Source organism: Streptomyces sp. ISL-94 (assembly GCF_018614075.1).
In the GTDB taxonomy this organism is placed as follows: Bacteria; Actinomycetota; Actinomycetes; order Streptomycetales; family Streptomycetaceae; genus Streptomyces.
Genome location: NZ_JAGGOZ010000113.1, coordinates 54,563 through 110,526, shown reverse-complemented (window position 1 = coordinate 110,526; position 55,964 = coordinate 54,563). Strand labels below are relative to the sequence as shown.

The window sequence follows — 55,964 nt, the reverse complement described above, 5'->3', positions numbered from 1 at the left end:
CGGCCCACCCGACCATACCGTCGGCCGATGGGATAGCTTCCCCCGCGTGATCGTCGTCGGCGGAGAAGCCCTCATCGACCTGGTGCCCGTGGAGCGGCCGCCGGGCGCACTGCTGCCCCGGCCGGGCGGCGGACCGTACAACACCGCGCTCGCCCTCGGGCGGCTCGGCGCCGTAGTGGCCTTCTGCTCCCGGGTCTCGGCGGACGGCTTCGGCGAGAGCCTGCTGGCCGGGCTGCGGGCGGCCGGGGTGGACCTGTCGCTGGTGCAGCGCGGGCCGGAGCCGACCACGCTCGCCGTGCCCTCGCTGGCCCCGGACGGTTCGGCCTCGTACGGCTTCTACGTCGAGGGCACCGCGGACCGGCTGTTCACCCTGCCGCCCGCCCTCCCCGACTCCGTACGCGCCCTCGCACTCGGCACCTGCTCGCTGGTCCTGGAGCCGGGCGCGAGCGCGTACGAGGCCCTGCTGCGCCGGGAGTCGAGGCGCGGGCTGCTGACCCTGCTGGACCCCAACATCCGGCCGGCGCTGATCGGGGATCCAGCCGCGTACCGCGCGCGCTTCCTGGAGCGGCTGCTGCCGTACACGACCGTCCTCAAGCTCTCGGTGGAGGACGCGGCCTGGCTGGGCGGCGGGGTCTCGGACTGGCTGGCGGCAGGGCCGTCGGCGGTGGTGCTGACCCGGGGTGCGGCGGGGCTGACCGTCTGGACGCGGGAGGGCGCGGAGCACTCGGTCCCGGGCCGCCGGGTAGCGGTGGCGGACACGATCGGGGCGGGCGACACCGTGAACGCCGCCCTGCTGCACCGGCTGTCGGGGGCGCCCGACCGGCCGGTGGACTGGCCCGACGTCCTGGCCTACGCTGCGCACGCGGCGGCCCTGACCTGCACCCGGGCGGGCGCGGAGCCCCCGTACGCGGCGGAGCTCACCCGATAGCGGCCCACACGGTCCGGGCCACGGCGGGCGCGAACTCCTCCACCGGCTGGACCACGTCCTCACCGGAGAAGTGCAGGAAGAAGGCCCGCTGGAAACAGGCGCCGAGCAGGAGGGCAGCGGCGGCCTGCGGATCGGCGCCGGGTCGCAGCCGGCCCGCCTCGGCCTCCCGGCGCAGGCGCCCGGCCAGCGCGTCCAGGACCACGTGGGGTCCGGAGCCGATCTTCTGCACACCCTCGCGGTGGCGGGTCAGGAGGACGGGGTCGGCGAAGAGCGAGGCGGCCATGGGCATGGCGTCGGCGTAGAACAGCGCGGCGTGCCGGGCGATCTCGGCGAGCGCCTCCTCGCCCGCACCCCCGGCTCCCTCCTCCTCCGGCTCTGCGTGCAGTGCGGCCATGAGCGGGCCCGCGTTGGGCGTGCGCTCCATCAGCACCTGCACGAACAGCTCTTCCTTGTTCGCGAAGTACTTGTAGAGCGCGGCCTCCGAGCAGCCGGCCTCGCGGGCGATGGCCTTGGTGGTGGCACCTGCCAGCCCGATGGTGCGCATCAGGGTCTCGGCGGCGTCGAGGATCCGCTCGGGGGTGGGACGGCTTGACTTTGGAGTGAGCACTCACTCACCCTAAAGGAAGCGGCGGTGAGTGAATACTCACTCACCCCACCCTCCACTTCTATCGGTCCGGGAGCAGGAATGAAACTCACCGTGTTCGGAGCTACGGGCGGTGTCGGCCACGAGGTCGTCCGGCAGGCGCTGGCCGCGGGCCACGAGGTGACGGCCGTGGTCCGTGACCCGGCCCGCCTGGACGTGCCCGCCCACGACCGGCTGGAGGTGGCCGTCGTCGCCGACCTGACGGACGAGGAGTCGCTCGTGCCCGTCCTGACGGGGCGGGCGGCGGTGATCTCGGCACTCGGCGCGGCGAGCAACAAGCAGGCGAAGGCCGCGCCGGTCACGGGCCCTGCCGTACGGGCCATCCTCGCGGCGATGGACCGGGCGGGCGTGACCCGCCTGTCCGCGGTCAGCGCGGCCCCGGTCGGCCCGGACGTCGCGAGCGACGGCATCTTCACGCGCGCGGTCTTCCTCCCGCTGCTGCGGCGGGCCCTGCGGGACGTGTACGCGGACCTGTCGGTCATGGAGGCGGCCATCGGCGCCAGCCGCGCCGAGTGGACGGTGATCCGCCCGCCGCGCCTCCTGAACCGCCCCCGCACCGGCACCTACCGCCGTGCGATCGACGCCAACGTCCCCCGGGGCCGCGTCATCCCCCGTGCGGACGTCGCGGACGCCCTCCTGACCACCCTGACCGACCCCACCACGGCAGGCCACGCCCTGGGCGTCGCCTCGTAGCCCCGAGGCGCGCCCCCACCCGGGGCTCCGCCCACGGGCACTCCGCGCCCGCGCCGCAGCACCGGCCGGGCCGCAATGGCACCGGCCGAGCGCGGCTGCACGCCTCAAAAGCCGGGCCTCCGCCCCGCGCCTCGGACGCCCGCGACCACAGGCGGGGGAGGGGCCGGCGGCGGCCGGCCCTCGGCCTCTCCCTCAGTGCCGTTCGGTTGCTACGCCTTGCGGGCCCGCGGCGTCGCCTTCTTGGCCGGAGCCGCCTTCTTCGCGGCCGCCGCCTTCTTGGCCGGGGCCTTCTTCGCCGCGGCCTTCGCCGGAGGCGACGCCGCGTCGGAGACCCGGTCTGCGCCCAGGATGTCCCGCAGGAACTTGCCCGTGTGGCTCGCCCCCACCGACGCGACCTGCTCCGGCGTTCCCTCGGCCACCACCAGACCGCCGCCGTAGCCGCCCTCGGGGCCCATGTCGATGACCCAGTCCGCGACCTTGATGACGTCGAGGTTGTGCTCGATGACGATCACCGAGTTCCCCTTGTCCACCAGCCCCGACAGCACCTTGATCAGCTTCGAGATGTCCTCGAAGTGCAGACCCGTCGTCGGCTCGTCCAAGACGTACACCGTCCGCCCCGTCGACCGCTTCTGCAGCTCCGACGCCAGCTTCACGCGCTGCGCCTCACCACCCGACAGCGTCGGCGCGGACTGGCCCAGCCGTACGTACCCCAGCCCGACCTCCGTCAGCGTCCGCAGGTGCCGCGAGATCGTCGGCACCGCCTCGAAGAAGTCCAGCGCCTCCTCGATCGGCATGTTGAGGACTTCCGCGATGGACTTGCCCTTGTAGTGGACCTCCAGCGTCTCCCGGTTGTACCGGTCGCCGTGGCAGACCTCGCAGGGGACGTAGACGTCCGGCAGGAAGTTCATCTCGATCTTGATCGTGCCGTCGCCGGAGCAGTTCTCGCACCGGCCGCCCTTGACGTTGAAGGAGAAGCGGCCCGGCAGGTAGCCGCGCACCTTCGCCTCCATCGTCTCCGCGAACAGCTTGCGCACGTGGTCGAAGACACCGGTGTACGTCGCCGGGTTGGACCTCGGCGTCCGGCCGATCGGCGACTGGTCCACATGCACGACCTTGTCGACGAGGTCGTCCCCCTCCACCCGCGTGTGCCGCCCCGGCACCGAGCGCGCGCCGTTCAGCTCGCGCGCCAGGTGCGTGTAGAGGATGTCGTTGACCAGCGTCGACTTTCCGGAGCCCGAGACACCGGTCACGGCCGTGAGCACGCCCAGCGGGAAGGACACGTCGATGTCCTGGAGGTTGTTCTCCCGGGCGCCGTGCACGGTGAGCCTGCGCTCCCCGTTCACGGGCCGGCGCGCCTCCGGCAGCGGGATGGACCGCTTGCCGGACAGGTACTGCCCGGTCATCGACTCGGTGTTCTTCAGCAGGTCCTTCAGCGACCCGCTGTGCACCACCCTGCCGCCGTGCTCGCCCGCGCCCGGGCCGATGTCCACGACCCAGTCGGCCACCTTGATGGTGTCCTCGTCGTGCTCGACGACGATGAGCGTGTTGCCCATGTCCCGCAGCCGCACCAGCGTCTCGATCAGCCGGTGGTTGTCCCGCTGGTGCAGGCCGATGGAGGGCTCGTCCAGCACGTAGAGCACGCCGACCAGGCCGGAGCCGATCTGCGTGGCGAGCCGGATGCGCTGGGCCTCGCCACCGGACAGGGTGCCGGCGGCCCGGTTCAGCGAGAGGTAGTCCAGGCCGACGTCCACGAGGAAGCGGAGCCGCTCGTTGACCTCCTTCAGGACCCGCTCGGCGATCTTCTTGTCGCGGGCGTCGAGCCGCAGCCTGCCGAGGAACTCCGCACACTCGCTGATCGACATGGCGGCCACCTCGGCGATGGACTTCTCCATCACCGTCACCGCGAGCACGATCGGCTTGAGCCGGGTGCCCTCGCAGGTCGGACAGGGCACCTCGCGCATGTAGCCCTCGAAGCGCTCGCGGCTGGCGTCGCTCTCCGACTCCGCGTGCCGTCGCTTGACGAACGGAACGGCGCCCTCGAAGGCCGTCGTGTAGGCGCGCTCCCGCCCGTACCGGTTGCGGTAGCGGACCTCGATCTGCGTCCTGTGCCCGTAGAGCAGGGCCTTCTTGGCGCGCGCCGGCAGCCCGGCCCACGGAATGTCCGTACGGAAGCCCAGCTCGCCCGCGAGCGCGCCGATCAGCCGCTGGAAGTAGTCCTTGGTGTGTCCGAGCGACCACGGCGAGACCGCGCCCTCGTCCAGGGACTTCTCCTCGTCCGGAACGATCAGCTCCGGGTCCACCTCCATGCGCGTACCGATGCCGGTGCACTCGGGGCAGGCGCCGAAGGGCGAGTTGAAGGAGAAGGAGCGCGGTTCCAGCTCCTCGAAGGACAGGTCGTCGTACGGGCAGTAGAGGTGCTCGGAGTACATCCGCTCACGCTCGGGGTCGTCCTCGGCGAGGTCGACGAAGTCCAGGATGACCATGCCGCCGGAGAGGCCGAGCGCGGTCTCCACCGAGTCGGTGAGCCGGCGCTTGGCGCTGTCCTTGACCGTGAGGCGGTCGATGACCACCTCGATGGTGTGCTTCTCCTGCTTCTTGAGCGTGGGCGGCTCGGAGAGCTGGATGGTCTCGCCGTCCACCCGCGCCCGGCTGTAGCCCTTGGTCTGGAGGTCGGAGAAGAGGTCGACGAACTCGCCCTTGCGCTCGCGCACCAGCGGCGAGAGCACCTGGAAGCGGCTGCCCTCGGGGAGCGCCAGCACCTTGTCGACGATCGCCTGCGGCGACTGCCGGGAGATCGGGCGCCGGCACTCGGGGCAGTGCGGCTTGCCGATACGGGCGAAGAGGAGGCGGAGGTAGTCGTAGACCTCGGTGATGGTGCCCACGGTGGAGCGCGGGTTGCGCGAAGTCGACTTCTGGTCGATCGAGACGGCCGGGGAGAGGCCCTCGATGAAGTCGACGTCGGGCTTGTCCATCTGTCCGAGGAACTGGCGGGCGTACGACGAGAGCGACTCGACGTAGCGGCGCTGACCCTCGGCGAAGATCGTGTCGAAGGCCAGGGAGGACTTGCCCGACCCGGAGAGTCCGGTGAAAACGATGAGTGAGTCGCGGGGCAGGTCGAGCGAGACGTTCTTGAGGTTGTGCTCGCGAGCGCCACGAACGATGAGACGGTCGGTCACGCCGGTCCGCACCTTTCTTGAGAGAGCGGGGGCACGGGCCCCCGTCCCAGGGTATGGGGGGCGCCGCTGCGGTGGATTTGCAGTCTGGACTTCGAGCGTATAGCACGCACATTCGATTTACAGCACTGCGCAGACCTCTTCACCCGATCGTGTGGCCGCGGCCCGGAAACCACTAGGCTCGCCGTCATGACTGATCATGTGCACGACCTGCGATCTGTACGTGAAGCCACGGACCGACTGCTGACCGCGGTCGCGAAACTGGACAACGCCGCCCTCGCCGAGCAGTCACACCTGCCGGCCTGGACCCGGGGCCACATCCTGGCCCACCTCGCGCGCAACGCCGACGCCCTCGTCAACGTCTTCGAAGGGCGCCCGATGTACGAGAGCGCCGCCGCGCGCGACGCGGACATCGAGCGCGACTCCGGCCGGCCTCTGGAAGAACACCTGGCGGACCTCCGTGATTCCGGGGCCCGCTTCCTCGCCGCCGGCGAGCCCGCCCAGGACTGGTCGCGCACCGTCGAGCTGCGCAACGGGATCACCGACCTCGCCTCGAACGTGCCCTTCCGCCGGCTCGTCGAGGTCGAGCTGCACCACGTCGACCTGAACATCGGCTACGAGCTCTCCGACCTCCCCGAGGAGTTCACCGGGCGCGAGATCGAGTTCCTCGCCGACCGCTGGTCCGCCCGGCCCGAGGTGCCCCCGGTGGCCCTGGCCGCGGCCGACGGGCGCAGCTGGCGCACCGGCTCCGCCGGGGACCCGGCCGTCACCGTCTCCGGCACCGCCGCCGGCCTGCTGGCCTGGCTGGCCGGCCGCGGCGACAAGGGCGCCTCCCTGACCACGGCGGGCGGCCCCCTCCCCACGCTCCCGCCGCTCTAGGGCGGGACACCTCTAGGATCAAGGCCATGACGTACACCGGAGAGGTCAAGGTCGGCGGTCCGGCCGACGTGCACGAGCTCGCGGACCTGATGATTTCCAAGGTCGCCGTGGGCTCGATGAACAACAACGCCTACCTGCTGCGCTGCCGGGCCACCGACGAGCAGCTGCTCATCGACGCGGCCGCCGAGGCCGGCACCCTGCTGAGCCTGATCGGCGACGACGGCATCGCGTCCGTCGTCACCACCCACCGGCACGGCGACCACTGGGGCGCGCTCGCCGAGGTGGTCGCGGCGACCGGGGCGACCACGTACGCGGGCGCCCGCGACGCCGAGGGCATCCCGGTGGCGACCGACGTCCCGGTGGCGGACGGGGACACCATCCGCGTCGGGCGGGTCGAACTCACCGCCCGCCACCTGGTCGGGCACACCCCCGGCTCGATCGCGCTGATCTACGACGACCCGCACGGGCACCCGCACGTGTTCACCGGCGACTGCCTCTTCCCGGGCGGCGTCGGCAACACCGGGGGCGACCCGAAGGCCTTCGCGAGCCTGATCGACGACGTCCAGCACAAGCTCTTCGAGCAGCTGCCGGACGAGGCCTGGGTCTACCCCGGCCACGGCGACGACACCACGCTCGGCGCCGAGCGGCCGCATCTCGCCGAGTGGCGCGAGCGCGGCTGGTAGAGCCCGCCAGCCGTCAACTTCGGTACGCGGTGCACTCCTTCCGGTCGATACCGGCCGAACTCACGTCCTGAGGGACGGGGAAGGGGTATTTGCTGCACCATGCAACAAGACCCCGCCCCGTCCCCCGAGCCCTCCCAGCCCTCACAGCGCTCCGAGCAGCACGGCGGCCTGCACACCACGACGGGCGGCCGCCCCGGCATGCTGCGGCTCGCCTCGGCCTCGCTCGCCGGGACCGCCATCGAGTTCTACGACTTCTTCGTCTACGGGACCGCCGCCGCGCTCGTGCTCGGCCCGCTCTTCTTCCCGTCCTTCTCCCCGCTCGCCGGCACCCTGGCCGCCTTCGGCACCTTCGGTGTCGGCTTCCTCGCCCGCCCGCTGGGATCGGCGGTCTTCGGCCACATCGGCGACCGCCACGGCCGCCGCCCGGTACTCCTCGCCTCCCTGCTGCTCACCGGCCTGGCCACGGTCGCCGTCGGCTGCGTGCCCACGTACGGCACGATCGGCGTGGCGGCTCCGGTACTGCTGCTCCTGCTGCGCTTCCTGCAGGGCCTCGGACTCGGCGGCGAGTGGGGCGGCGCGGTGCTGCTGACCGCCGAGCACGCCCCCGAGCGGCGGCGGGGCCTGTGGTCGAGCTTCCCGCAGATCGGCCCGGCGGTGGGCTTCCTGCTGGCGAACGGCATCATCCTGGCGCTGTCCGCGACCTTGACCGACGCCCAGTTCACCGCGTGGGGCTGGCGGGTGCCGTTCTGGGCGGCCGGGGTCCTGGCACTGGCCGGGCTGTGGCTGCGGCGCTCAGTGGAGGAGACCCCGCAGTTCCGGGCGCTGGCCGAGACCGGGCGCCGGGCGGAGGCCCCGCTGGCCGAGGTGGTCCGCGGCCACTGGCGGCTGCTCCTGCTGACCGGCGGGGCGCTCGCCGTGGGGTACGCCGTCTTCTACGCGGTCACCACCTGGTCCCTCGCGTACGCCACCGAGCGCCTCGGGGTGGGACGCAGCGCGATGCTGGCCTGCATCATGGCGGCGGTCGCCCTCAAGGGTCTGGCGACTCCGCTGGTGGCGCTGCTCGGCGACCGCTACGGCCGGCGCCCCCTGTGCCTGCTCGGCTGCACGCTCTGCGCGCTGTGGATGTTCCCGTTCGTGGCCCTGCTGCGCACGGCGGAGCCGCTGCTGATGACGCTGGGGTTCGTGGGGGCCCTGTTCGGCATGGTCACGATGTTCGCGGTGGTGGGGGCGTACCTGCCGGAGCTGTACGCGCCGCGGATCCGCTGCACGGGCGCGGCCGTCGGCTACAACCTGGGCGGTGTGCTGGGCGGGGCGCTGACCCCGATCGTGGCGACGTCGCTGGCGGACGGCTCCGGTCCGCCCTGGGGTGTCGCCGTGTACTTGAGCGGGGTCGCCCTGCTCAGCCTGGGCTGCTTCGCGCTGCTGCCCGAGACGAATCCGGTGGTGGAACGGACGCGGTCGGGGGCGGCGGCCGAAGCGGCCGCCGCCCCCGCGTAGATCCGCAGACCTGCTGCGCGTCGGGCCCTTCCTAGGCCTCGATGCGCTCCGGGCGGGCGGCGGCCTCGGCCGCCGCCTGCTTCTTCGAGGCCATCAGGCTGGTGATCGTGGTGATGGCCAGGACACCGCAGATGACGCCGAGGGAGACCGGGATCGAGATCACCGGGACGTGCACCCCGTTCTCGTGGAGCGCGTGCAGCACCAGCTTGACGCCGATGAAGCCGAGGATGATCGACAGGCCGTAGCTGAGGTGGACCAGCTTCTTCAGCAGACCGCCGATGAGGAAGTACAGCTGGCGCAGGCCCATGAGGGCGAAGGCGTTGGCGGTGAAGACGATGTACGGGTCCTGGGTGAGGCCGAAGATGGCGGGGATGGAGTCCAGTGCGAACAGCACGTCGGTGGTGCCGATGGCGAGCATGACGACCATCAGCGGGGTCAGGACGCGCTTGCCGTTGTTCCGGATGAAGAGCTTGGTGCCGTGGTACTTGTCGGCGACGCCGAACTTCTTCTCGACGGACTTGAGGAGGCGGTTCTCCTCGAACTCCTCCTCGTCCTCGTCCTTGCGCGCCTCCTGGATCAGCTTCCAGGCGGTGTAGATCAGGAACGCGCCGAAGATGTAGAAGACCCAGGAGAAGCTGGCGATGATCGCGGCTCCGGCCGCGATGAAGATCGCGCGCAGCACCAGGGCGATCAGCACGCCCACGAGCAGCACGCGCTGCTGGAGGTGGGAGGGCACCGCGAACTTCGCCATGATCAGGACGAAGACGAAGAGGTTGTCCACGCTCAACGACTTCTCGGTGATGAAGCCCGCGAAGAACTCCTGCGAGGCCTGGCCGTTCGCGAAGAACCACAGGCCGAGGCCGAAGAGCGCGGCGAGGACGATCCAGACGACCGTCCAGGTGCCCGCTTCCTTGATCGATACGTCGTGCGGTTTGCGGCCGATGAAGAAATCGGCGCCGATGAGGAGGGACAGACCAAGAATGGTCAGCGCCCACAGGGTCCAGGAAACTTCCACGGTTGACACGCCTCCGGCGGATGGCTCAGCACTTCGTCAGCGTCATCGCTGCCGGAGGTCTCTTCCACCCGGGCGGCCTGGAGGCCGTGGGCCGGCGCCCCGGGGCCGGCTGGGTTCGCAAGAACCGCAGTGGCCCGTATTGACGGGTACGCCGTAGCAGGAAAGCAGGAATACTCCCCTCCGCGCTCACCAGGGTACCCGTCCGGGACGGAAAAGTTAAAGAGAACCCCAAGTGCTGGTCATCGCCAGGTCATCGACCGGTGCGCCGGAGCTCCGCCACCCGCTCCAGTGCCTGGTCGAGGACACGGCTGCCCTGCGGGGGCAGATCCGGCTCGAAGGTCCAGGCGTGGTGGACCCAGGGGTCGGCGAGATGGTTGTCCGGCACCGGGGACAGCCGCATCAGGGAGCGCCACAGCGGGTCCAGCAGCGGCCCGTAGGCCGAGGCCTCGTCACGGTCCGCGACCATCAGCAGGTGCACTCCGACCGCCGGTCCCTCGTCGGCGAGATAGCGCAAACGGGTAACGGCCCGGTCGTCGAACCCGTGCGGGAAGTCGTGCACGATCAGCAGCTGCTCGGCGGTGTCCACATCCGGCGGCAGGTCCTCGGGAGCCCCCGCCCGCAGCGCCATCTGTACGAGGTCCACCCGGCGGGTCAGCCGCTCCAGGGTCGCGGAGACCCCCGCGGCCCCGGCGGCGGGCGGCCCGGCCAGCACCCCGGCGCGGACGAGGGGCGCCAGCGAGGCGGCACCGGCCCCGGCCGCGTCGATGACGTGGACGGAGAAGCGGTCGGCGGGGTGGACCGCGAGCAGCCGCGCCGCGTGGGCGACGGCCATGTCCATGGCGGCCCGGCGCAGCCGGTCGGTGTCCATGGCCATCGCGGCCTCGGAGCCGGTGCGGCCGTTGTCGATCCAGAGCCCGCGCTCCAGCGGGAGCCGCACGAGCATGGGGATGCGCAGATCGGGCCGCTCGGGCAGGTGCAGGTCCCCCAGGCGCAGGGCCAGCGGGCTTTCCTCGGGCACGTGGTGGTCATGCCAGACCGGGTTGTCCCAGCGGGCGTAGGGGGCCGGCAGCGCGGGCTCGACCACCTCGCACTCGGCGGCGAGCTGCGCGAGGTCCCGGTCGAGGACGGCCTGGGCCTGGGCGACGAGCTCGTCGCGGCGGGCCCGGGCGGTGTCGCGGGCGGCGTTGCCGGAGCCGCCGATGCGGTGGCGGGGGTCGGACAGGGCCTCGTCGAGCTCGCGGTCCATCCGGGAGTCGGCGAAGTCGACGGCGCTGCGGTAGGCGGCGACGGTGCGGGCCAGGTCCTCGAACATGCCCCAGACCTGGTTGTAGAGCCACTCGTCCATGGACCAGCCGCCGGCGTCCCCGGCGACGGGGCGCGGGGCCTGGCCCGGCTCCGACGGCTGGGCGGCCCGCGGGGCGGGCTCGGGGGGCTCGGTGCTGGTGCGGCGGCGGCGCGGGTGGGCGTAGTTGATGGTCCCGTCGGCCCCGATCGCGGGCGCCGGCTCAGGCGCGGACGCGGCCGTCGGCTCGGCAGCGTTCGACGGCTCGGGCGCCGGGCCCGGCGTGCCCGCGTACGGAACCCCGGACACCGGGACCGGGTCGGGCGCCACCGGGGCGGCCACGCACGCGTGCACGCGCGCCGCCAGCTCGGCGGCGCCGGGCGCGGTGAGCCCCTGGTCGGCGAACAGCGCGGCGAGGCCGTCGGCGTAGCCCTGCCCGACGGCACGGACCTTCCAGGCCCCCTGGCGCCGGTAGAGCTCCAGGGCGACCACGGCGGTCTCGGCGTCCAGCCCGGTGAGGGTGTACTCGGCGAGCACGGTGCCGTCCACGCCCGCGACGGCGAGGTGCGGGGCCGCGACGGCTCCGAACCGGGCCGGGCCGCCGGGGGGCAGGGAGAGCAGGACGCCGACCTGGTACACCGCGGGGTCCACCGCGTCCAGGTCGACGGCGAACCGGTGCCGGTCGGCGGACCCGTCGGGCGCCTCCACCCCCGGAAGTTCGCGCGCACCGGGGTGCGCGATCCCCTCGGGACCCGTCACGGCTCCCCGCTCGTCCCCGAGCGAGGCCAGGGCGAGCACCGGTGTGCCCGCCGAGACCGTGATCCGCACCTTGTGTTCGGGCAGGGCGTGGTTCTGCCCCCGGACCAGTTCGGCCGCCATTGTCCCGTCTCCCCCCGTACTTCTTCGCTTACAGGTGAGGCAGGATCGACGGCATCAGGTCCTGGAACGTGCGGCCGTTGGCCGGGTTGCCCAGGGCCGTCATCTTCCAGCCCGCGCCCGCGCGGGACACCTTCGCCATGATCTGCGCGGTGTACTGGCCGCCGCCGTCGAGGGTGTAGCGGGCCAGCTCCTGGCCGTTGGTCTCGTCGACAATGCGGCAGAAGGCGTTCTGCACCTCCTGGAACGTCTGGCCGGTGAAGGAGTTCACCGTGAAGACGATCTGGTCGATGTGCACCGGCACGCGCTGGAGGTCGACGAGGATGGACTCGTCGTCCCCGCCCTGGCCGGCGCCGCCGACGAGGTTGTCACCGGTGTGCCGGACCGAGCCGTCGTCGCTCTGGAGGTGCCGGAAGAAGACCACGTCCACGGGCTGCTTGTCGGCGAAGAGCACCGCCGAGGCGTCCAGGTCGATCTCCCGCGTCCGCGAGCCGAAGAGCCCGCGGCGCTTTGCCGCCTGCCATCCGAGGCCCATCCGGACCGCGGTCAGCGTGCCTCCGTCCGCCTTCTGCAGACTGATGGCCTGACCCTTGGTCATGTTGACCGTCACGCGCTGTCCCCTCTCATAAGCCCGCCCCTGATAACGAGCGCGCAGCGTGTACCTGCGGCCGTGCACCAACCCTACTGACAGGCTCCCGCTCAGGCGAGGCCCGCTTCCTTCATCTGCCGCAGCTCCTTCTTCAGCTCGCCCACCTCGTCCCGGATCCGGGCCGCGACCTCGAACTGCAGCTCCGCGGCCGCCGCCCGCATCCGCTCGGTCATCTGCTCGATGAGCGAGGCCAGTTCGGCGGCGGGCCGGTCGGTGAGCACCTCGGCGGCCTTGGCCGCGCCCTTCGCCCCCCTGCCGCCCGCCTTCGCCTTGCCGCCGAGCGCCGGCACCGGGGCCAGGGCCCCCTTGCCCTCCTTCGCCTGCCGGTATCCGGTGCCCAGGAGCTCCTCGGTGTCGAGCTCCTCGCGGGCGATGGTGGCGACGATGTCGTTGATCTTCTTGCGCAGCGGCTGCGGGTCGATCCCGTTCGCCGTGTTGTAGGCGACCTGCTTCTCCCGGCGGCGGTTCGTCTCGTCGATCGCCTGGGCCATCGCCGGGGTGATGGTGTCCGCGTACATGTGGACCTGGCCGGAGACGTTGCGCGCCGCGCGGCCGATGGTCTGGATCAGCGAGGTTCCGGAGCGCAGGAACCCCTGTTTGTCGGCGTCCAGGATCGCCACCAGGGACACCTCGGGCAGGTCGAGGCCCTCGCGCAGCAGGTTGATGCCCACCAGTACGTCGAACTCGCCGGACCGCAACTCGCGCAGCAGCTCGATGCGGCGCAGGGTGTCCACGTCGCTGTGCAGGTAGCGGACCTGGATGCCGAGCTCCAGGAAGTAGTCCGTGAGGTCCTCGGCCATCTTCTTGGTGAGGGTGGTGACCAGGACCCGCTCGTCCTTCTCCACCCGCTCGCGGATCTCGTGCACGAGGTCGTCGATCTGGCCCTCGGTGGGCTTGACGACGACCTCGGGGTCGATGAGGCCGGTGGGGCGGATGATCTGCTCGACGAAGCCGTCGCCGCGCGAGAGCTCGTACTTGCCCGGGGTCGCCGACAGGTAGACGGTCTGGCCGATCCGCTCCTGGAACTCCTCCCACTTCAGCGGCCGGTTGTCGAGCGCGGACGGCAGCCGGAAGCCGTGGTCGACGAGGGTCCGCTTGCGGGAGGCGTCGCCCTCGTACATGGCGCCGATCTGCGGCACGGTCACGTGCGACTCGTCGATGACCAGGAGGAAGTCCTCCGGGAAGTAGTCGATGAGGGTGTTGGGCGCGGAGCCCGGCTCGCGGTCGTCCATGTGCAGCGAGTAGTTCTCGATGCCGGAGCACGATCCGATCTGGCGCATCATCTCCAGGTCGTAGGTGGTGCGCATGCGCAGCCGCTGCGCCTCCAGCATCTTGCCCTGCTTCTCCAGCTCGGCGAGGCGCCCGACCAGCTCGGCCTCGATGCCGCGGACCGCCTTCTCCATGCGCTCGGGGCCGGCGACGTAGTGGCTGGCCGGGAAGACGTACAGCTCGCGGTCCTCGCTGATGACCTCGCCGGTCAGGGGGTGCAGGGTGGAGAGGGCCTCGATCTCGTCGCCGAACATCTCGATGCGGACGGCCAGTTCCTCGTAGACCGGGAAGATCTCGATGGTGTCGCCGCGCACCCGGAAGGTGCCGCGGGTGAAGGCCACGTCGTTGCGCGTGTACTGGATGTCGACGAAGCGGCGCAGCAGCTGGTCCCGGTCGATCTCCTCGCCCACCTTGAGGGAGACCATCCGGTCGACGTACTCCTGCGGGGTGCCGAGGCCGTAGATACAGGACACGGAGGCGACGACGATGACGTCGCGGCGGGTCAGCAGCGAGTTGGTCGCGGAGTGGCGCAGCCGCTCCACCTCCTCGTTGATCGAGGAGTCCTTCTCGATGTAGGTGTCGGACTGCGGGACGTACGCCTCGGGCTGGTAGTAGTCGTAGTACGAGACGAAGTACTCGACGGCGTTGTTCGGCAGGAGCTCGCGGAACTCGTTCGCCAGCTGGGCGGCCAGCGTCTTGTTCGGCGCCATCACCAGGGTGGGGCGCTGGAGCCTCTCGATCATCCAGGCGGTGGTCGCCGACTTGCCGGTGCCGGTCGCACCCAGTAGGACGACATCCTTCTCACCTGCACGGATGCGCTTCTCCAGCTCGGCGATGGCCGCCGGCTGGTCACCGCTGGGCTGGTAGGAGCTGACGACCTCGAAAGGCGCCACCGTGCGTTCGATCTTCGATACGGGCCGCATGAGTCCACCGTACGACCCCGCACTGACACCCACGCATCCGCGCCGCTCAGCGGCGCAGCAGCTGGTCCGGTCGCGCCACACGGATCTCATCCCTTCTGGTCCGTTTGTCGTAGTTCGGTGGCGGCCCGGTGATCTTCAACCCCATGATCGGTGAAGGTCCCGCCGTGAAGTGCATCGCCGCAACGTCTGTCGCTCCGCACCCGTCTGACGCAGGAACAGGGCTCACGACCCGAGGAGAACGCACATGTACGTCCGACCCGCCACCGCGGCCGCCGCCGCATTCCTGGGCTTCACCCTCACCCTGCTGGGCGGGACGGCCTCGTCCGCCGCCGCCAACGGCCCCGACTCCGCCGCCGCCACCGCCGCCGCCGCCGCCGCCGACCGGGCGGTGCTGGGCGACCCCGTCGTGTACGCCCACCGGGGGGCTTCGGCGTACGCCCCGGAGAACACCCTCGACGCGATCGACATGGCGATGCGGCTGGGCTTCGACTGGGTCGAGAACGACGTGCAGCGCACCAGGGACGGCGAGCTGGTGGTGATCCACGACGACACCCTGTCCCGGACCACCGACGTCGAAGAGGTCTTCCCGGACCGCAAGCCCTGGCGGGTCAAGGACTTCACGGCGGCGGAGATCGCCCGGTTGGACGCGGGCAGCTGGTTCGACGAGGAGTTCGGGGGCGCCCGGGTGCCGACCCTGCGGGAGTATATGGGCCGGGTGCAGCGCAATCAGCAGCGGCTGCTGCTGGAGATCAAGAAGCCGGAGCTCTACCCGGGGATCGAGGAGCAGACCCTGCAGCTGCTGGACGAGCTCGGCTGGCTCGATGAGCGCCATGTGACGCGGCGCCTGGTGGTGCAGAGCTTCAGCGCCGACAGCGTACGCATCGTGCACGGTCTGCGGCCGGACCTCGTGACGGCCTTCCTGGGCACCCCGACCGTGGCGGACCTGCCGAAGTACGCGGAGTTCACCGACCGGATCAACCCGTGGCACACCACGATCTCGGCAGACTGGGTCGAGGCGGTGCACGATCTGCTGGGTGCCCACGGCCGGGCCATGGAGGTGGACACCTGGATCGTGGACGACGCCGCGACCGCCCGGAAGGTCGCGGACATGGGCGTGGACGGGATCATCACCAACGCCCCGGACGTCGTGCAGGCGGCCATCGACGGGCTCTGAGCCCTTTGCGGGCGCGGCCGGCGGGAGAGCGCTGTCGGTGCCCCGCCGTACCGTGGAGGCGTGGACAGCACCGAGCGGCCCCGCGGGCCGCACCTCGAATGGACCGTCGTCACCTCCTGCGTCGGCCCCCTGCTCCTGGCCGCGACCCCGGAGGGGTTGGCCCGGGTCGAGTTCCATGCCGAGCCGGACCGGGTCGACGCGATGATCGGCCCGCTCGTCTCCCGGCTCGGCGCCGACGCCCGGCGGCCCGCGCCGGGCGCGGAGGTGCTGCTGGCCGAGCCCATACGCCAGCTGGCCGCGTACTTCTCCGGCACGCTGCGGCGCTTCGAACTGCCGCTGGACTGGCGCCTCAGCTCCGGCTTCAACCGGCAGGTGCTCCAGGAGCTGGACCGCTCCGTGCCGTACGGAACGGTCGTCGGTTACGGGGAGCTGGCCGGCCGGGTGGGCCAGCCGGGCGCCGCTCAGGCCGTGGGCAATGCCATGGGGTCGAATCCGCTGCCGCTGGTGGTGGCCTGCCACCGGGTCGTGGAGAACGACGGCGGCATCGGGGGATTCGGCGGCGGTGTCGAGACCAAGCGGCTGCTGCTCGCCCTGGAGGGCGTGCTTCCGCAGCCGCTGTTCTGAGTGGTGCGGCGCGGGTGGCGCGGTGCGGGCGGTGGGGGCGGTGCCGGCTGTGGGGGTGGGGCGTGCGGTGGCGGGCAGTGCCGGCTGAGCGGGCGGGGCGGCCGGTGCCGCCCGTGAGGGCGGGGCGGCCGGTGCCCCCCATGAGGGCAGTACCGGCTGTGCGGTGGGGCGGTATCTCGGTTCCGCCGCAGGGTAAGGGGTGGCACACTGCCGCGGTGACTACTCCTGCCGACCCGCCCGGCCTCGCCGCGCCCATACCCGCCCCGCAGGCGCGCCCCCTCGCGCACCCGCGAAGGAGGTGTACGGCGTGACCACCTCACCGCGCACGGACCGTACGGCTCACGCGGCCGGCCTCCCCGACCTGGCCCGGCTGCAGCGGCGCACCTCCACCGTGCTCATGGCCAGCCAGATGCTCGGCGGGCTCGGCGTCCCCATCAGCATCGCCCTGGCCCCCGTCCTCGCGACCGAGATCAGCGGCACCGAGGCCATGTCCGGCTTCGCCTCCACCGCCTCCGTGGTCGGCACCGCCCTGGTCTCGCTCCCGCTCGCCGCGCTGATGACCGCGCGCGGCCGCCGCCCCGGCCTGGTCCTGGCCTACGCGATCGGCGCGACCGGTGCGGCCCTCGTCGTCCTCGCCGCCACCATCAAGAGCTTCCCGCTGCTGCTCCTGGGCATGGCCGCGTTCGGCGCCGCCTCCTCGGCCAACCTCCAGGCCCGGTTCGCCGCCGCCGACCTCGCCGCCCCGGACCGCCGGGCCCGGGCGATCTCCGTCGTCGTGTGGGCGTCCACCATCGGCGCGGTACTCGGCCCCAACCTGTCCGCCCCGGCCAGCCGCAGCTTCGCCGGAACCTCCATACCCGAGACGGCGGGCCCCTTCGTGTGGGCCGCCGCCGTCTTCGTCCTCACCGGCACGCTGATCGGCGTACTGCTGCGCCCGGACCCGCTGCTGACCGCCCGTGCGCTGGCGGCTCCCGAGGAGCAGACCCGCGAGGGCCGCTCGCTGCGCGCGGGGCTCGCCGCCGTCAAGGCCTCGCCGCGGGCCCGGCTCGCGCTCGTCGCCGTCGCCGTGTCGCACACCACCATGGTGTCGATCATGATCATGACCCCGATGGACCTGGGCCACCACGGCGCGGGCCTGGAGCTCATCGGCCTGGTCATCAGCGGTCACATCGCGGGCATGTTCGCCTTCTCACCGGTCATGGGATGGCTCGCCGACCGGCTCGGCAGGCTGTCCGTGATCGGCCTCGCGGCCGGGCTCCTGTCGCTCGCCGCGCTGCTCGCCGGCACGGCCGCCGGAAACCACGTGCAGAGCGCGGCCGGCCTCTTCCTGCTCGGCCTCGGCTGGTCCGCGGGGATGGTCTCCGGTTCGGCGCTGCTGACCGACTCGGTGCCGCAGCCCGCACGGGCCGCCGTACAGGGCCTGAGCGACCTGACCATGAACACCGCCGCGGGCGTGGGCGGCGCGGCCGCCGGCCTGGTCATGTCCCAGGCGGGCTACGGCTGGCTGAACGCCATCGGCGCCTGCCTGCTGCTGCCGCTGGCGGCGCTCGCGCTGTTCACCGCCCGCCGCCACCCCGTGACGGCGCCCGCGCCCGCGAAGGGGCTCAGTAGCTGATGTGGTAGGCCTTGCGGAGCGTCTCGTGCACGGTCCAGGTCGTCTTGTCGCCCTCCCGGAGCACGCAGGCGCTGCCGGGGCCCACCTCCAGGGTCCCGCCGCCCTCGACCTCGATGGTGGCGCGGCCGCTGACCACCACGAACAGCTCGTCGGCCTCGACGTCGGTGACCACGCCCGGGGTGATCTGCCAGATGCCGCGCACCTGGCTGCCGTCCGCCGACTCCCACAGCACCTTGCCCGTCACCACGGGCGCGCCGGAGACGATCTGTTCGGGGTCGAGGTCCTCGGCCCCCAGCTCGGCGTCGGGGACATCGGCTACGGAGACGACGAAGGAGGCGGGGGCCGGCTCGGCAGCTGCTGCTGCTGCTGCTGCTGCTACGTGATCACTGGTGCTCATGGCGCGCCAACCTAATCCGGGCCGCCCGCACGGCGCGGTGAACGGAACGTCCAGCAACCGCCCGGCCGACGGGCCACTCTGTCCAGTCACCCCGTCCGGTCGCCCCGTCCGGTCGCGAGCAGGCCACCGGGCGCAAGGACCCGCAGGTTTCGGCCAACGGCTGTCGCGGGCCCGGCCCCGGCGGGCGGGGCTCGGGTCCCGCTGCGCGTACACGAGGTCGTAACGGTCGGCCGGCTCGTCGTAAAGCCGGGCGTTCCCCGGGGAACGCTACTCGGACAGGTTGGGGCGGCTGGGGCGGGAGAGCGTTTGGGGGCGTGAATCCCGTGCCATGGATGGGGACATGTCACAGCACACAGCAACTGCATCCCCGTCCGGCGGACCGGTCCTGTCCGAAGAGGTACGCGAGGCACTCGCCCGGCGCAGGCCCGTCGTGGCCCTGGAGTCGACGATCATCGCGCACGGCCTGCCGCGCCCGCGCAATCTGGCGGTGGGGCTCGAACTGGAGGCTCTGGTCCGGTCGGAGGGTGCGGTTCCGGCGACGATCGCGGTCGTGGACGGGGTGGCGTACGCGGGCCTGGACAAGGCGCAGCTGGAGCGGATCGCGGGCGGGGACGGCGTGCGCAAACTCGGCCACCGGGACCTGGCGCCCGCGCTGGCGACCGGGGCGACCGGGGCGACGACGGTGTCCGCGACGGCCTTCCTGGCCGCACGGGCGGGCCTGCGGGTCTTCGCCACGGGCGGGCTGGGCGGCGTACACCGGGAGTGGGCGCAGACGCAGGACGAGTCGGCGGACCTCTCCCTGCTGGCGCGGACCCGGATCACGGTGGTGTGCGCGGGGGTGAAGTCGATCCTGGACGTGCCGGCCACGTTGCAGCGGCTGGAGACGCTGGGGGTGGGGGTGCTGGGGTACCGGACGCAGCAGTTCCCCGGCTTCTACCTGGCCGATTCGGGCGAGCCGGTGGACTGGACCGTGCGGGGGCCGGAGGAGGTGGCGGCAGTGATGGCCGCTCAGGACGCGCTGGGGGGCCCGGAATCGGCGCTGCTGGTGGCCAACCCGGTGGCGGAGGAGGAGCAGCTGGATCCGCAGCTTCACGACCGGGTGCTGGCCGAGGCGCTGGCCGAGTGCCGGGAGCGGGGGATCACGGGGCAGGCGGTGACCCCGTTCCTGCTGGGGTTCCTGGTGCGGGCGACGGGCGGCGCCTCGCTGGAGGCGAACCTGGCGGCCGTACGGGGAAACGTGCGGCTCGGGGCCCTGATCGCGGGGGCCTGGGCGGCGCGGGCATGAGCGGCCCGGGGCGGGGTGGGGCCGGCGCGAGCGGCTCCGGTACGGGCGACGCGGGCCGCCCCGGCGGACCGGGGGCGCTGCTGATCGTCGGGGACGTGGTGACCGACGTGGTGGCGGTGTACCCGGAACCGCTGGCTCCGGCCACTGACACGGCCGCCCGGATCCGCACCCTGCCGGGCGGCGCCGGGGCCAACGCAGCCTGCTGGGCGGCGCAGACGGGGGCCGCGGAGGTACGGCTCCTCGCCCGGGTGGGCAGCGAGTCCGTGCGGTGGCACGAGCGGGCGCTGGTGGACGCGGGGGTGCGGCCGCGGCTGGTGGTCGACCGGGAGGAGCCGACCGGGACGGTGGTCGCGCTGGTCGGCAAGGACGCCGAGCGGACCTTCCTGACGGACAGCGGGGCCGCGCTGCGGCTGTGCCCCGCCGACTGGCACCCGTCCCTGCTGGACGGGGTGGCCCACCTGCACCTGTCCGGCTACCTGTTCTTCGCCGACAGCAGCCGGGAGCTGGCCCTGGTCGCGCTGCGGGCGGCCCGGGGCCGGGGGGTGCCGGTGAGCGTGGACCCCGCCTCGGCCGGATTCCTGATCGCGCTGGGCCCGCGGCGGTTCCTCGATGCCGTGGCGGGGGCCGACGTACTGCTGCCCAACGAGGACGAGGCCCGGCTGCTCGCCGGGCTGCCGGAGCCGGCTGGACTGGCCCGCGCGGCGGCGGACCTGAGCCGCCGGATACCGCTGGTGGTGGTCACGCGGGGCGCGGCGGGCGCGCTGGTCGCCGAGCGGGGGCGGATCACCGCCGAGGTCGCCGCGGAGCCGGCCGACGCGGTGGACTCCACGGGCGCCGGGGACGCGTTCACCGGCGGCTTCCTCGCGGCCCGCCTGGCGGGGGCGGACCCGGCGGAGGCCGCCCGCGCCGGCTGCCACACGGCGGCGCTTGCCGTCACCCGCCTGGGCGGCAGGCCGTAAACGTACGGGGGATGGCCGGCCTACTGGTTGCGGATGCCGGTCCAGGCGGGATGGCGGGGGTCGTCGGCCCGGACCAGCGCGTCGGCGGCCGACGCCGGGTCGGTGTCCGCCTCGTAGCGCGCGAAGGCCGGCAGGGTCCAGCGCGCGGACTCCTCGGTGCGACGGGCGAGCGCGCCCGGGGAGAGCCGGATGTGGACGCTGAGGTCGAAGGGGAACCAGTGGCCCAGCAGGAGCGGGCCGTGCACGATCACCACGCCGCCGGGCGGGAGTTCGGTGTAGGGGCTGCGGGTCGCACGGTCGGTCGCCGGGTCCCACAGATCGGGCAGCACCCGGCCGGTACCGCCGGGGTCCGTGGGGCCGAACACCTCCCGCCAGAGGGCGGCCGTGTCGTACCAGCCGCCGAGGTACGAGTCCACGTCCTCGCGGCCGTACTCGAAGCGGAGGGAGGCAGGCCGCAGGAAGCCCTCGGCCGGTACCACCAGGACCGACCGCCCGCGCGTCCGCAGAGCGTCGGCGAGGTGCCCGGCGAGGACGCCGGTCCCGGCGGCCGGCGCTCCGTCGATGCCCACCCGCTGCCAACTGCCCTCGCCGGGCAGGATGTCGGGGTCGTCGAGGTGACCGGCGAGCCGCTCGGCCATCCGCTGCCATGTGATCGCTTCCAGCTGCACCAGCCCATTGTCAAGGGTGGCCCAGGGCGCGGCCCCGGCGGGCGGCGTGGCAGCGGAGTGCCTCCAGCAGGGCGGGCGGATAGGGGTGCAGGTGGTGCCGGGAGGCTTCGAGCCCGGCTCGAATGGGCAGATCCCGCGCGGGATACGCGAGGTGGCCGACCGGTACGTGGTCGACGGGCTGCGCGCGACCTCAGGAGGCTTCTGCCGGGTGCGCGGGGAGATACGCCGGCTCGTGTGAGCCGCACCGGCACTCCCGGGCCGGCGCGGGTATGGACAGGGGGTCGTCCTCGGCCAGGGTGCAGGTCACGTAGAGCACGACCGGCTCGGTGCCCAGGTTGCGTCCGAGATGGATGTGCCGGATGCCGGCCGGCTCGACGAAGCTGGACCCTGCGTGGTGCACCACGACCGTGTGGTCGTGCAGGATCCGTGTCAGCGTCCCGGACTTGAGCAGGGCGATCAGCGGTACCCCGTGGTAGTGCCAGCCGGTGCAGCCGCCGGGTTCGATGACTATCTCCCTGCCGACGAGATCGCCCGGGGCCGCTGCCCTCGGAGGCCGCGCTGTCGCCTGCCGTCCACCCATGTCCCCCTCCTCCACGGGCCACCGCTCGGCCCGCTGGCGTCACGGTAGGTGGACATCCGGCCGAACAGGCCGAGTTGGCGAAATCGCAACCTCCATCCCGCTCCAGGTGATAGGCGGCCCGGGCGGCGGTATCACATCGGTATGAGCTTGGTGGTGTTCGAGTCCGGGAAGCAGATCCACTGCGCGGAGTGCCGGCAGGGCCCGCTCCGGCACCTGGTGCGCGAGGCGGGTGTCCCGCGCTGCCTCGACTGCGCCGATCTCGGACATCTGGTCTACCTTCCGCGCGGAGACGCGGCGCTGACCCGTCGCTCCCGTAAGGCGAGTTCGCTCAGTGCCGTCGTCCTCCGCTTCAACCGGCGCCGCCGCCGCTACGAGCGTCTGGGCCTCCTCGTCGAGGATGCCGCCCTGGCCCGGGCGGAGCGCGCCTGCCTCGCGGACGCCGAGGCGCGGGCGCGGCGCAGGGAGCGCGACCGGCTGCGCCGCGCCGCCGAGGACACCCGGTTCACGGCGGCCTTCGCCGCCGAGATCGTGCGGCTGTTCCCCGGGTGCCCGGCCGATCGGGCCGTGGCGATAGCCACGCACGCCTCGGTGCGCGGCAGCGGGCGGGTGGGCCGCACCGCGGCCGGCCGGGCCCTCGACGAGCCGGCGGTCTCGGTCGCGGTACGGGCCGCCGTGCGGCACACCGACACCGAGTACGACGCCCTGCTGATGGCCGGCGTTCCGCGGTTCGCGGCCCGGGCCCGGCTGGCGGCGCAGATCGACGCCATCCTGGACGGCTGGCGCCGGGTGCCTAGGTGAGCCGGAAGCGGCGGTAGAGGAGCACGCCGCCCAGCAGCAGGGCTCCCCCACCGGGGATCAGGTAGCCGATGCCGTCGGCGCCGGTGTGGGCGAGGGACTCGCCGGGCCGCGGCGGGGCGGGCGGGGTCGGGGTCGGGGTCGGGGTCACGGGCTGCTCGGTGACGGGTGGCTGGGGCGGCTTGCCGCCGGTGGGGGCCTCCCCGTTGACCGAGCTGTTCCCGTGGGAGCTGTTGCCGATCCCGACGACGCTCACCGCGTTGCCGCTGATGTTCACGGGCACGTCGACCGGGAGCTGGAGGCCGTTGCCGGACAGCAGCCCGGGGGAATCCTTTCCGCGCCCTTCCGCGACGGCTCCGCCGTGGTTGCCGGTCCCGGGTTTCGACTGGTGCGACGGATGGGACGACGGATTCGAGGGCCCCGGCTCCGGATTCGCGTTCGTACAGCGGTTGCCGGCGGCCGAGTTGAGCACGCCGACCACGCTCACCGTGTTCCCGCACACGTTCACCGGGACGTGCACCGGCAGTTGCACCAGATTCCCGGACAGCAGCCCCGGCGACCGCTCCGCCTGCCCGCCCGCGTCCGCATCGGCGTACGCGAATCCGCCCACGCCCGCGACCGCCAGCCCACCTCCCGCAACCACCGCCGCGATCAAGCCATTCCGACGACTGTGACGCATCAGTTTTCCTGCCTTCCGGAGGGTTCCACGGGCATCGTGCCCGCACCGGAAACAACGCGCTCAACCCATTCGGGTTATAGAGCCGGTAGGCATTTCACTCCATCGTGTACTGGGTAGTCCCTACTTCATGACTGAACGACCGCTGCTCCTCCTCGACGTGGACGGCCCGCTCAACCCCTTCCGGTCGCCCTTCGCCCGCCTACGCGGCTACACCAGCCACCGAATGAAGCCGGATGTCTGGCTCTCCTACCGCGACCCGGAATCCCGCAGCGCCCGCCGCGGCGCGCGGGTCCGCCTCCACCCCTCCCACGGCCCCCGGCTGCTGGCCCTGCCCTTCGAGCTCACCTGGGCCACCGCCTGGACGCACCAGGCCAACACGATGATCGCCCCGCACATCGGACTTCCCGGTGATCTTCCTGTCGTCGAATGGCCGGAGCTCTTCGCCCGCGACCCGGACGGCCTCTCCTGGAAGACGCGCCCCCTCGTCGACTGGGCGGCCGGCCGGCCCTTCGCCTGGGTCGACGACATGATCACCCCCGCCGACCGCACCTGGGTCGCCGCCCACCACCCGACCCCTGCGCTCCTCCTGCGCATCCACCCCCGCCACGGCCTCCGCGACCGCGACTTCAGTACGTTGACGCGCTGGGCGGCCGGGATCAGTGCAGCAGGGCGGTGACCGGGTCCGGGGAGGGCCGTCCCGTGGGCCACCAGTCCTCGGCGTCCGGGCGGGACTCGTAGGCGTACCAGAGGGCATCGCGGCCCAGGCGGAGCTGGCGGGTGCGGGTCGTGAGGCGGTTGCGGTCGGGGCGGAAGGAGCCCTGGGCGGCGGCGATGAGGGCCGGGCGGGCGCGGTCGAAGGGGCCGGCCGGCGGGTCCCAGGGCTCTTCGAGGGCGGCCAGGGCGGGGCGGCCGCCCTGGCGCCAGGCCGCGGCGGCCCGGGCGAGGTCGGTGGTGGTGCGGCCCGTGGCGCGGGCCAGGTCGCGGTAGAGGGTGCGGGCCGCGCCGGTGAGGCCGGCCGTGGCGTGCGCGGAGGCCAGCCGGACGGCGTCCTGCCAGAGGCTGAGCCCGGCGATCGGGTCCTCGGCGGTGGTCAGGATGTCGAGGGCGCGGACCGCGGCGTCGGAGGCGAGCTGGTCCAGGGCGAGCGGGTCCGGGGCCACGGGATCGGCCGGGTAGGCGGGCGGGAGGCCCGCGGCGGCGGGGGCGGCGAGCGGCGCGGGCAGCAGCGGCAGGCTGGTGCGGGCGAGCGCCACCCTGGCCGGGACGCCGGGGAAATCGGGCGAGGCGTCGGGCTGTTCGCGCGCGGCGTGGGCGGCGTTGCGGCGGGCGAGCTCGTCGAGCAGCTCCCGCTCGCCGCGGCCGCGCAGGAGCAGCAGCACGAAGGGGTCTTCGTCGAGGAGGCGGGCCGCCCGGTAGCAGAGGGCGGCCGCGTGCTTGCACGGCGGACGTCCGAAGTCAGGGCAGGAGCAGTGCGGGTGGAGCTCGCCCGCGGCGGGCAGGATGTCCTGCGCGAGCGACTGCGGAACCTCGCGCTCCAGCAGGGCGGCGAGGGCTCCGGGATCGGCTGCCACCGCCTCCAGGAGCTCGGCCCACTCGGCGTCCGCGAAAGCGGGCAGGGTCAGCTCGGTGCGGTACGGGCGGGGCCGGCTGCCCCGTACGTACGCCACGATCCGGCCGGGGGTGACGGTGACCGCGTCGACGTGGCCCTCGGCGGCGTACGTACGGCCCCGGGCCAGGCGGGCCGTGTCGCCGGAGGCCTCCTCCAGCGCCGACACCCAGGCCCGGCCCCACCAGCTGGCCGCCTCCACCCCGGGGGGCACGGTCTCGAAGGTGCGGCGGCGGTCGTCCCGCGCGGTGATCATGCGGGCCTCCGCAGGGAGACGAGGTCGGCCAGCTCGCGGTCGGTCAGCTCGGTCAGCGCCGAATCCCCGGAGCCGAGCACCGCATCGGCCAGGGCCCGCTTCGCCTCCAGCATCTCGGCGATCCGGTCCTCCACGGTCCCCTCGGCGATGATCCGGTGCACCTGTACGGGCTGGGTCTGGCCGATCCGGTAGGCGCGGTCGGTGGCCTGCTCCTCGACGGCCGGGTTCCACCAGCGGTCGAAGTGGATGACGTGCCCGGCGCGGGTGAGGTTCAGCCCCGTGCCCGCCGCCTTCAGGGAGAGCAGGAAGACGGGTACCTCGCCCGCCTGGAACCGGTCCACCAGCTCCTCACGGCGCGCCACCGGCGTCCCGCCGTGCAGGAGCTGATGGGAGATCCCCCGGTCCGAGAGATGGCGTTCGATCAGACGGGCCATCGTCACGTACTGCGTGAAGACCAGCACCGAGCCGCCCTCGGCCAGGATCGTGTCCAGCAGTTCGTCGAGCAGGGCCAGCTTGCCGGAACGGTGCGGGATCCGGGGCTGCTCCTCTTTCAGGTACTGGGCGGGGTGGTTGCAGATCTGCTTGAGCGAGGCCAGCAGCTTCATGATCATGCCGCGCCGCTCCATGCCCTCGCTCGACTCGATCACGGCCATCGCCTCGTCCACCGCCGCCTGGTAGAGCGAGGCCTGCTCGCGTGTGAGGGAGACGGGGTGGTCGGTCTCCGTCTTCGGCGGCAGCTCGGGCGCGATCCCCGGATCGGACTTCTTGCGGCGCAGCAGGAACGGCCGGACGAGCGCCGACAGCCGGGCCACCGCCGCCTCGTTGCCGCCGTCCTCCTCCTGCTGGTGCTCCACCGGGCGGGCGTGGCGCGCCCGGAAGGCGGTGAGGGGACCCAGCAGCCCGGGCGTGGTCCAGTCGAGCAGCGCCCACAGCTCGGAGAGGTTGTTCTCGACGGGCGTGCCGGTCAGCGCCACCCGGGCCGGGGCCCGCAGGGTGCGCAGCGCCTTCGCGGTCGCCGAGTGCGGGTTCTTGACGTGCTGCGCCTCATCGGCGACGACCATGCCCCAGCTCTGCTCGGCGAGCAGCGGGGCACTGGCGCGCATCGTCCCGTACGTGGTGAGCACGAACCCGCCGGCGCAGGACGTCAGGTCGACGAGGCTGCGGCTGCCGCCGTGGAAGCGGCGCACCGGCGTGCCGGGGGCGAACTTCTCGATCTCCCGCTGCCAGTTGCCCAGCAGGGACGCGGGGCACACCACGAGCGTCGGCTCGGGGCGGTCCCGGTGCAGGTGGAGCGCGATCAGGGTGACGGTCTTGCCCAGGCCCATGTCGTCGGCGAGGCAGGCGCCGAGCCCGAGGGAGGTCATCAGGTCCAGCCAGGCCAGGCCGCGCGCCTGGTAGTCGCGCAGGGTGGCCTTGAGGACGGCGGGCTGCGGCAGCGGGGCCGGGTCCCCGGTCAGCCGCTCCCGCAGGGCGGCCAGCGCCCCCACCGGAACCGCCTCGACCGCTTCTCCCTCGACCTCGGCCGTCCCCGACAGTACGGCGGCCAGCGCGTCCACCGGGTCCAGCAGACCCAGCTGCCGCTTGCGCGCCTTGCGCACCAGCTCCGGATCGACCCGCACCCACTGGTCGCGCAGCCGCACCACCGGCCGGTGGGCCTGCGCGAGGGCGTCCATCTCCCCCGGAGTGAGCCGGTCGCCGCCGAGCGCCAGCTCCCAGGAGAAGGCGAAGAGGTGCTCGGCGTCGAAGAAGGCGGTGCCGTCGGTGGCGGAACCGGGCGCGGTGGACCGTACGACGGCGGTCGCGGAGAGCGTACGGGCCAACTCGCGGGGCCAGTGGACCAGGACCCCGGCGGCCGCCAGCCGGCTCGCGGCCGTGCCGAGCAGGTCTTCGAGCTCCGGGTCGGACAGGGCCAGCGCATCGGGGACCGGCTGGTCGAGCAGGCGCAGCAGGGGCGGCCACACCCGTGCGGCCCGGCGCAGCGCGAGCACGGCGTCGATCCGGGCCCGGGGGCCGAATCCGGCGGCCGCCGTGCCCGCCCAGAGCTGTGCGGCGTCGGTGACCAGGGTGGGATCGGCGAGGCTGTGCACCTGGACGACGGCGGCCCCCGCGCGGCGCACCTCGGCGTCTTCCGCCTCGTCGAAGAGGCGGAAGGAGGACAGGTCGAGCCGCAGCGAGATCCCGACGCCCGTATCGGCCCCGGCGGCGACCTGCGCGGCCCAGTCCCGTATCCCGGGGACCTGCTGCGGTTCCGGGGCGGCGAAGGGCCGGCCGGCGGCCACGGCGGCGGCCGGGGTGCGGGGCAGGCTGTCGGCGACGGCGTCGAGGAAGGCGCGGACCAGCGCCTCCGGTTGGGGCAGGTGCAGGGGGCGGCGGCCGGCCAGCGGGGTCGCGTACCCCTCGTACGGCAGCGCGGCGGCGACCGCGCGGAGGTGGCCGACATCGGCGGCGTCGAGCGGCCCGGCCCGCCAGGCGTCGACCCCTTCAGGGGTGAGCCCGGGGAGCAGCCGGCCTCGGGCGACCAGGGTGAGGGCCTGCCTGGCGGCGGTTCCCCAGGCACGGGTGGCGGGGTGTGCGGAGGGGCTGCGGGCTGCCTGGGCGAGCAGGGGCAGGGCGGAGGTGACGGAGAAGGTCACGGCGGGCACGGGCCGGCTGCGGACGCCGTCGCCGTGCGGGCGGACGATGGTGAGCGGCGCGGGTGTTCCCACCTCGGGCAGGGCGTCCCCGTCGGGCGCCCAGAAGGCGACGCGCCCCTCCCGGGGAACGGCGGCGGGCAGGAAGACGGCGGCGTGGCGCAGCAGCGCGCGCGGCTCCACCGACTGCGGCGGTGTCGTCACCATGTCCCCCTCCCTACGCCCGACCGATACGGATCTCCTCTGCCGCCGAGTCTAGGCGCGCCCACTGACAACGCCCCTGACCAGCCCGTATTCGAGGACCCGCCGGGGGCTACGCGATTCTCCGGGGCCGGCCTGCCGGAGGCTACGGAGTCCGCCGGGGCCGCCGGAGGCGACACGGTTCTCCTGGGCCCTTCGGGTCAGCGGCCCCAGCGCCCCAGTTCCGTCGCGCAGCCGTACACGGGCCGTCCGGTGGCGGCGCTCGCGCGCAGCGGGCGGCCGCTGTCGTCGATGCGGAGGGTGCCGGAGCCGGCCGGACCGCTCCAGCGGAGGTCGAGGTACCAGTCGCAGTCGCAGCCCGTGGTGGTGGCCTCCACCCGCAGGACGACCGGCTCGGACGCCGAGACGCGCAGGGGGAGGAGGGGCCGGGATCGTGCCGTCGGCGTCATTCCCGGCAACCGGCCGGGCGCCTCGGTTCCGGACTCCGAGCCCGGCGTGCACCTCTACGGCATCGGACGCGACGGCTCCACCGTGACGGTCGTGAAGTGGGGGCAGAGGGGCCACCTCTCCGACGCCCCCGTCCCCGCGTTCAAGAAGACGACGACCACCGCCGTGAACAAGCTCAACCCATAGCACGGCTGGCCGCCCCGGACCGTGCCCGGGGTGGGACCATGGACATGAGGTGAGGTCAGGCAAGGCGAGGCGATGACCATGCGTTCCGGAAACGAGCCGGTGACCGCGCGCAGCCCGCTGCGGCTGCGGCTATGGCTGGGCGTGTGGGGACTGATCTGGGCAGTCGCCGGGACGGCCGCCTTCTCGCTGGCGGGCCGTCCCGGCTGGGCGGCCGCCTGCGGGGTCCTGGCGGTCATCGTGACCGTGGACTTGGCGGTGGTCCTGCACCACATCCACCAGGGCCCGCACTACCAGCCCGGCCCGGACATCCCGCCGTACGAACCGCCCCGGCGCCGGTGAGACGGCGGCGGTGAGACGGCGGCGGTGAGGCTCAGTCCTCGAAGCGGGCGGCCTGGAGGTACTCGGGCTGCGGGTCCAGGGCGGCGGCCAGCCGGAAGTGCTTGCGGGCCTGCTCGGGCCGGCCGGAGCGCTCATGGGTACGGGCCAGCGCGAAGTGGGCGAAGGCGTTGTCCGGCTCCCGCTCCAGCACCAACTCGAACTCCAGCTCCGCCGGACGCAGTTGGGCTGCGGCGAAGAAGGCCCGGGCGCGCAGCAGCCGGGCCGCCGTGTTTTCCGGGTGGGCGGCTATGACCGAGTCGAGCAGCTTGACCGCACCGCGCGGGTCGCGTGCGGCCAGCAGCTGCTCGGCGGCCCGGTAGTCGATGACGTGCGTCTCGGGGCTCGCCGCACCGGACGACGAGGACGATGACGAGGAGTGCGGCGTGGTGTCGGACACGATCTGTTCCTTCCCTCTACGGCCGCGTTCAACGCTCCTGCGCGCGCCCGCTATTCCATGGCCGCGTCAGGCCTGACGGCCCCGCCTGCCCCGCCGCCTACTCCGCCCCGTACTCCGCCGCCTACTCCGCCGCCTGCTCCACGGCCCGCTCCGCCGCCTACTCCGCAGCCCGCGCCGTGAGCTCCTCCCACACCGCGCGCACCTGCGGTTCCAGCGCCTCCAGCGGCCCATCGTTGTCGATCACGAGGGTCGCCACCGCCAGCCGCTGCTCCCGGGTGGCCTGCGCGGCCATCCGGGCCCGCGCCTCCTCCTCGGCCATCCCGCGCAGCGCGGTCAGCCGGGCCAGCTGCGTGCCGGGCGCCGCGTCCACCACGACCACCAAGTCGTAGAGGGGCGACAGGCCGTTCTCCGCGAGCAGCGGTACGTCGTGCACCACGATCGCGTCGGCCCCCGCGGCGGCCTCGAGCTCCGCCGACCGGGCCCCGACCAGCGGGTGCACGATCGCATTGAGGGTCTGGAGCTTCGCGGGATCGGCGAACACGATCGACCCCAGCTTCGGCCGGTCCAGCGCCCCCTCCGCGGTCAGCACCGCATCCCCGAAGGCCGCCACCACGGCCGCGAGCCCGGGCGTGCCGGGCTCGACGACCTCCCGCGCGATCCGGTCGGCATCCACGATGACCGCCCCGTACCCCGCCAGCAGCCGCGAGACCTCGCTCTTGCCAGCACCGATTCCGCCCGTCAGGCCCACTTTCAGCATGGCCGCAGCCTAAACCCCGCCCCTGGCACCCCTACATCCCCCTCTGCGTCAGTTCTCGCCCTCGCGCTCCGCGAGGAACCGCTCGAACTCGCGGCCGATCTCGTCCGCCGACGGGATCTCCGCAGGCTCGGCGATCATGTTTCCCCGGGTCTCGGCGCCCGCGGCCGCGTCGTACTGGTGCTCCAGCCCCTGCACCAGGGCGACCAGCTCCTCATCGCCCTCCCGGATCTGCCGGTCGATCTCCGTCTGTGTCCGGTGCGCCTCGGTCCGCAGGGCGTGCGCCACGGCCGGCAGCACCAGCCCGGTCGCCGCCGTGATCGCCTCCAGCACCGTCAGCGCGGCGTCCGGGTACGGGGACCGGGCGACGTAGTGCGGTACGTGCGCGGCGACACCCAGCACGTCGTGCCCGGCCTGGGCCAGGCGGAACTCCACCAGCGACTCCGCGCTGCCCGGCACCTGCGCCTCGTCGGAGGGGCTGCGGTGGCCCGGCATGAGGTCGGTCCGGTTGCCGTGCGGGGTGATGCCCACGGGGCGGGTGTGCGGGACGCCCATCGGGATGCCGTGGAAGTTGACCGAGAGCCGGACCCCGAGGCGTTCGACGATCTGCCGGACGGCGACGGAGAAGCGCTCCCACTCCACGTCCGGCTCCGGACCGGACAGCAGCAGGAAGGGGGCTCCGGTGGCGTCCTGGACGAGCCGGACCTCCAGCCGGGGCTCCTCGAACTCCGTCCAGTGGTCGCGCTGGAAGGTCAGCAGCGGGCGGCGCGCCCGGTAGTCCACCAGCCGGTCCGCGTCGAAGCGGGCGACCGCCTGGTGGGGCAGGGTGTCCAGGAGCCGCTCCACGATCTGCTCCCCGGCCTCACCCGCGTCGATGTACCCCTCGAAGTGGTACAGCATGACCAGCCCGGCCGAGTCCTGGGCGACCGCCAGGTCGGCCACCGCCAGACCCTTGGCGTCCCATTCGTACAAACCCTGTGGATCAAGCACCGCCACCACTCCTCCTCGCCGCGTTCTCTGCGAAGAACGTCCAAGACCGCGCCACCATTCCCCAGTTGGCCGCATTCACAGGAACGCAACGGTTCACGCATCGGATCACCTGAGGGATCACGCGAGCGACACGCGAGGGATCACGCGGCGAATCAAGGGGAAAACGCGGTAAGGCCCGCCCCCCGAAGGGGACGGGCCTTACCGTTCAGCTCAGTCAGCTCGGCTCACACCGGAGTGTGATGCGCGCTGCGATCAGCTCTGGCCGCCGGCCAGCTTCTCGCGGAGCGCGGCCAGGGCCTCGTCCGACGCCAGGGCGCCGGAGGTCTCGTCCGACTCCGAGGAGTACGAACCACCGGAGATGCCCGCACTGGCGTTGCCACTGGCGGCCGGGGCGGCAGCGCCCTCGGCGGCAGCGGCCTCGTCGGCCTCGCGGCTCTTGATGACCTGCGCCTGGTGCTGCTCGAAGCGCTGCTGCGCCTCGGCGTACTGGGTCTCCCAGGCCTCGCGCTGCTTGTCGAAGCCCTCGAGCCAGTCGTTGGTCTCGGGGTCGAAGCCCTCGGGGTAGATGTAGTTGCCCTGGTCGTCGTACGACGCGGCCATGCCGTACAGGGTCGGGTCGAACTCGACCGACGCCGGGTCGGCACCGAAGGACTCGTTGGCCTGCTTCAGCGACAGCGAGATCCGGCGACGCTCAAGGTCGATGTCGATGACCTTGACGAAGATCTCGTCGTTGACCTGGACGACCTGCTCCGGGATCTCCACGTGGCGCTCGGCCAGCTCGGAGATGTGGACCAGACCCTCGATGCCCTCGTCCACGCGGACGAACGCACCGAACGGAACCAGCTTGGTGACCTTACCCGGGACAACCTGACCGATCTGGTGGGTCCGGGCGAACTGCTGCCACGGGTCCTCCTGCGTCGCCTTCAGCGACAGGGAGACACGCTCGCGGTCCATGTCGACGTCGAGAACCTCGACGGTGACTTCCTGGCCGACCTCGACAACCTCGGACGGGTGGTCGATGTGCTTCCAGGACAGCTCGGAGACGTGCACGAGACCGTCGACGCCACCCAGGTCCACGAAGGCACCGAAGTTGACGATCGAGGAGACGACGCCGGAGCGGACCTGACCCTTCTGCAGGGTGGTGAGGAACGTCTGGCGGACCTCGGACTGGGTCTGCTCCAGCCAGGCGCGGCGGGACAGGACCACGTTGTTGCGGTTCTTGTCCAGCTCGATGATCTTCGCCTCGAGCTCCTTGCCCACGTAGGGCTGGAGGTCGCGGACGCGACGCATCTCGACGAGAGAGGCCGGCAGGAAGCCGCGGAGGCCGATGTCCAGGATGAGACCACCCTTGACGACCTCGATGACGGTACCGGTGACGATGCCGTCTTCTTCCTTGATCTTCTCGATGGTGCCCCAGGCACGCTCGTACTGAGCGCGCTTCTTCGAGAGGATCAGGCGGCCTTCCTTGTCCTCCTTCTGGAGAACCAGGGCCTCGATCTCGTCGCCGACCTTGACGACCTCGTTCGGGTCGACGTCGTGCTTGATCGAGAGCTCGCGGCTCGGGATGACGCCTTCGGTCTTGTAACCGATGTCGAGGAGAACCTCGTCCCGGTCAACCTTGACGATGACGCCCTCGACGATGTCGCCATCGTTGAAGTACTTGATCGTCGCGTCGATCGCCGCGAGGAACGCGTCCGCGTCGCCGATGTCGTTGACCGCAACCTGCGGAGTGGTGGCGGTGGTCTCGGTGCTGCTCGTCATGTGGGAAAGGGCTCCGGTTACGGACAGAAAGTCGTAGGTACTGCTACGCCGGGAGCCCTTATCGGCATCCACCGAAGCCGGACAGCCAAGGAGACCCCACATTCCGCGCAGCGCGGAGGGCCTCGAAAACCGAGGGGACATCAACAGATGCAAGCGCAGCCTGCTAGGTCTGAGGAGCACAGGCTCGCAGCGCAACTTGTAGCATACGGGGGCGGCCGGACAGGGTCAATGCGCGAAGGCGGACACCCCCGGCGGACCGCCGCAAAACCGGCACAATTCGTGGGCGGGGGCGCCGTGATGGCACTTCCCCCGCTCCGCAGACATTCGCAGACTACGACGACGGGCCCCATGAACCAAGAGGACTACGCCCCCGAAGACGCGTACGCGGCCGATTCCGCCTCCGGGGACGACGCCGAGGCCACCCGGCGTGACGCCGGAGAAGCGGAGAGCAGCCGGGCCAGCCGCGGCTGGTGGGACCGCAACGCCGACGAGTACCAGAGCGAGCACGGGGCCTTCCTCGGCGACGACCGCTTCGTATGGGGACCCGAGGGCCTGGACGAGGCGGAAGCGGCCCTGCTCGGCCCCGCCGCCTCCCTCAAGGGCAAGCACGTCCTGGAGATCGGCGCCGGCGCCGCGCAGTGCTCGCGCTGGCTGGCCGCGCAGGGCGCCCGCCCCGTAGCCCTCGACCTCTCCCACCGCCAGCTCCAGCACGCCCTGCGCATCGGCGGCCATGACGTGCCGAGGGCCCACCTCGTCGAGGCCGACGCCGGGCGGCTGCCCTTCCGCGACGCCTCCTTCGACCTCGCCTGCTCCGCCTACGGCGCCGTCCCCTTCGTCGCCGACCCGGTGAACGTGATGCGCGAGGTGCACCGGGTACTGCGCCCCGGCGGCCGCTGGGTCTTCTCCGTCACCCACCCCATCCGCTGGGCCTTCCCCGACGAGCCGGGTCCCGAGGGCCTGTCCGTCGCCGCCTCCTACTTCGACCGGACCCCGTACGTCGAGCAGGACGAGGAGGGCCGCGCCGTGTACGTGGAGCACCACCGCACGATCGGCGACCGGGTCCGCGACGTGGTGACGGGCGGTTTCCGCCTCGTCGACCTGGTCGAGCCCGAATGGCCCGAATGGAACCGCCAGGAGTGGGGCGGCTGGTCCCCGCTGCGCGGCAACCTCATCCCGGGCACCGCGATCTTCGTGTGCGAGAGGGACTGAGCCCCGGTGACGCGCCCGAGCACCCGGTTGCGCCAGGCCTCCCTCGACGCCCTCCCCGTACGGGAGGCCGTGCCCGCGCTCGTCTCGGCGCTGGACACCCACGGCACCGCCGTGCTCTGCGCGCCGCCCGGCACCGGCAAGACCACGCTGGTGCCGCTGGTGCTGGCCGGGCTGGTGGGCGGCGGGCCGCGGCGCCGGGTCGTGGTCGCCGAGCCGCGGCGGATCGCCGCCCGGGCGGCGGCGCGGCGCATGGCCTGGCTGCTGGGCGAGGCCGTCGGCGGCTCGGTGGGCTTCACGGTGCGCGGGGAGCGTGTCGTGGGCGCCGGGACCGTGGTGGAGGTGGTGACCACCGGTGTGCTGCTCCAGCGGCTCCAGCGGGACCAGGAGCTGGCTGGCGTGGACGTGGTGATCCTGGACGAGTGCCACGAGCGGCACCTCGACGCCGATACGGTCGCCGCCTTCCTCCTGGACGTACGGGAGACCCTGCGCCCGGAGCTGCGGCTGGTGGCGGCTTCGGCGACGACCGACGCGGCCGGCTGGTCGCACGTACTCGGCCATGGCGGTCCCGGGGGTGCGCCGGTGGTGGAGGCTGCGGGGGTCTCGTACCCGGTGGAGACGGTCTGGGCCCCGCCGGCCCGCCCGGTGCGGCCGCCGCACGGGATGCGGGTGGATCCGGCGCAGCTCGCACACGTGGCCGCGGTGGTGCGGCGGGCGCTGGCGGAACGTTCCGGCGATGTCCTGTGCTTCCTCCCCGGCGTCGGGGAGATCGCCCGGGTGGCCGGGCAGCTGGGCGGGGTGGACGCGGAGGTGCTCCAGGTGCACGGCCGGGCCCCGGCGGCGGTGCAGGACGCGGCGCTCACGCCCGCCGCACACCGCCGCGTCATCCTCGCCACCGCCGTGGCCGAGTCCAGCCTGACCGTGCCGGGGGTGCGGGTGGTGGTGGACTCCGGGCTGGCGCGCGAACCCCGGGTGGACCATGCGCGGGGGCTGGGCGCGCTGGCGACCGTACGGGCCTCCCGCGCGGCCGGGCGCCAGCGGGCGGGGCGGGCCGGGCGTGAGGCGCCGGGCGCGGTGTACCGCTGCTGGCCGGAGGCCGAGGACGGCCGCCTGCCCGCGTACCCCTCCCCCGAGATCCGCATCGCCGACCTGGCGCAGTTCGCCCTGCAGGCCGCCTGCTGGGGCGATCCGGACGCGTCCGGGCTGGCGCTGCTGGACCCGCCGCCGGCCGGGGCGATGGCCGCGGCGCGGGAGGTGCTGCTGGCGGTGGGCGCGGTGGACGGGGCGGGCCGCCCGACCGCGCGGGGGCTCCGCATGGCCCGGCTGGGGCTGCACCCCCGGCTGGCCCGGGCCCTGCTGGACGGCTCCGCCGCCCTCGGCTCCCGGCGGGCGGCGGAGGTCGTGGCGCTGCTGAGCGAGGAGCCGCCGCGGGAGTACGGGGACGACCTGGCCGCCGCCTGGCGCGCGGCCCGCCGCGGCGGCGACGCCTACGCGGCCCGCTGGCGCGCGGAGTCCCGCCGCCTGGAACGCGCCGCGGCTCCGGCAAACGCCGACGCGGCTGCCATGGCGGACCGGGCAATTCCAGCCTCGCCGGCGTTTGAGGCGCTGGGTGTACCCCCAGCGGCAGCTGGGAGAGGGTCCGGGGGCGGATCCCCCGCCGGGGCCGGGGCGGAGCCCCCGGGACGGGGCCATGGGGCGGAGCCCCCCGCGCGGCGGAGCCGCATATTCGGCACGTCGGGAAGGGGCGGGGTGGGGAACTCTCCGACGACGCCGCCGCCGGGCTCGTGGCGGCCCTGGCCTTTCCGGAGCGCGTCGCGAAGACAAAGGGCGAGGGCACCTTCCTCATGGCCTCCGGAACGGCGGCCGAGCTCGCCGCCGGCTCACCGCTGCGCCCCGCCCCCTGGCTCGCCGTAGCCGTCGCCGACCGCGCCCCCCACTCCGCCTCCGCCCGCGTCCGACTGGCCGCCGTCATCGACGAGGACACCGCCCTGGCCGCCGCCGGACACCTCCGCACGACCGCCGAGGAGGTCCGCTGGGAGAACGGGGACGTCGTCGCGCGCGCAGCGGAACGGGTCGGGGCGATCGAGCTGGCCGTGCGGCCGCTGCGCGACCCCGACCCGGCTCTCGTACGGGCCGCGCTGCTGGACGGCCTGCGCACCGAGGGGTTCGGCCTCCTGCGCTGGTCCCCCGACGCACAGACCCTCCGCGCCCGGCTCGGCTTCCTGTACCGGACGCTCGGCGGCGCCTGGCCCGACGTGGCGGACGACGGCGCCCTCCTGGACCGCGCCGACGACTGGCTGGAGCCCGAGCTGTCCCGGGCCCGGCGCCGCGCGGACCTCGCGCGGATCGATGCAGGGCAGGCCCTGAACCGGCTGCTGCCCTGGGCCACCGGCGAGGCCTCCCGGCTGGACGAGCTGGCTCCGGAACGGCTCGAGGTGCCCAGCGGATCCCGGATCACGGTGGACTACTCCGCCGATCAGCCGGTGCTCGCCGTAAAGCTCCAAGAGCTGTTCGGGCTGGCCGAGACCCCGCGCGTGGCGGGGGTTCCCGTACTCGTCCACCTGCTGTCGCCCGCCGGCCGCCCCGCCGCCGTCACCGCCGACCTCGCCTCCTTCTGGCAGGGCGGCTACCGGGCCGTCCGCGCCGAGCTGCGCGGCCGCTACCCCAAGCACCCATGGCCGGAGGACCCCGCCACCGCCGAGCCCACGCGCCACACCAACGCCCGGCTCAGGCGCTGAGCCCCTCCGGCCCCGCCCCCGGCTCGCGGCGCCCGCGCGCCTCCAGCCACAGCGCCAGCCCCAGGAGCGCCAGCCCGCCGGCCGCCAGGCCGATCGGCGCGTAGGTGTGCAGCGCGAGGACCTTCGTACGGTTCGACTTGACCAGGTCGACGGTGTAGTCGCTGTAGTCCTCGCGCATCTTCACGTGTCCGGCGAAGGCGGTGAGTTTGCCGTCGGGTCCGCCCGCCGCGATTCCGCCGCGCATCTCCTGCTGGATCTCCTGCTCGGCGTTGACCGGGGCCCCGGTCACCGGATCGACCCAGAACATCGCCTTCGTCGTGTACCAGAGCGTGGTGCCGGTGGTCGCCTCGATCGTCGCCGGGTCGATGCCCTCGATCGGCATCTTCTTCGGCATGGGCACCTTGGTCCAGGGGACGGTCTGCTCGAAGTAGTAGACGTCCATGCCCTTGAACGTGCGCGGCCCCACGTAGTGGATCGGCGAGGAGGTACGGGTCTGCGCGTCGAAGTACAGGTAGTCGCGCGGCTCGGTGAAGAACGGCCACTTGAACTCGATGCCCTCGCGCTTGACGGCGTCCCCGTCGACCATCTCGCCCGTCGCGTGCACCGGGTCCTGGGTGTGCGCGTCGAAGATGTAGCGCTCGGGAATCTGGGAGACCATCTTCCCGTCCGGGTCGATGATGTGCGTCAGCGTGTCCCAGACGACGACGTCCTTGCCCCTGCCGGCCTCGATCTCCTTGGACGCCTCCACATTGCCCTTCAGGGTCTGGACGATCGTGACCTTGTCGACCTTCTTGGGCTGCATGCCGTTGAAGTAGTCGAGGAGGGTGGCGTCCTTCGCCTCCAGAACCACCTCCTGGTACTGGTTCGGCGGGATCTTGGCGAGGCGCGGGTACGCGTACCAGCGCAGCAGCGGCGCGAGGGCCGCGAAGAAGACGGCCAGTGCCAGCAGGACAAGGCTCGCTCTGCGTCGCATCGCCGGGCCCTCCTCTACTTTCCGGGCGCGGCGGGCGCGGTGGTGAGCAGGGGCTTGGGCGAGGTCGTGCCTTCGGGCGCCCCGAGCGCCGTGATGGCGAGGACGAGGAGCACCGCGAGGACGAGCCCGCTGGCGGCGGCGATGAATGCGCGCATGCCGGGTCTCCGGAATCTGATAGGGCGTCAGGGCGGAGGCACCGTAGCAATGCGGACGCGAGATGAGAACCGTTCGACTACGGGGTTTCCCCCGGGCCGGTCGCCTTCGGCGTGGCCGAAGGCGACGGGGACGAGGACGAGGACGGTGAGGCGGACGGCTTGGGCTTCGGCGCCGTGGTCGGAGTCGGGGTGGGCGTGGGCGTCGGCGTGGGGCTCGGGGTCGGCGTGGGGGTCGGGGTGGGACTGGGCGTCGGCGGCGGAGTCGGGGTGGGGCTGGGCGTCGGCGTCGGGCTCGGCTCGGGCTTCGGCGTGGGGGTGGGCGCCGGAGCGGGAGTGGGGGTGGGAGTAGGGGTCGGCGTCGGGCTCGGCTTCGGCTTCGGGTCCGGCGTGGGGCTCGGCTTCGGGTCCGGCGTGGGCGTGGGGCTCGACTTCGGGTCCGGCTTCGGGTCCGGCTTCGGGTCCGGCTTCGGGTCCGGCTTCGGGTCCGGCTTCGGCGGTGTCACCGCCGGCGCCCCCGCGCCCGTACCGCCGGTGTCCGGGACCCCGTGCGCCCCCTGGAGGTAGTACGTGAACCAGGACCGCACCGTCCGCAGGTACTCGGTGGACCGGTTGTAGGAGAGGACGGCGCGGTCAACGTCCGCCTCCAGCCGCAGGTTCCGGGGCCCCGCGCACAGGTAGCGCCCGGCCGCGAGGGCCGCGTCGTACACGTTGTTCGGGTTGCGCCGGCCGTCGCCGTCCGCGTCCTGGCCCCACGCCGCCCACGTGGAGGGGATGAACTGCATCGGCCCGACCGCCCGGTCGTACCGGGCGTCGCCGTCGTACGCACCGCCGTCGGTGTCCGGGATGTCGGCGAAGCCGTTGCCGTCGAGCACGGGCCCCAGGATGGGCCGCAGCGTGGTCCCGGCCGCGTCCACCCGGCCGCCGCGCGCCTGCCCGGACTCGACCTTGCCGATGGCGGCGAGGAGTTGCCAGCGCAGCCCGCATCCGGGGTCGCTCTCCCCCACCGTCTTCTCCGCGCGCACGTACGCCGCGAGCACGGTCGCCGGAATCCCCTGCGCTCCCGTCCCGGTGGCAGCCGGTTCCTCGGCCGGCCCGGTCACGGCCGCCGCCTGTCCGGCGGGTTCGTTCGGCGCGGCCGGCGCCTCCTCAGCCGCCTGCGGCACGGCGGGCGGGGCGGGGCTCACCAGCGGCGGCAGTTCGGTGAAGTAGGAGGAGTCGCCGCCGCTTCCGGTCGCCGGAAGGGGCTGCGCACTTCCCCCTCCGGCCGCCGCGGTCCGGTCCGTGCGGCCGGCGGCCGGCCCCTGGGAGGCGGTCACCGCGGCGACCACCAGCGCGGAGACGAGGGCGGCCGCCCCACCCCTGCGCAGCCTGCGTCCGAATATTCGAGCCGACATGAGCCGGACCCCTCCCCCTCGACGTGCGCGTGACCCTACGTCAACTCCCTTCACAGGGCACGCATCGCGGTGCGGAATTCACCACATCCCCACGTCGTGTGCAGGTCCCGCATACTGGCGTGGACCACTGGGCCCGTTCAGATTGGCGAGACGCACCATGCCGTTCACTCTCAGCCATGCGGCCGCCGTGCTTCCGGCCCTCCGCCGGACCGGGCGTGCGCGGGGGCCGCTGGTCGCCTCCGCCCTGGTCCTTGGGTCGTTCGCACCCGACACCTTCTACTTCGCGGACACGGTCGTCTCGGGCGTCAAGCAGTACGGCACCTTCTCGCACTCGCTGCCGGGTGTGCTGACCGTGGACGCCGTACTGACCGCGGTCCTCGCGGCATGCTGGCTGCTGCTGCGCGAACCGCTGGTCGCGCTCCTGCCGCGCGCCTGGCAGGGCCGTGTCCACGCCTTCGTACGCGGCGAACACTGGCGGGCACGCCGACTGCCCTCACTCGCGCTCTGGTTCTACCTCTCCGCGGTGGCCGGCTCCCTCACGCACGTCGTGTGGGACAGCTTCACGCACGTGGACCGCTTCGGGATGCACGCACTGCCGGCGCTCGGCGAGCCGCTCGCCTTCGGCCTGCCGCTCTACTCGTACCTCCAATACGGCAGTTCGTTGCTCGCCGCCTGCGCCCTGCTCTGGTTCACCGTGACCGGCCTGCGCCGGCTGCCGGCCTCGCCGGCCCCCGTGTCCGTGCCGGTGCTCGGCCGCACGGAGGTCTGGGGTGCGCTCGCCCTGCTCGTGGTGTGCGTGGCGACCGGGATCACGATGCGCGTGATCCGCTTCTTCACCTTCTTCGACCAGATCCGTACCCCGCTCGACATCATCCCGACGGTCTGCTTCGGCGCGGGCGGCGGCCTCTGCGTGGCCCTGCTGCTGTACGGCGCCCTCGTGCGGCTCCGGCACCGCGGCGACCGGGACCGAGACCGGGACCGGGATGAAGACGGCGGCAGCGGCGGCGGACAGCGTACGGACGAGGACGCGCGAACGCCCGTCCCCACCGCGTAGCGGGGACGGGCGTTCGCGGAACCGTCGTACGGGGATCAGTGCGCGGCGGACTCCCAGTCGGGGCCGACGCCCACGGACACGTCCAGCGGGGCCCGGAGCTCGACGGCGGCGCCCATCTCGCGGCGCACCAGCTCCTCGACCTTCTTCCGCTCGCCCGGGGCGATCTCCAGCACGATTTCGTCGTGGACCTGGAGCAGCATCCGCGACTTCAGCCCGGCCTCGGCGACCGCCTTGTCCACGCGGAGCATCGCGACCTTGACGATGTCGGCTGCGGTGCCCTGGATCGGCGCGTTGAGCGCCATCCGCTCCGCGGACTCGCGGCGCTGGCGGTTGTCGCTGTTGAGGTCCGGCAGGTACCGGCGGCGGCCGAAGACCGTCGCCGTGTAGCCGGTGGCCCGGGCTTCCTCGACGACGCGGCGCAGGTAGTCCCGCACCCCGCCGAACCGCTCGAAGTACGTCTCCATCAGGCCGCGCGCCTCGGCGGGCTCGATGTTCAGCTGCTGCGCGAGACCGAAGGCGGAGAGCCCGTACGCGAGACCGTACGACATGGCCTTGATCTTGCGGCGCATCTCGGCGTCGACGGCGGACCGCTCCACGCCGAACACCTGGGAGGCCACGGTGGTGTGCAGGTCCTCGCCGGACAGGAACGCCTCGATCAGGCCCGCGTCCTCGGAGAGGTGGGCCATGACGCGCAGCTCGATCTGGCTGTAGTCGGCGGTCATGAGGGACTCGAAGCCCTCGCCGACGACGAACCCGCGGCGGATCGCGCGGCCCTCGTCGGTGCGCACCGGCACGTTCTGCAGGTTGGGATCGGTGGAGGACAGGCGTCCGGTCGCGGCCACGGTCTGGCTGAAGCTGGTGTGCACCCGCCCGTCGGCGCCGATGGTCTTCACCAGGCCCTCGACCGTGACGCGCAGCTTGGCCTGCTCCCGGTGGCGCAGCATGATCACCGGGAGTTCGTGGTCGGTCTGCGTGGCCAGCCAGGCCAGCGCGTCGGCGTCCGTGGTGTAGCCGGTCTTGGTCTTCTTCGTCTTCGGCAGGTCCAGCTCGCCGAAGAAGACCTCCTGGAGCTGCTTGGGCGAGCCGAGGTTGAACTCGTGGCCGACCGCCGCGTGCGCCTCCTTCACCGCCTGCTGCACCGCTCCCGCGAACTGCTGCTCCATGGCCTCCAGGTGGTCGCGGTCGGCGGCGATACCGGCCCGCTCCATCCGGGCGAGCAGCTCGGAGGTCGGCAGCTCCATGTCGTGGAGCAGCTCGGCGGCGCCCACCTCGGCGAGCTTCTCGGTGAAGGCCGCGCCGAGGTCCAGGACCGCGCGGGCCTGCCCCATCAGCGCCTCCGCCTCGGCCGTCTCGTCGGCGCCGAAGGCCAGCTGGCCGTCGGCGGCGGCGGGCGCGAGCTCCCGGTGCAGGTACTCGTTGGACAGCACGTCCAGCGCGAAGGACCGGCGGCCCGGCTTGACCAGGTAGGCGGCGAGCGCCGTGTCCATGGTGACGCCCGCGAGGCTCCAGCCGTGCTCGGGGAAGACCCGCATCAGGCCCTTGGCGTTGTGCACGACCTTCGGCTTCGCCGGGTCGGCCGCCCAGGCCGCGAACGCCCGCTCGTCGGCCTCGTCCAGCTCGGACGGATCGAACCAGGCGGCGGCCCCGCCGGCCGCGGCCAGCGCGATCTCGCTGACATTGCCCTGCCCCAGCGCCCAGCTGTCCACGGTGGAGATACCGAGCGGCGCGCCCGCATGGGCCTCCAGCCACGGCGCGACCTCGCCCGCGCCCAGCACCGAGCCGTCCAGCTCCACACCCGGCGCCGCCGGAGCCGGGGCCTCCACCTCGGCCGCGCCCGGGTCCACCGCCAGCAGCCGCTCGCGCAGCGAGGCGTTGCGGATCTCCAGCACGTCCAGCACCCCGGTCACGGCGGACCGGTCGTACGGGAGGCGGGTCAGGTCGGCGGGGGTCTTGGGCAGCTCCACGTCCTTGACCATCTCGGTCAGGACACGGTTGAGCTTGACGGCCTCCAGGTGGTCCCGGAAGTTCTGCCCGGCCTTGCCCTTGACCTCCTGGGCACGCTCCACGAGCTCCTTGAACGACCCGAACTGGGTGATCCACTTGGCCGCGGTCTTCTCGCCGACGCCCGGGATGCCGGGGAGGTTGTCGGACGGGTCGCCGCGCAGCGCCGCGAAGTCCGGATACTGCTGGGGGGTGAGCCCGTACTTCTCCTCGACCTTCTCCGGGGTGAAGCGGGTGAGCTCGGAGACGCCCTTGGTCGGGTAGAGCACGGTGGTGTGCTCGGACACGAGCTGGAAGGAGTCACGGTCGCCGGTGACGATCAGCACGTCGAAGCCGAGGGCCTCCGCCTGCGTCGCGAGCGTCGCGATCACGTCGTCGGCCTCGAAGCCGTCGATCGCGAACCGCGGCACGTGCATCGCGTCGAGCAGCTCGCCGATCAGCTCGACCTGCCCCTTGAACTCGTCGGGGGTCTTGGAGCGGTTCGCCTTGTATTCGGGGAACTCCGTCGACCGCCACGTCTTGCGGGACACGTCGAACGCCACCGCGAAATGCGTGGGCGCCTCGTCGCGCAGCGTGTTCGCCAGCATCGACGCGAAGCCGTAGATGGCGTTGGTCGGCTGGCCGGTCGCGGTCGTGAAGTTCTCCGCGGGCAGCGCGAAGAACGCCCGGTACGCCAGGGAGTGCCCGTCCATGAGCATCAGGCGGGGGCGGTCCGCTGCGGTCGTCTGGTCGGTCTTCTTCGATACTGAATCTGCCACGCCCCCGATCCTAGGCGCCCCCGCTGACAATTCCGGCAGTCGGCGATGTCGGTGGAGCGTGCAAGGATCGGATGTGTACGCGAAGACTGCTCAAAGGGGAGCGACATGGCCGCCAAGCCGCCCGTAGGTGATCCGGTACAGGACGCCCCGCAGGTCGATCCGCCGAAGCACGCGGCCGCCGGACTGCCCGCGATCGGGCACACCCTGAAGATCGCGCAGCAGCAGATGGGCCTGGCCCGTACCGCCCGCACCCTGCTCAAGGTCAACCAGAAGGACGGCTTCGACTGCCCCGGCTGCGCCTGGCCCGAGGGCGACAAGCGGCACACCGCCGAATTCTGCGAGAACGGCGCCAAGGCCGTCGCGGAGGAGGCCACCCTGCGCCGGGTCACCCCGGAGTTCTTCGCCGCGCACCCCCTGTCCGACCTGGCCGCGCGCTCCGGCTACTGGCTCGGGCAGCAGGGCCGCATCACCGAGCCCGTGTACCTGCCGCAGGGCGGCGACCGGTACGAGGCCGTGAGCTGGGAGCGGGCCTTCGCGATCATCGCGGAGGAGCTGCACGCCCTCGCCTCCCCCGACGAGGCACTCTTCTACACCTCGGGCCGCACCAGCAACGAGGCCGCGTTCCTCTTCCAGCTCTTCGCCCGCGAATTCGGCACCAACAACCTGCCCGACTGCTCCAACATGTGCCACGAGTCCTCGGGCTCCGCGCTGAACGAGACGATCGGCATCGGCAAGGGCAGCGTCTCCCTCGAAGACCTCCACCAGGCCGACCTGATCATCGTCGCCGGCCAGAACCCGGGGACGAACCACCCGCGCATGCTCTCCGCCCTGGAGCAGGCCAAATCCGCCGGCGCGAAGATCATCTCGGTGAACCCGCTGCCCGAGGCCGGGATGGAGCGGTTCAAGAACCCGCAGACCCCGCTCGGCATGCTCAAGGGCACCGCCCTCAACGACCTCTTCCTCCAGATCCGCATCGGCGGCGACCAGGCCCTCTTCCGCCTCCTCAACAAACTGGTCATCGAGGCGGGCGGCGCCACCGACGAGGAGTTCATCCGCGATCACACCCACGGCTACGAGGAGTTCGCGGCCGCCGCCAAGGAAACGGACTGGGACGAGACTCTCACCGCCACCGGGCTCACCCGGCCCGAGATCGAACGCGCCCTGGCCATGATCCTCGCCTCGAAGCGCACCATCGTCTGCTGGGCCATGGGCCTGACCCAGCACAAGCACGCCGTCGCCACCATCCGCGAGGTCGTCAACCTCCTCCTGCTGCGCGGCAACATCGGCCGCCCCGGCGCCGGCGTCTGCCCCGTCCGCGGCCACTCCAACGTCCAGGGCGACCGCACCATGGGGATCTTCGAGCGCCCGGCCCCGGCCTTCCTCGACGCCCTCGACAAGGAATTCGGCATCACCTCGCCGCGCGAGCACGGCTTCGACGTGGTCCGCTCCATCCAGGCCCTGCGCGACGGCCGGGCCAAGGTGCTCTTCGCCATGGGCGGCAACTTCGTCGGCGCCACCCCCGACACCGAGGTCACCGAGGCCGCGATCCGCCGCGCCTCCCTGACCGTGCACGTCTCCACCAAGCTCAACCGCTCCCACGCGGTCACCGGCCGGCGCGCCCTGATCCTGCCCACCCTCGGCCGCACCGACAAGGACGTCCAGGCCGCGGGCAAGCAGTTCGTGACCGTCGAGGACTCCATGGGCATGGTCCACTCCTCCCGCGGCAACCTCGCCCCCGCCTCGCCTCACCTGCTCTCCGAGCCCGCCATCGTGGCCCGCATAGCCCGCGCCGTCCTCGGTGAGGCCTCGAAGACCCCGTGGGAGGAGTTCGAGCGGGACTACGCCGCCATCCGCGACCGGATCTCCCGCGTCGTCCCCGGCTTCGAGGACTTCAACGCCCGCGTGGCCCGCCCCGGCGGCTTCCAGCTCCCGCACGCCCCGCGCGACGAGCGCCGCTTCCCCACGAAGACCGGCAAGGCGAACTTCACCGCCGCACCCGTGGAGTACCCGAAGGTCCCGGCGGGACGGCTGCTCCTGCAGACCCTGCGCAGCCACGACCAGTACAACACCACGATCTACGGCCTCGACGACCGCTACCGCGGCATCACCGGCGGCCGCCGCGTGGTCATGGTCAACCCCGAGGACGCCGCCGAGCTGGGGCTGGCCGACGGCTCCTACACGGACCTCGTGAGCGAGTGGAAGGACGGCGTCGAGCGGCGCGCGCCCGGCTTCCGCGTCGTGCACTACCCGACCGCCCGCGGCTGCGCCGCCGCCTACTATCCCGAGACCAATGTGCTGGTCCCGCTCGACTCGACCGCGGACACCAGCAACACCCCCGCGAGCAAGTCCGTCGTCATCCGCTTCGAACCGGCCTGATAGAACGACCCAGGACACAATGGTTAACGAGCGTTGACGAACGGAGCCGGCCCATGGGCGAGCAGCACGCAGTGAAGTTCCCGCAGGAGGTACTCGACGAGTACGCGGCGCTGGGCCTGGACCTGCCCGCCCTGTTCTCGGCGGGCGCCCTGGGCCAGCGGATGGACATACAGGTCCTGGAGGCCTCGGCCGAGCGGGTCGTGGCCACGATGCCGGTCGAGGGCAACACCCAGCCGTACGGGCTGCTGCACGGCGGGGCCTCCGCCGTGCTGGCCGAAACCCTCGGCTCGGTCGGCGCGATGATGCACGGCGGCATCAACAAGATCGCCGTCGGCGTGGACCTGAACTGCACCCACCACCGGGGCGCCCGCTCCGGCCTGGTCACCGGCGTCGCCACCCCCGTGCACCGGGGCCGCTCCACCGCCACCTACGAAGTCGTCATCAGCGACGAGCAGGAGCGCCGCGTCTGCACCGCCCGCCTGACCTGCCTGCTGCGCGACGCCGGCCCGGCCGCCGAGGGCCCCGCCGGAGCCTGACCCCGGCCGAGCCGGAGCCTGACCTCGGCCGACGCGCTGCCCAGGCGCCACCCCGGCCGACGCCCTGCCCCGGGCCCGGCCCCGGCCGGCGTTTCGCCGGGGCCTGACCACGGCCGGCGCGGACCCCGCTCCACCCCGCACTGCCCCGCAGGCCCGTACCCCCCGCCCCACCCGGCGGGCGTCCGGGCCTGCGGCCGTTCCGGCCCCGGCACGGCTGCCGGGCCGTGACCGGGCGGGCGCTCGGCCCGCGCCTCCGACCGGTCTGCGCCCCGCCCCGGCCGCACCCGCCCGGAATCCGCCAGTCCGCACCGCCCGCGTCCGCAGCTGTTGTGTCACCGATCGTGACCGCCTACCTTCCCCTCATGGGGACCCCGTCACGTTCCACGGTCCGGTACGCCGCCTCCACCCTCCTCGCGGCGCTCGCCCTGACCGGATGCTCACCTTCCGCCCCACGGCAAACGGCCTCTACCGAGAGCCCCGCCCCCAGCCCCTCCTCCCCCGCCCAGATCTGCACCAGCCTGGTGTCCTACTGGGCCAAGGAGACCCTCATGGGCACCAAATGGTCCGGGCTGGACTGGGAGCAGAAGGGGCTTTCCAACGAGCAGTACGCGATCCACGAGGACGCGGTCGCCGCCGGCCGCGCCGAGGAGCGAACTTCCGGACGCGACAAGGCACTTGAGCTCATCGACCGGTTCGTGGCCCAGCGCTGCGCGGAGCAGAACGGGGCGACTTGGAGCTCCGAGAACTGGCGGCCCCCGAAGTGACCCCGGTCACCGGATTCCCGGGTGCGCTGTCCGGCTTCCGGGCACGTACCCCGTACGACCCAACCGCAGGTGGCAGGCCCTTTTGACCAGGGAAGCAAGATCCATCCCGGTGAGGTAAAGCGCCCTCTTCCATCACCCAGCGTAATGGAAAGGCCGGATCGAATGCCCCTATTCCCCTGGGAATGGCCACCCCGTGGAATCTTTCGGCCACGCACTGCCACTTTCGGCCGAATTTGATCAAAGACAGGTGCATGGAGGCCTCAAGCCCCTTAGGGGAGCAGGTGTTTCTCACCATGCGGACATTCCCCGTCGTCACGAAATGTCCGTTCTGTCCACACTCCCGCCACACATTCTTGCCTTTGGCATAACAAGAGCGTCACATCATCCTTTCCCCGCTCCCCGTGTTCGCCACCTCGGGCCTAGAGTCACGGCCAGTCACCGCGCCGATGTGCGCGACTCAGCACGGCCGTGGACCTCCCAGTGCGGCCCGGCGACCTACCGGCACCTCGACAGAGAGCGCCGCGCCAGGGAAAGGAAGAATCGTGCGACACCGTTCTTTGCTCGTCCTCACCACCGTGATCACCACGGGAGCACTGACCCTCACCGCTTGCGGATCGCGCGACGGAGAATCCAAGGACAACGGCGGCGGCAAGAAGACCGTCGTGGTCATCGGCGTGGACGCCCCCCTCACCGGCTCGCTCTCCGCGCTCGGCCAGGGCATCAAGAACTCCGTGGACCTCGCGGCCAAGACGGCCAACAAGAACAACGAAGTCCCCGGCATAGAGTTCAAGGTCGAGGCCCTCGACGACCAGGCGGTCCCCGCCTCCGGCCAGGCCAACGCCACCAAGCTCGTCGGCAACAAAGACGTCATCGGCGTCGTCGGCCCGCTGAACTCCGGCGTCGCCCAGCAGATGCAGGGCGTCTTCGCCTCCGCCAAGCTGGCCCAGGTCTCGCCCGCCAACACCAACCCCTCGCTCAGCCAGGGCGACAACTGGGGCAAGGGCGAGTTCAAGCGCCCCTTCGACAGCTACTTCCGCACCGCCGCCACCGACGTGGTCCAGGGCAAGTTCGCCGCCCAGTACCTCTTCAAGGACGCCGGCAAGAAGAAGGTCTTCGTCGTCGACGACAAGCAGACCTACGGCGCCGGCCTGGCCGCGATCTTCTCCGAGGAGTTCAAGAAGCTCGGCGGCGAGGTCGTCGGCACCGACCACGTCACCGTGAAGGAGACCGACTTCTCCTCCACCGCCGACAAGGTCAAGAGCTCCGGCGCCGACTCCGTCTACTTCGGCGGCCAGTACCCCGAGGGCGGCCTCCTCGCCGACCAGATCAAGAAGACCGGCGCCAACATCCCGCTCATGGGCGGCGACGGCATCCAGGACCCGGCGTTCATCAGCGCCTCCGGTGAGGCCAACGAGGGCGACCTCTCCACCTCCATCGGCTACCCGGTCGAGAAGCTCCCGACGGCCAAGCAGTTCATCGAGGACTACAAGGCCGCCGGCTACAAGGACCCGTACGCCGCCTACGGTGGCTACTCCTACGACGCCGGCTGGGCCGTCATCCAGGCCGTCAAGGCCGTCGCCGCCGCCAACGGCGGCAAGCTCCCCGACAACGGCCGCGCCGCTGTCGTCGAGGCCCTCGGCAAGGTCTCCTTCGAAGGCGTGACCGGCAAGGTCGCCTTCGACCAGTACGGCGACACCACCAACAAGCAGCTCACGGTCTACAAGGTCGAGGGCGGCAAGTGGATCGACGTCAAGAGCGACACGTTCAACCAGTAATCCCGTAGTCCCGTAGTCCCGCACCACCAGGCCGGTCCGTCCGACCGAACGGCCTGACCCGCAACAAAAGAACCAGCCGCGCGAGGGCGCAAACAGCGCCCTCGCGCGGAGTCTTATCCGACACGCTCATCGGAGGCCCTGCGGTGCACGAACTGCCGCAACAGCTGGCCAACGGCCTTGCCCTCGGTGCCCTTTACGGCCTCATCGCCATCGGGTACACCATGGTCTACGGCATCGTCCAGCTCATCAACTTCGCCCACGGCGAGATCTTCATGATCGGCGGCTTCGGCGCGCTCACCGCCTACGCCATCCTCCCGACCGGCACCTCCCTGCTGATCGCGATACCCGTCATGATCGTCGGAGGCGCACTCGCCTCCGTCCTCGTCGCCACCGCAGCCGAACGCTTCGCCTACCGCCCCCTGCGCAGCGCCCCCCGGCTCGCCCCGCTCATCACCGCAATCGGCCTCTCGATCGCGCTCCAGCAGCTCGTCTGGCAGTTCTACCCGGACGCCAAGAAGGCAGTCAGCTTCCCCGAGTTCAAGGGAGCAGCCTTCAAGATCACCGACAGCCTCGCGATCCAGCGCGCGGACGCCTTCGTCCTCATCCTCGCCCCGCTGTGCATGCTCGCCCTCGGCGTCTTCGTCTCCAAGAGCCGCAGCGGCCGCGCCATGCAGGCCACCGCGCAGGACCCCGACACCGCGAAGCTGATGGGCATCAACACCGACCGCATCATCGTCATGGCCTTCGCCATCGGTGCCGCGTTCGCCGCCGTCGCCGCCGTCGCCTACGGCCTCGACAAGGGCCAGATCAACTTCGAGATGGGCTTCATCCTCGGCCTCAAGGCCTTCACCGCGGCCGTCCTCGGCGGCATCGGCAACATCTACGGCGCCATGGTCGGCGGCGTCGTCCTCGGCCTCGCCGAGGCCCTCTCGATCGCCTACATCGAAGAAATCCCCGGCATGCAGCAGCTCGGCGGTGGAGCCTGGTCCAACGTCTGGGCGTTCGTACTCCTCATCGTCGTCCTCCTCGTGCGGCCACAAGGCCTGCTCGGCGAGCGCGTCGCGGATCGGGCGTGAGAACCATGACCACCACCAACACCACCACCCCGCAGACCGCCCCCGCCAAGCAGGACACCGCCGCCCCCACCGCACTCCTCTACGCGGTCATCGGCGGCAGCCTCCTCACCGTCGTCAGCGCCTTCCTCGCCTGGACGTGGACCGCCGAATTCCCCGGCGACCTCACCTACTACGGCAGCCCGGCGCCCATCCAGTTCCTCAGCCTGGTCGCTGCCCTCCTCACCGCCGCCCACGCGCTCTCCGCGCTCGGCGTCAAGGGCCTGCGCTGGCTCACCCCCACCGGCGCCCGCAAGCCCCTGTGGATCCTCTCCCTCGGCACCCTCGCCGGCACCTGGTTCACGGTCATCGCGATCGCCTGGGTCCTCGGCGGAGTCGTCCACCTGGAGCCCGGCGCCTACGTCGCCCTCGTCGGCTCGCTCATCCCGGCCCTCGCCGCGCACAAGCTCCCCGACGACAGCCACAAGGCCGCCCCGGCCAAGAAGCTGCCCTCCTGGGCCGAAATCCTCATCATCACCGGCGTCTTCGCCCTCGGCCTCTACGTCATCACCTTCGGCATCGACACCGATGACAAGGAACCGCAGCTCTTCGTCACCTACCTGATCATCATCGGCTTTGCGGCCTTCGCCCTGCTCAAGTCCGGCCTCCTCGACCGGTTCAGCACCATCACCGCGAACAACCGCCAGGTCACCCTCATCGGAACCGCTGCCGCCGCGATCGCCTTCCCCTTCATCCAGCAGAGCGGCGACACCTACACGCTCATCGCGGTCAACATCCTGATCTTCGCGACCGTCGCCCTCGGCCTCAACGTCGTCGTCGGCCTCGCCGGCCTCCTCGACCTCGGCTACGTCGCCTTCCTCGGCGTCGGCGCCTACGCCGCCGCCCTGGTCTCCGGAAGCACCGCCTCCGCCTTCGGCGTCCACCTCCCCTTCTGGGCAGCGGTCATCGTCGGCGCCCTCGCCTCGCTCATCTTCGGCGTGGTCATCGGCGCACCCACCCTCCGCCTGCGCGGCGACTACCTCGCCATCGTCACCCTCGGCTTCGGAGAAATCTTCCGCATCGCCATGGGCAACCTCGACGGCGACTCCGGCCCGGACATCACCAACGGCCCCAACGGCATCCCCAACATCCCCCACCTCGACCTCTTCGGGTGGAACTTCGGGGAGTCCCACACCGTCGGCGGCATCGTCCTCGGCGCCTACGCCAACTACTACTTCCTGATGCTGCTCGTCATGGCCCTGGTGGTCCTGATCTTCGCCCGAGCCGGCAACAGCCGCATCGGCCGCGCCTGGGTCGCCATCCGCGAAGACGAAACCGCCGCCGAAGCCATGGGCATCAACGGCTTCAAGGTCAAGCTCATCGCCTTCGCCCTCGGCGCCACCCTCGCCGGCCTCGCCGGCACCGTCCAGGCACACGTCAACAGCACGGTCGTCCCCGAGAACTACGTCTTCGCCGGCCCCGTCCCGCCGAACTCCGCGTTCCTCCTCGCCGCCGTCATCCTCGGCGGCATGGGCACCATCCGCGGCCCCATCCTCGGCGCCGCACTCCTCTTCCTGATCCCGGCGAAGCTGGCCTTCCTCCAGGACTACCAGCTCCTCGCCTTCGGCATCGCCCTCATCCTGCTCATGCGCTTCCGCCCCGAAGGCCTCATCGCCAACAAGCGGGCGCAGCTCGAGTACCACGACGACACCGCTGACCAGGCCCCCACGGACCTGGCCACCGCCAAGGCGGGGGCGTGAACACCATGACCACCACAGACACCACCACCGCGACCACGACCACGGCCACCGTGCTCGAAGCCAGCGGCGTCACCATGCGCTTCGGCGGCCTCACCGCCGTCAAGGGCGTCGACCTCAAGGTCAACGCCGGCGAGATCGTCGGCCTCATCGGCCCCAACGGCGCCGGCAAGACCACCTTCTTCAACTGCCTCACCGGGCTGTACGTCCCCACCGAGGGAACCGTCAGCTACAAGGGCACCGTCCTGCCGCCCACGCCCCACAAGGTCACCGCAGCAGGCGTCGCCCGCACCTTCCAGAACATCCGGCTCTTCCACAACATGACCGTGCTGGAGAACGTCCTCGTCGGACGCCACACCCGCACCAAGGAAGGCCTCTGGTCCGCCATCCTGCGCGGCCCCGGCTTCAAGAAGGCCGAAGCCGCCAGCGAAGCGCGCGCCATGGAACTCCTCGAGTTCATCGGCCTCCAGAACAAGGCCGGCCACCTCGCGAAGAACCTCCCCTACGGCGAACAGCGCAAGCTGGAAATCGCCCGCGCCCTCGCCAGCGACCCCGGCCTCATCCTCCTGGACGAGCCCACCGCCGGCATGAACCCGCAGGAAACCCGCGCCGCCGAAGAACTCATCTTCGCCATCCGCGACATGGGCATCGCCGTCCTCGTCATCGAGCACGACATGCGCTTCATCTTCAACCTCTGCGACCGCGTCGCCTGCCTCGTCCAGGGCGAAAAGCTCATCGAGGGCACCGCCGCCGAGGTCCAGGGCGACGAGCGCGTCATCGCCGCCTACCTCGGCACCCCCTTCGAGGGCGCCCCGGGCGACGAAGAGGTCGCCGAGGTCGAAGCCGCCGAAGCCACCGCGGAGGCGGAGGCGGAGGCCGAGGCCGAAGCGGAAGCCGAGGCCGAAGCGGAAGCCGAGGCCGAAGCCGAGGCCGAAACCGCGGCCGAAACCGAAGCCGCGGCCGAAACCGAAGCCGCTTCGGACAGCACCACCAGCACCACCAGCACCACGGAAGGAGAGGCCAAGTGACCGCACTGCTCAAGGTCGAAGACCTCAAGGTCGCCTACGGCAAGATCGAAGCCGTCAAGGGCATCTCCTTCGAAGTCAACGAAGGCGAAATCGTCTGCCTCGTCGGCACCAACGGCGCCGGCAAGACGACCACCCTCCGCACCCTCTCCGGGCTCCTCAAGCCCACCGCCGGCACCGTCACCTTCGACGGCAAGCCCCTCGCCGGCGTCCCCGCCCACAAGATCGTCTCCATGAAGCTGGCGCACTCCCCCGAGGGACGCCACATCTTCCCCCGGCTGACGATCGCCGAAAACCTCCAGCTCGGCGCCTTCCTGCGCACCGACAAAGAGGGCATCGAGAAGGACATCCAGCGCGCCTACGACCTCTTCCCCATCCTGGGAGAGCGCCGCAAGCAGGCCGCCGGCACCCTCTCCGGCGGCGAACAGCAGATGCTCGCCATGGGCCGCGCACTCATGTGCCAGCCCAAGCTGCTCATGCTGGACGAGCCCTCCATGGGCCTCTCCCCGCTCATGATGCAGAAGATCATGGCAACCATCGCCGAGCTCAAGGCCACCGGCACCACCATCCTGCTCGTCGAGCAGAACGCCCAGGCCGCCCTCTCGCTGGCCGACCAGGCCCACGTGATGGAGATCGGCAAGATCGTGCTCTCCGGCACCGGCCAGGACCTCCTGCATAACGAGGACGTCCGCAAGGCCTACCTCGGCGAGGACTGACCCCCGCCCCGCATGCCGTGAGGCCCGTCTCCCCTCGGGGGGAGACGGGCCTCACGCATGTCCTGGGCGCCTACTTGGCGGCGTCCTGCTGCTGCTTCTTCTCCTCGGCGTCCTCGATGACCGCCTCGGCAACCTGCTGCATGGACATACGGCGGTCCATGGAGGTCTTCTGGATCCAACGGAACGCGGCCGGCTCACTGAGCCCGTACTGGGTCTGCAGAATGCTCTTGGCCCGGTCCACCAGCTTGCGGGTCTCCAGCCGCATCGAGAGGTCGGCGACCTCCTTCTCCAGCGCCTTCAGCTCCGCGAAACGAGAGACCGCCATCTCGATGGCGGGCACGACGTCGCTCTTGCTGAACGGCTTCACGAGGTACGCCATGGCCCCGGCGTCACGCGCCCGCTCGACCAGGTCGCGCTGCGAGAACGCGGTGAGCATCAGCACGGGCGCGATGGACTCCTCCGCGATCTTCTCGGCCGCGGAGATCCCGTCCAGAACGGGCATCTTCACGTCGAGGATGACGAGGTCGGGCCGGTGCTCACGCGCCAGCTCGACGGCCGTCTGCCCGTCCCCGGCCTCACCGACGACGGCGTACCCCTCCTCCTCGAGCATCTCTTTCAGGTCGAGACGGATGAGCGCCTCGTCCTCGGCGATGACGACACGGGTCGTCAGCGGCGGAACGTGCGACTGGTCGGCGTCGGGCATGGGCGTCGACTCGTGCTCGGCGGTCACGGGTGGCTCCTCTTTGCGGGGCATAACAAGCTCCCCTGAGCCTACCTAGCTGCGGTAAGGTGGTCTCGCACAGGGCTCCCCCGAGCCTTTGTTTCTTAGGCCCCAGTACTCCAACTGGTTAGAGAGGCCGCTCTCAAACAGCGGACAGTGTGGGTTCGAATCCCACCTGGGGCACTTTGCTTGGAATCCATGGTCACGCGTTCCTCGCGTGGCCATCACTCTTTTCGGCGAAGCGCAGCGAAATGCGCCACCTTTCCGGATTTGGCGCGGCAGCTTCGACCGCATGTACGACATGGACACGCGCAAGCGCACCCTGGAACTTCTGAGCAATGGCCGCAGCATCAACTCGGTCAGCAAGGAGACAGGAATATCCCGGGCAGCCATCCGTGCCTGGAAGGTACGCATCGCACCGCTCCCCCGCATGGAACTCGCCCCGTGTTCGGGTCCGGGCGACCCCGCCTCCTACGCCTACCTCCTCGGTCTCTATCTCGGCGACGGCTGCATCAGCCCTCACCCGCGAGGGGGCCAGTACCTACGCATCGCCTGCGCGGACGACTGGCCGGGACTCATCGAGCAGTGCCGTGCAGCGATCTTGGCGGTCCGCCCGTCCGACAAGGTCTATGTCCTGCAACGCCAAGGTTGCGTCGCCGTCACCAGTTACGGACGGCACTGGACCTGCCTCTTTCCTCAGCACGGCCCTGGCAAGAAGCACGACCGGCGGATCGCTCTCGAAGGCTGGCAGCAGGAGATCGTCAACGCCCACCCCTGGGAGTTCATCCGGGGGCTCATCCACTCCGACGGGTGCCGGATCACCAACTGGACCGTCCGGAACGGCAAGCGGTACGAGTACCCCCGGTACTTCTTCACCAACAAGTCGGACGACATCCGGAAGCTCTGCACCGACACCCTCACAGCCGTCGGCGTCCAGTGGACGATCACAGCACGCGGCAGCGACCCGTACAACGTGTCCGTCGCCCGCAAGGCGTCCGTCTCGCTCATGGACGCGCACGTCGGGCCGAAGTACTGAGGGCGGCGCCTGCCCAGGGCGCCGGCCTGTCGAAGTCGTGCCGGGTATCGGCTGTACGGCCTCGATGCGCTGCTTCGTTGCCGTGGTGGCGCGTTGGGGTGGTGGGCGTGGAGCGGCCTGCTCGTGGGGGGCTTGGGGTGTTCCTTGATCGTCGTGCGGTGGCCGTAGGGCCTAGGGTCGAGTTGAGGTCAAGGCTTTCGATGAAGGGGACTGTGGTGAGCGAGAAGGCCCGGCGGTTGTTCGATGCGTTGGATCTGAATGCGGATGGTGAGTTGACGCGGGTGGAGGTGATCACGGCTTTGCGGTCGAAGGGGCCGACGCTTGCGGCTCGTGATGTTCTGCCGATGTGGGCTGTGGGGGATGTGGATGCGTCGTCGGCGTTGTTCGATGCGGCGGATGCGAATGGGGATGAGGTGTTGACGTTCGAGGAGTTCGAGGCGGTCGTGGATCGGCGGTTCGGCTGGTAGGGGGTCATGGGCGGGGTGTGAGGCCGTCCAGGATGGTGGTGACGTGGGCTGGGGCGTCGGTGGGGTCGAGGGGGGCGTGGGCGATGAGGAGGCGGTACCAGAAGGGGCCGAAGATCAGGTCGGTGGCGTGGTCGAGGTCTGTGGTGGCGGGGATTTCTTCGCGGGTGATGGCGCGGGTGAGGAGGGTGGTGACGAGTTCGCGGCGGGTGTGGACCCAGGCGCGGAAGGGTTCGGCGAAGGCGGGGTCGAGTTGGGCTTCGGCCATGAGGCCGGTGAGGGCTTTGGCGCGGGCGGGGTCGCTGCCGATGCGGTAGAGGTCGGTGATGAAGGCGGTGAGGTCGCCGGGGAGGGTGCCGGTGTCGGGTTCGGGGACGCGGGTGGTGGTTTCGTGGGTGTAGGCGTCCATGACGAGGGCGGGTTTGGATTTCCACCAGCGGTAGACGGTGCTTTTGGCGACGTTGGCGCGTTTGGCGACGCCTTCGATGGTGAGGGCGCCGTAGCCGTGTTCGACGAGTAGGGCGGTGGTTGCTTCGAGGACGGAGTGGTGGGCGTCTTCGTTGCGGTGGCG

48 protein-coding genes, 1 tRNA gene and 2 pseudogenes (1 of these 51 cut by a window edge) are annotated in these 55,964 nt (G+C 71.9%); 28 read left to right on the top strand and 23 right to left on the bottom strand.

Going from position 1 to position 55,964, the window contains the following annotated elements; translation table 11 throughout:
* Window positions 1-46: 46 nt before the first annotated feature.
* A complete protein-coding gene (locus J7E94_RS29575; protein WP_215019867.1) occupies window positions 47-928 on the top strand; it encodes a carbohydrate kinase in 882 nt (293 codons plus the stop codon).
* Here J7E94_RS29575 and J7E94_RS29570 read toward each other — a convergent pair.
* A complete protein-coding gene (locus tag J7E94_RS29570; RefSeq protein ID WP_308345514.1) occupies window positions 918-1,535 on the bottom strand; it encodes a helix-turn-helix domain-containing protein in 618 nt (205 codons plus the stop codon). The genes J7E94_RS29575 and J7E94_RS29570 overlap by 11 nt on opposite strands.
* Before the next feature lie 78 nt (window positions 1,536-1,613).
* On the opposite strand from J7E94_RS29570, the gene J7E94_RS29565 reads away from it, so the two are divergent.
* Window positions 1,614-2,264 (top strand): NAD(P)-dependent oxidoreductase, encoded by a 651-nt coding sequence (locus J7E94_RS29565; protein ID WP_215019866.1) that lies wholly within the window; start codon window positions 1,614-1,616, stop codon window positions 2,262-2,264.
* Window positions 2,265-2,473: 209 nt separating this feature from the next.
* On the opposite strand, the gene uvrA is transcribed toward J7E94_RS29565, so the two are convergent.
* Window positions 2,474-5,440, bottom strand: a complete 2,967-nt coding sequence (uvrA, locus tag J7E94_RS29560; RefSeq protein ID WP_215019865.1) for an excinuclease ABC subunit UvrA — start codon at window positions 5,438-5,440, stop codon at window positions 2,474-2,476.
* A gap of 186 nt (window positions 5,441-5,626) precedes the next feature.
* Between uvrA and J7E94_RS29555 the strand changes: the two genes are divergently transcribed.
* From J7E94_RS29555 to J7E94_RS29545, 3 genes are all read left to right on the top strand, one after another.
* A complete protein-coding gene (locus tag J7E94_RS29555; RefSeq protein ID WP_215019864.1) occupies window positions 5,627-6,316 on the top strand; it encodes a maleylpyruvate isomerase family mycothiol-dependent enzyme in 690 nt (229 codons plus the stop codon).
* Window positions 6,317-6,342: 26 nt separating this feature from the next.
* Window positions 6,343-6,999, top strand: coding sequence for an MBL fold metallo-hydrolase (locus J7E94_RS29550; RefSeq protein WP_215019863.1), 657 nt, complete (start codon window positions 6,343-6,345; stop codon window positions 6,997-6,999).
* A gap of 198 nt (window positions 7,000-7,197) precedes the next feature.
* Window positions 7,198-8,496 (top strand): MFS transporter, encoded by a 1,299-nt coding sequence (locus J7E94_RS29545; RefSeq protein ID WP_215019880.1) that lies wholly within the window; start codon window positions 7,198-7,200, stop codon window positions 8,494-8,496.
* 31 nt (window positions 8,497-8,527) lie between these two features.
* On the opposite strand, the gene J7E94_RS29540 is transcribed toward J7E94_RS29545, so the two are convergent.
* From J7E94_RS29540 to uvrB, 4 genes are all read right to left on the bottom strand, one after another.
* Complete coding sequence (locus J7E94_RS29540) at window positions 8,528-9,511, bottom strand: TerC family protein (RefSeq protein ID WP_215019862.1); 984 nt, start codon at window positions 9,509-9,511, stop codon at window positions 8,528-8,530.
* A 250-nt stretch (window positions 9,512-9,761) separates the two neighbouring features.
* The gene (locus tag J7E94_RS29535; RefSeq protein ID WP_215019861.1) at window positions 9,762-11,672 is read right to left on the bottom strand and encodes a TerD family protein; all 1,911 of its coding nucleotides are present in this window, start codon (window positions 11,670-11,672) and stop codon (window positions 9,762-9,764) included.
* Window positions 11,673-11,700: 28 nt separating this feature from the next.
* A complete protein-coding gene (locus J7E94_RS29530; RefSeq protein WP_215019860.1) occupies window positions 11,701-12,279 on the bottom strand; it encodes a TerD family protein in 579 nt (192 codons plus the stop codon).
* Between the two features lie 89 nt (window positions 12,280-12,368).
* Window positions 12,369-14,510, bottom strand: coding sequence for an excinuclease ABC subunit UvrB (uvrB, locus tag J7E94_RS29525; RefSeq protein ID WP_215019859.1), 2,142 nt, complete (start codon window positions 14,508-14,510; stop codon window positions 12,369-12,371).
* A 244-nt stretch (window positions 14,511-14,754) separates the two neighbouring features.
* Between uvrB and J7E94_RS29520 the strand changes: the two genes are divergently transcribed.
* The 3 genes from J7E94_RS29520 (at window position 14,755) to J7E94_RS29510 (ending at window position 17,923) form a co-directional block, all read left to right on the top strand.
* Window positions 14,755-15,684, top strand: coding sequence for a glycerophosphodiester phosphodiesterase family protein (locus J7E94_RS29520; protein ID WP_215019858.1), 930 nt, complete (start codon window positions 14,755-14,757; stop codon window positions 15,682-15,684).
* Window positions 15,685-15,744: 60 nt separating this feature from the next.
* Window positions 15,745-16,308, top strand: a complete 564-nt coding sequence (locus J7E94_RS29515) for a methylated-DNA--[protein]-cysteine S-methyltransferase (protein WP_215019857.1) — start codon at window positions 15,745-15,747, stop codon at window positions 16,306-16,308.
* Window positions 16,309-16,705: 397 nt separating this feature from the next.
* Window positions 16,706-17,923, top strand: coding sequence for an MFS transporter (locus tag J7E94_RS29510; protein WP_215019879.1), 1,218 nt, complete (start codon window positions 16,706-16,708; stop codon window positions 17,921-17,923).
* On the opposite strand, the gene J7E94_RS29505 is transcribed toward J7E94_RS29510, so the two are convergent.
* Window positions 17,913-18,320 (bottom strand): cupin domain-containing protein, encoded by a 408-nt coding sequence (locus J7E94_RS29505; RefSeq protein ID WP_215019856.1) that lies wholly within the window; start codon window positions 18,318-18,320, stop codon window positions 17,913-17,915. The two genes, J7E94_RS29510 and J7E94_RS29505, sit on opposite strands and share 11 nt — an antisense overlap.
* A gap of 340 nt (window positions 18,321-18,660) precedes the next feature.
* Here J7E94_RS29505 and J7E94_RS29500 point away from each other — a divergent pair, with 340 nt between their 5' ends.
* Both J7E94_RS29500 and J7E94_RS29495 read left to right on the top strand, forming a co-directional pair.
* Entirely contained in the window at window positions 18,661-19,605 is a 945-nt protein-coding gene (locus J7E94_RS29500; protein WP_215019855.1) for a pseudouridine-5'-phosphate glycosidase, read from the top strand.
* Window positions 19,602-20,564, top strand: a complete 963-nt coding sequence (locus J7E94_RS29495) for a carbohydrate kinase family protein (RefSeq protein WP_215019854.1) — start codon at window positions 19,602-19,604, stop codon at window positions 20,562-20,564. Before J7E94_RS29500 ends, J7E94_RS29495 begins: the two co-directional genes overlap by 4 nt.
* Before the next feature lie 20 nt (window positions 20,565-20,584).
* Here J7E94_RS29495 and J7E94_RS29490 read toward each other — a convergent pair whose 3' ends face one another.
* Together J7E94_RS29490 and J7E94_RS29485 are read right to left on the bottom strand one after the other, a co-directional pair.
* Entirely contained in the window at window positions 20,585-21,232 is a 648-nt protein-coding gene (locus J7E94_RS29490) for a uridine kinase (protein ID WP_215019853.1), read from the bottom strand.
* A gap of 190 nt (window positions 21,233-21,422) precedes the next feature.
* Entirely contained in the window at window positions 21,423-21,812 is a 390-nt protein-coding gene (locus J7E94_RS29485) for a cupin domain-containing protein (protein ID WP_215019852.1), read from the bottom strand.
* A 141-nt stretch (window positions 21,813-21,953) separates the two neighbouring features.
* On the opposite strand from J7E94_RS29485, the gene J7E94_RS29480 reads away from it, so the two are divergent.
* Window positions 21,954-22,610, top strand: coding sequence for a DUF2293 domain-containing protein (locus J7E94_RS29480; RefSeq protein ID WP_215019851.1), 657 nt, complete (start codon window positions 21,954-21,956; stop codon window positions 22,608-22,610).
* Here the strand turns inward: J7E94_RS29480 and J7E94_RS29475 are convergent.
* Window positions 22,603-23,250 (bottom strand): chaplin, encoded by a 648-nt coding sequence (locus J7E94_RS29475; RefSeq protein WP_308345511.1) that lies wholly within the window; start codon window positions 23,248-23,250, stop codon window positions 22,603-22,605. The two genes, J7E94_RS29480 and J7E94_RS29475, sit on opposite strands and share 8 nt — an antisense overlap.
* A 163-nt stretch (window positions 23,251-23,413) precedes the next feature.
* Between J7E94_RS29475 and J7E94_RS29470 the strand changes: the two genes are divergently transcribed.
* On the top strand, window positions 23,414-23,962 hold the full coding sequence (locus J7E94_RS29470) for a 2-oxo-4-hydroxy-4-carboxy-5-ureidoimidazoline decarboxylase (protein WP_215019849.1): 549 nt from the start codon (window positions 23,414-23,416) through the stop codon (window positions 23,960-23,962).
* Here the strand turns inward: J7E94_RS29470 and J7E94_RS29465 are convergent.
* The 3 genes from J7E94_RS29465 to J7E94_RS29455 form a co-directional block, all read right to left on the bottom strand.
* Window positions 23,943-25,148, bottom strand: a complete 1,206-nt coding sequence (locus J7E94_RS29465) for an SWIM zinc finger family protein (protein WP_215019848.1) — start codon at window positions 25,146-25,148, stop codon at window positions 23,943-23,945. The two genes, J7E94_RS29470 and J7E94_RS29465, sit on opposite strands and share 20 nt — an antisense overlap.
* Window positions 25,145-27,985, bottom strand: a complete 2,841-nt coding sequence (locus tag J7E94_RS29460; protein ID WP_215019847.1) for a DEAD/DEAH box helicase — start codon at window positions 27,983-27,985, stop codon at window positions 25,145-25,147. The genes J7E94_RS29465 and J7E94_RS29460 overlap by 4 nt, the downstream gene beginning before the upstream one ends.
* Window positions 27,986-28,179: 194 nt before the next feature.
* Window positions 28,180-28,428 (bottom strand): hypothetical protein, encoded by a 249-nt coding sequence (locus J7E94_RS29455; RefSeq protein WP_215019846.1) that lies wholly within the window; start codon window positions 28,426-28,428, stop codon window positions 28,180-28,182.
* A 46-nt stretch (window positions 28,429-28,474) separates the two neighbouring features.
* Here J7E94_RS29455 and J7E94_RS29450 point away from each other — a divergent pair.
* Both J7E94_RS29450 and J7E94_RS29445 read left to right on the top strand, forming a co-directional pair.
* A pseudogene (locus J7E94_RS29450) lies at window positions 28,475-28,612 on the top strand (hypothetical protein); the annotation flags it as partial.
* Window positions 28,613-28,690: 78 nt separating this feature from the next.
* Window positions 28,691-28,951, top strand: coding sequence for a DUF6343 family protein (locus tag J7E94_RS29445; RefSeq protein WP_215019878.1), 261 nt, complete (start codon window positions 28,691-28,693; stop codon window positions 28,949-28,951).
* A gap of 31 nt (window positions 28,952-28,982) precedes the next feature.
* On the opposite strand, the gene J7E94_RS29440 is transcribed toward J7E94_RS29445, so the two are convergent.
* From J7E94_RS29440 to rpsA, 4 genes are all read right to left on the bottom strand, one after another.
* Window positions 28,983-29,387, bottom strand: a complete 405-nt coding sequence (locus tag J7E94_RS29440) for a tetratricopeptide repeat protein (protein ID WP_215019845.1) — start codon at window positions 29,385-29,387, stop codon at window positions 28,983-28,985.
* 157 nt (window positions 29,388-29,544) lie between these two features.
* Window positions 29,545-30,144, bottom strand: coding sequence for a dephospho-CoA kinase (coaE, locus tag J7E94_RS29435; RefSeq protein WP_215019844.1), 600 nt, complete (start codon window positions 30,142-30,144; stop codon window positions 29,545-29,547).
* A 48-nt stretch (window positions 30,145-30,192) separates the two neighbouring features.
* Complete coding sequence (locus J7E94_RS29430) at window positions 30,193-31,131, bottom strand: PAC2 family protein (protein ID WP_215019843.1); 939 nt, start codon at window positions 31,129-31,131, stop codon at window positions 30,193-30,195.
* Window positions 31,132-31,383: 252 nt separating this feature from the next.
* Window positions 31,384-32,892 carry a 30S ribosomal protein S1 gene (gene rpsA / locus J7E94_RS29425; protein WP_215019842.1) on the bottom strand — a complete coding sequence of 503 codons (1,509 nt, stop codon included), beginning with the start codon at window positions 32,890-32,892 and terminating at the stop codon, window positions 31,384-31,386.
* A gap of 348 nt (window positions 32,893-33,240) precedes the next feature.
* On the opposite strand from rpsA, the gene J7E94_RS29420 reads away from it, so the two are divergent.
* Together J7E94_RS29420 and J7E94_RS29415 are read left to right on the top strand one after the other, a co-directional pair.
* Entirely contained in the window at window positions 33,241-34,101 is an 861-nt protein-coding gene (locus tag J7E94_RS29420; RefSeq protein WP_215019841.1) for a class I SAM-dependent methyltransferase, read from the top strand.
* A pseudogene (locus J7E94_RS29415) lies at window positions 34,005-36,836 on the top strand (ATP-dependent RNA helicase). The gene J7E94_RS29420 and the pseudogene J7E94_RS29415 overlap by 97 nt, the downstream one beginning before the upstream one ends.
* Here J7E94_RS29415 and J7E94_RS29405 read toward each other — a convergent pair.
* From J7E94_RS29405 to J7E94_RS29395, 3 genes are all read right to left on the bottom strand, one after another.
* Window positions 36,826-37,809 carry a DUF3068 domain-containing protein gene (locus tag J7E94_RS29405; RefSeq protein WP_215019839.1) on the bottom strand — a complete coding sequence of 328 codons (984 nt, stop codon included), beginning with the start codon at window positions 37,807-37,809 and terminating at the stop codon, window positions 36,826-36,828. The pseudogene J7E94_RS29415 and the gene J7E94_RS29405 overlap by 11 nt on opposite strands.
* A gap of 14 nt (window positions 37,810-37,823) precedes the next feature.
* Window positions 37,824-37,964, bottom strand: a complete 141-nt coding sequence (locus tag J7E94_RS29400) for an SPW_0924 family protein (RefSeq protein ID WP_215019838.1) — start codon at window positions 37,962-37,964, stop codon at window positions 37,824-37,826.
* A gap of 77 nt (window positions 37,965-38,041) precedes the next feature.
* Window positions 38,042-39,358, bottom strand: coding sequence for a lytic transglycosylase domain-containing protein (locus J7E94_RS29395; RefSeq protein ID WP_215019837.1), 1,317 nt, complete (start codon window positions 39,356-39,358; stop codon window positions 38,042-38,044).
* Between the two features lie 157 nt (window positions 39,359-39,515).
* On the opposite strand from J7E94_RS29395, the gene J7E94_RS29390 reads away from it, so the two are divergent.
* Window positions 39,516-40,412 (top strand): DUF4184 family protein, encoded by an 897-nt coding sequence (locus J7E94_RS29390; protein WP_215019836.1) that lies wholly within the window; start codon window positions 39,516-39,518, stop codon window positions 40,410-40,412.
* 35 nt (window positions 40,413-40,447) lie between these two features.
* Here J7E94_RS29390 and polA read toward each other — a convergent pair whose 3' ends face one another.
* Entirely contained in the window at window positions 40,448-43,171 is a 2,724-nt protein-coding gene (polA, locus tag J7E94_RS29385; protein WP_215019835.1) for a DNA polymerase I, read from the bottom strand.
* Window positions 43,172-43,276: 105 nt separating this feature from the next.
* Here polA and J7E94_RS29380 point away from each other — a divergent pair, with 105 nt between their 5' ends.
* The 8 genes from J7E94_RS29380 to J7E94_RS29345 all read left to right on the top strand — a co-directional run bounded on the left by J7E94_RS29380 (window position 43,277) and on the right by J7E94_RS29345 (window position 53,172).
* Complete coding sequence (locus J7E94_RS29380; protein WP_215019834.1) at window positions 43,277-45,547, top strand: FdhF/YdeP family oxidoreductase; 2,271 nt, start codon at window positions 43,277-43,279, stop codon at window positions 45,545-45,547.
* Window positions 45,548-45,600: 53 nt separating this feature from the next.
* Window positions 45,601-46,083 carry a PaaI family thioesterase gene (locus tag J7E94_RS29375; RefSeq protein WP_215019833.1) on the top strand — a complete coding sequence of 161 codons (483 nt, stop codon included), beginning with the start codon at window positions 45,601-45,603 and terminating at the stop codon, window positions 46,081-46,083.
* Window positions 46,084-46,445: 362 nt separating this feature from the next.
* Window positions 46,446-46,847: a hypothetical protein gene (locus J7E94_RS29370; RefSeq protein WP_251057399.1), complete on the top strand. Its 402-nt coding sequence runs from the start codon at window positions 46,446-46,448 to the stop codon at window positions 46,845-46,847.
* A gap of 542 nt (window positions 46,848-47,389) precedes the next feature.
* Window positions 47,390-48,622 (top strand): branched-chain amino acid ABC transporter substrate-binding protein, encoded by a 1,233-nt coding sequence (locus J7E94_RS29365; protein ID WP_215019831.1) that lies wholly within the window; start codon window positions 47,390-47,392, stop codon window positions 48,620-48,622.
* A gap of 143 nt (window positions 48,623-48,765) precedes the next feature.
* A complete protein-coding gene (locus J7E94_RS29360) occupies window positions 48,766-49,698 on the top strand; it encodes a branched-chain amino acid ABC transporter permease (protein ID WP_215019830.1) in 933 nt (310 codons plus the stop codon).
* A gap of 5 nt (window positions 49,699-49,703) precedes the next feature.
* Window positions 49,704-51,434, top strand: coding sequence for a branched-chain amino acid ABC transporter permease (locus J7E94_RS29355; protein ID WP_215019829.1), 1,731 nt, complete (start codon window positions 49,704-49,706; stop codon window positions 51,432-51,434).
* Window positions 51,435-51,439: 5 nt separating this feature from the next.
* Window positions 51,440-52,459: an ABC transporter ATP-binding protein gene (locus J7E94_RS29350; RefSeq protein WP_215019828.1), complete on the top strand. Its 1,020-nt coding sequence runs from the start codon at window positions 51,440-51,442 to the stop codon at window positions 52,457-52,459.
* Entirely contained in the window at window positions 52,456-53,172 is a 717-nt protein-coding gene (locus J7E94_RS29345; RefSeq protein ID WP_215019827.1) for an ABC transporter ATP-binding protein, read from the top strand. The genes J7E94_RS29350 and J7E94_RS29345 overlap by 4 nt, the downstream gene beginning before the upstream one ends.
* Window positions 53,173-53,242: 70 nt before the next feature.
* Here J7E94_RS29345 and J7E94_RS29340 read toward each other — a convergent pair whose 3' ends face one another.
* Complete coding sequence (locus J7E94_RS29340) at window positions 53,243-53,875, bottom strand: ANTAR domain-containing response regulator (RefSeq protein WP_215019877.1); 633 nt, start codon at window positions 53,873-53,875, stop codon at window positions 53,243-53,245.
* 126 nt (window positions 53,876-54,001) lie between these two features.
* Between J7E94_RS29340 and J7E94_RS29335 the strand changes: the two genes are divergently transcribed.
* The 3 genes from J7E94_RS29335 to J7E94_RS29325 all read left to right on the top strand — a co-directional run bounded on the left by J7E94_RS29335 (window position 54,002) and on the right by J7E94_RS29325 (window position 55,396).
* A tRNA-Leu gene (locus J7E94_RS29335) sits at window positions 54,002-54,076 on the top strand.
* A 109-nt stretch (window positions 54,077-54,185) separates the two neighbouring features.
* Complete coding sequence (locus tag J7E94_RS29330) at window positions 54,186-54,929, top strand: transcriptional regulator (protein WP_215019826.1); 744 nt, start codon at window positions 54,186-54,188, stop codon at window positions 54,927-54,929.
* Between the two features lie 215 nt (window positions 54,930-55,144).
* On the top strand, window positions 55,145-55,396 hold the full coding sequence (locus J7E94_RS29325) for an EF-hand domain-containing protein (protein WP_215019825.1): 252 nt from the start codon (window positions 55,145-55,147) through the stop codon (window positions 55,394-55,396).
* A gap of 4 nt (window positions 55,397-55,400) precedes the next feature.
* Here the strand turns inward: J7E94_RS29325 and J7E94_RS29320 are convergent, their stop codons facing one another.
* Window positions 55,401-55,964, bottom strand: partial view of a TetR/AcrR family transcriptional regulator gene (locus tag J7E94_RS29320; RefSeq protein WP_215019824.1) — the 3' portion only. Its footprint extends 42 nt past the window's final position; 564 of the gene's 606 nt are visible here — the last part of the coding sequence; the start codon falls outside the window, past its right edge — the gene reads right to left on this strand; its stop codon occupies window positions 55,401-55,403.

What these genes read in the sequence shown, in the direction of transcription:
- J7E94_RS29340 (WP_215019877.1), bottom strand. Translation starts at nt 53,875, where the DNA reads ATGCCCGACGCCGACCAGTCGCACGTTCCGCCGCTGACGACCCGTGTC.
- uvrB (WP_215019859.1), bottom strand. Translation starts at nt 14,510, where the DNA reads ATGCGGCCCGTATCGAAGATCGAACGCACGGTGGCGCCTTTCGAGGTC.
- J7E94_RS29350 (WP_215019828.1), top strand. Translation starts at nt 51,440, where the DNA reads ATGACCACCACAGACACCACCACCGCGACCACGACCACGGCCACCGTG.
- J7E94_RS29370 (WP_251057399.1), top strand. Translation starts at nt 46,446, where the DNA reads ATGGGGACCCCGTCACGTTCCACGGTCCGGTACGCCGCCTCCACCCTC.
- J7E94_RS29545 (WP_215019880.1), top strand. Translation starts at nt 7,198, where the DNA reads ATGCTGCGGCTCGCCTCGGCCTCGCTCGCCGGGACCGCCATCGAGTTC.
- J7E94_RS29445 (WP_215019878.1), top strand. Translation starts at nt 28,691, where the DNA reads ATGCGTTCCGGAAACGAGCCGGTGACCGCGCGCAGCCCGCTGCGGCTG.
- J7E94_RS29400 (WP_215019838.1), bottom strand. Translation starts at nt 37,964, where the DNA reads ATGCGCGCATTCATCGCCGCCGCCAGCGGGCTCGTCCTCGCGGTGCTC.
- J7E94_RS29495 (WP_215019854.1), top strand. Translation starts at nt 19,602, where the DNA reads ATGAGCGGCCCGGGGCGGGGTGGGGCCGGCGCGAGCGGCTCCGGTACG.
- J7E94_RS29375 (WP_215019833.1), top strand. Translation starts at nt 45,601, where the DNA reads ATGGGCGAGCAGCACGCAGTGAAGTTCCCGCAGGAGGTACTCGACGAG.
- coaE (WP_215019844.1), bottom strand. Translation starts at nt 30,144, where the DNA reads ATGCTGAAAGTGGGCCTGACGGGCGGAATCGGTGCTGGCAAGAGCGAG.
- J7E94_RS29465 (WP_215019848.1), bottom strand. Translation starts at nt 25,148, where the DNA reads ATGATCACCGCGCGGGACGACCGCCGCCGCACCTTCGAGACCGTGCCC.
- J7E94_RS29355 (WP_215019829.1), top strand. Translation starts at nt 49,704, where the DNA reads ATGACCACCACCAACACCACCACCCCGCAGACCGCCCCCGCCAAGCAG.
- J7E94_RS29395 (WP_215019837.1), bottom strand. Translation starts at nt 39,358, where the DNA reads ATGTCGGCTCGAATATTCGGACGCAGGCTGCGCAGGGGTGGGGCGGCC.
- J7E94_RS29405 (WP_215019839.1), bottom strand. Translation starts at nt 37,809, where the DNA reads ATGCGACGCAGAGCGAGCCTTGTCCTGCTGGCACTGGCCGTCTTCTTC.
- J7E94_RS29555 (WP_215019864.1), top strand. Translation starts at nt 5,627, where the DNA reads ATGACTGATCATGTGCACGACCTGCGATCTGTACGTGAAGCCACGGAC.
- J7E94_RS29500 (WP_215019855.1), top strand. Translation starts at nt 18,661, where the DNA reads ATGTCACAGCACACAGCAACTGCATCCCCGTCCGGCGGACCGGTCCTG.
- J7E94_RS29380 (WP_215019834.1), top strand. Translation starts at nt 43,277, where the DNA reads ATGGCCGCCAAGCCGCCCGTAGGTGATCCGGTACAGGACGCCCCGCAG.
- rpsA (WP_215019842.1), bottom strand. Translation starts at nt 32,892, where the DNA reads ATGACGAGCAGCACCGAGACCACCGCCACCACTCCGCAGGTTGCGGTC.
- J7E94_RS29470 (WP_215019849.1), top strand. Translation starts at nt 23,414, where the DNA reads ATGACTGAACGACCGCTGCTCCTCCTCGACGTGGACGGCCCGCTCAAC.
- J7E94_RS29550 (WP_215019863.1), top strand. Translation starts at nt 6,343, where the DNA reads ATGACGTACACCGGAGAGGTCAAGGTCGGCGGTCCGGCCGACGTGCAC.
- J7E94_RS29390 (WP_215019836.1), top strand. Translation starts at nt 39,516, where the DNA reads ATGCCGTTCACTCTCAGCCATGCGGCCGCCGTGCTTCCGGCCCTCCGC.
- J7E94_RS29485 (WP_215019852.1), bottom strand. Translation starts at nt 21,812, where the DNA reads ATGGGTGGACGGCAGGCGACAGCGCGGCCTCCGAGGGCAGCGGCCCCG.
- J7E94_RS29455 (WP_215019846.1), bottom strand. Translation starts at nt 28,428, where the DNA reads ATGACGCCGACGGCACGATCCCGGCCCCTCCTCCCCCTGCGCGTCTCG.
- J7E94_RS29535 (WP_215019861.1), bottom strand. Translation starts at nt 11,672, where the DNA reads ATGGCGGCCGAACTGGTCCGGGGGCAGAACCACGCCCTGCCCGAACAC.
- J7E94_RS29330 (WP_215019826.1), top strand. Translation starts at nt 54,186, where the DNA reads ATGTACGACATGGACACGCGCAAGCGCACCCTGGAACTTCTGAGCAAT.
- J7E94_RS29505 (WP_215019856.1), bottom strand. Translation starts at nt 18,320, where the DNA reads ATGAGCACCAGTGATCACGTAGCAGCAGCAGCAGCAGCAGCAGCTGCC.
- J7E94_RS29460 (WP_215019847.1), bottom strand. Translation starts at nt 27,985, where the DNA reads ATGGTGACGACACCGCCGCAGTCGGTGGAGCCGCGCGCGCTGCTGCGC.
- J7E94_RS29480 (WP_215019851.1), top strand. Translation starts at nt 21,954, where the DNA reads ATGAGCTTGGTGGTGTTCGAGTCCGGGAAGCAGATCCACTGCGCGGAG.
- J7E94_RS29520 (WP_215019858.1), top strand. Translation starts at nt 14,755, where the DNA reads ATGTACGTCCGACCCGCCACCGCGGCCGCCGCCGCATTCCTGGGCTTC.
- J7E94_RS29510 (WP_215019879.1), top strand. Translation starts at nt 16,706, where the DNA reads ATGGCCAGCCAGATGCTCGGCGGGCTCGGCGTCCCCATCAGCATCGCC.
- J7E94_RS29565 (WP_215019866.1), top strand. Translation starts at nt 1,614, where the DNA reads ATGAAACTCACCGTGTTCGGAGCTACGGGCGGTGTCGGCCACGAGGTC.
- J7E94_RS29420 (WP_215019841.1), top strand. Translation starts at nt 33,241, where the DNA reads ATGAACCAAGAGGACTACGCCCCCGAAGACGCGTACGCGGCCGATTCC.